This is a genomic window from Achromobacter sp. Root83 (assembly GCF_001428845.1).
GTDB lineage: Bacteria > Pseudomonadota > Gammaproteobacteria > Burkholderiales > Burkholderiaceae_B > Achromobacter.
This window is the reverse complement of sequence record NZ_LMIU01000011.1, coordinates 1-47896: the sequence shown is the minus strand read 5'-3', so window position 1 is coordinate 47896 and position 47896 is coordinate 1. Positions and strand designations below refer to the sequence as shown.

General features: G+C 67.5%; 44 protein-coding genes. 17 read left to right on the top strand and 27 right to left on the bottom strand.

Annotated elements, in window-relative coordinates:
• The 6 genes from ASE30_RS28500 to ASE30_RS12370 all read right to left on the bottom strand — a co-directional run.
• On the bottom strand, positions 1-128 hold a 128-nt coding region (locus ASE30_RS28500), incomplete at its 3' end, for a transposase (protein ID WP_156407630.1).
• A gap of 192 nt (positions 129-320) precedes the next feature.
• Positions 321-1286: a nitronate monooxygenase family protein gene (locus ASE30_RS12390; protein ID WP_057284615.1), complete on the bottom strand. Its 966-nt coding sequence runs from the start codon at positions 1284-1286 to the stop codon at positions 321-323.
• Between the two features lie 19 nt (positions 1287-1305).
• Positions 1306-2280, bottom strand: a complete 975-nt coding sequence (locus ASE30_RS12385) for a tripartite tricarboxylate transporter substrate binding protein (RefSeq protein ID WP_057284614.1) — start codon at positions 2278-2280, stop codon at positions 1306-1308.
• A 56-nt stretch (positions 2281-2336) separates the two neighbouring features.
• A complete protein-coding gene (locus ASE30_RS12380) occupies positions 2337-3857 on the bottom strand; it encodes a class I adenylate-forming enzyme family protein (protein ID WP_057284613.1) in 1521 nt (506 codons plus the stop codon).
• A gap of 17 nt (positions 3858-3874) precedes the next feature.
• On the bottom strand, positions 3875-5047 hold the full coding sequence (locus ASE30_RS12375; protein WP_057284612.1) for a thiolase: 1173 nt from the start codon (positions 5045-5047) through the stop codon (positions 3875-3877).
• Positions 5044-5448, bottom strand: a complete 405-nt coding sequence (locus ASE30_RS12370; protein WP_057284611.1) for a Zn-ribbon domain-containing OB-fold protein — start codon at positions 5446-5448, stop codon at positions 5044-5046. Before ASE30_RS12370 ends, ASE30_RS12375 begins: the two co-directional genes overlap by 4 nt.
• A 240-nt stretch (positions 5449-5688) precedes the next feature.
• Between ASE30_RS12370 and ASE30_RS12365 the strand changes: the two genes are divergently transcribed.
• The 3 genes from ASE30_RS12365 to paaG are packed head-to-tail and all read left to right on the top strand — an operon-like array spanning position 5689 to position 8827.
• Positions 5689-6879 (top strand): acyl-CoA dehydrogenase family protein, encoded by a 1191-nt coding sequence (locus ASE30_RS12365; RefSeq protein WP_057284610.1) that lies wholly within the window; start codon positions 5689-5691, stop codon positions 6877-6879.
• A gap of 32 nt (positions 6880-6911) precedes the next feature.
• The gene (locus ASE30_RS12360) at positions 6912-8024 is read left to right on the top strand and encodes an acyl-CoA dehydrogenase family protein (protein WP_057284609.1); all 1113 of its coding nucleotides are present in this window, start codon (positions 6912-6914) and stop codon (positions 8022-8024) included.
• Positions 8021-8827, top strand: coding sequence for a 2-(1,2-epoxy-1,2-dihydrophenyl)acetyl-CoA isomerase PaaG (gene paaG, locus ASE30_RS12355; RefSeq protein ID WP_057284608.1), 807 nt, complete (start codon positions 8021-8023; stop codon positions 8825-8827). The genes ASE30_RS12360 and paaG overlap by 4 nt, the downstream gene beginning before the upstream one ends.
• A 52-nt stretch (positions 8828-8879) precedes the next feature.
• Here paaG and ASE30_RS12350 read toward each other — a convergent pair whose 3' ends face one another.
• Positions 8880-9773 (bottom strand): LysR substrate-binding domain-containing protein, encoded by an 894-nt coding sequence (locus tag ASE30_RS12350; RefSeq protein WP_057284618.1) that lies wholly within the window; start codon positions 9771-9773, stop codon positions 8880-8882.
• A 149-nt stretch (positions 9774-9922) separates the two neighbouring features.
• On the opposite strand from ASE30_RS12350, the gene ASE30_RS12345 reads away from it, so the two are divergent.
• The 4 genes from ASE30_RS12345 to ASE30_RS12330 are packed head-to-tail and all read left to right on the top strand — an operon-like array spanning position 9923 to position 13740.
• On the top strand, positions 9923-10753 hold the full coding sequence (locus ASE30_RS12345) for a MaoC family dehydratase N-terminal domain-containing protein (RefSeq protein WP_057284607.1): 831 nt from the start codon (positions 9923-9925) through the stop codon (positions 10751-10753).
• Complete coding sequence (locus ASE30_RS12340) at positions 10750-11943, top strand: CaiB/BaiF CoA-transferase family protein (protein WP_057284606.1); 1194 nt, start codon at positions 10750-10752, stop codon at positions 11941-11943. The genes ASE30_RS12345 and ASE30_RS12340 overlap by 4 nt, the downstream gene beginning before the upstream one ends.
• Positions 11940-12803 carry a CoA ester lyase gene (locus ASE30_RS12335; RefSeq protein ID WP_057284605.1) on the top strand — a complete coding sequence of 288 codons (864 nt, stop codon included), beginning with the start codon at positions 11940-11942 and terminating at the stop codon, positions 12801-12803. The genes ASE30_RS12340 and ASE30_RS12335 overlap by 4 nt, the downstream gene beginning before the upstream one ends.
• Positions 12804-12843: 40 nt before the next feature.
• A complete protein-coding gene (locus ASE30_RS12330) occupies positions 12844-13740 on the top strand; it encodes a sugar kinase (protein WP_057284604.1) in 897 nt (298 codons plus the stop codon).
• A 121-nt stretch (positions 13741-13861) separates the two neighbouring features.
• Here the strand turns inward: ASE30_RS12330 and ASE30_RS12325 are convergent, their stop codons facing one another.
• Genes ASE30_RS12325 through hda form a run of 4 tightly spaced genes read right to left on the bottom strand, consistent with a single transcriptional unit; the run spans position 13862 to position 17134 of the window.
• Positions 13862-14365: a 2-amino-4-hydroxy-6-hydroxymethyldihydropteridine diphosphokinase gene (locus ASE30_RS12325; RefSeq protein WP_057284603.1), complete on the bottom strand. Its 504-nt coding sequence runs from the start codon at positions 14363-14365 to the stop codon at positions 13862-13864.
• Between the two features lie 4 nt (positions 14366-14369).
• Positions 14370-15737: a polynucleotide adenylyltransferase PcnB gene (pcnB, locus tag ASE30_RS12320; protein WP_057284602.1), complete on the bottom strand. Its 1368-nt coding sequence runs from the start codon at positions 15735-15737 to the stop codon at positions 14370-14372.
• Positions 15738-16436 carry an HAD family phosphatase gene (locus tag ASE30_RS12315; RefSeq protein WP_057284601.1) on the bottom strand — a complete coding sequence of 233 codons (699 nt, stop codon included), beginning with the start codon at positions 16434-16436 and terminating at the stop codon, positions 15738-15740.
• A complete protein-coding gene (gene hda, locus ASE30_RS12310; RefSeq protein WP_057284600.1) occupies positions 16433-17134 on the bottom strand; it encodes a DnaA regulatory inactivator Hda in 702 nt (233 codons plus the stop codon). The genes ASE30_RS12315 and hda overlap by 4 nt, the downstream gene beginning before the upstream one ends.
• 399 nt (positions 17135-17533) lie before the next feature.
• Between hda and purM the strand changes: the two genes are divergently transcribed.
• Positions 17534-18583 carry a phosphoribosylformylglycinamidine cyclo-ligase gene (purM, locus tag ASE30_RS12305; protein WP_057284599.1) on the top strand — a complete coding sequence of 350 codons (1050 nt, stop codon included), beginning with the start codon at positions 17534-17536 and terminating at the stop codon, positions 18581-18583.
• A gap of 115 nt (positions 18584-18698) precedes the next feature.
• On the opposite strand, the gene miaA is transcribed toward purM, so the two are convergent.
• Together miaA and mutL are read right to left on the bottom strand one after the other, a co-directional pair.
• The gene (miaA, locus tag ASE30_RS12300) at positions 18699-19658 is read right to left on the bottom strand and encodes a tRNA (adenosine(37)-N6)-dimethylallyltransferase MiaA (protein ID WP_057284598.1); all 960 of its coding nucleotides are present in this window, start codon (positions 19656-19658) and stop codon (positions 18699-18701) included.
• Between the two features lie 2 nt (positions 19659-19660).
• Positions 19661-21598, bottom strand: coding sequence for a DNA mismatch repair endonuclease MutL (gene mutL / locus ASE30_RS12295; protein ID WP_057284597.1), 1938 nt, complete (start codon positions 21596-21598; stop codon positions 19661-19663).
• Between the two features lie 100 nt (positions 21599-21698).
• Between mutL and ASE30_RS12290 the strand changes: the two genes are divergently transcribed.
• Entirely contained in the window at positions 21699-22334 is a 636-nt protein-coding gene (locus tag ASE30_RS12290; RefSeq protein ID WP_156407629.1) for a VTT domain-containing protein, read from the top strand.
• 86 nt (positions 22335-22420) lie between these two features.
• On the opposite strand, the gene ASE30_RS12285 is transcribed toward ASE30_RS12290, so the two are convergent.
• The gene (locus ASE30_RS12285) at positions 22421-23806 is read right to left on the bottom strand and encodes an N-acetylmuramoyl-L-alanine amidase (RefSeq protein WP_057284595.1); all 1386 of its coding nucleotides are present in this window, start codon (positions 23804-23806) and stop codon (positions 22421-22423) included.
• Positions 23734-24273: a tRNA (adenosine(37)-N6)-threonylcarbamoyltransferase complex ATPase subunit type 1 TsaE gene (gene tsaE / locus ASE30_RS28495; protein ID WP_082601564.1), complete on the bottom strand. Its 540-nt coding sequence runs from the start codon at positions 24271-24273 to the stop codon at positions 23734-23736. Before tsaE ends, ASE30_RS12285 begins: the two co-directional genes overlap by 73 nt.
• A 164-nt stretch (positions 24274-24437) precedes the next feature.
• On the opposite strand from tsaE, the gene fumC reads away from it, so the two are divergent.
• Positions 24438-25835, top strand: coding sequence for a class II fumarate hydratase (gene fumC / locus ASE30_RS12280; protein WP_057284594.1), 1398 nt, complete (start codon positions 24438-24440; stop codon positions 25833-25835).
• A 56-nt stretch (positions 25836-25891) separates the two neighbouring features.
• Here fumC and ASE30_RS12275 read toward each other — a convergent pair whose 3' ends face one another.
• On the bottom strand, positions 25892-26791 hold the full coding sequence (locus ASE30_RS12275; protein WP_057284593.1) for an AEC family transporter: 900 nt from the start codon (positions 26789-26791) through the stop codon (positions 25892-25894).
• 242 nt (positions 26792-27033) lie between these two features.
• On the opposite strand from ASE30_RS12275, the gene ASE30_RS12270 reads away from it, so the two are divergent.
• Positions 27034-28026 carry a tripartite tricarboxylate transporter substrate binding protein BugE gene (locus ASE30_RS12270; RefSeq protein ID WP_057284592.1) on the top strand — a complete coding sequence of 331 codons (993 nt, stop codon included), beginning with the start codon at positions 27034-27036 and terminating at the stop codon, positions 28024-28026.
• Between the two features lie 128 nt (positions 28027-28154).
• On the opposite strand, the gene ASE30_RS12265 is transcribed toward ASE30_RS12270, so the two are convergent.
• Positions 28155-29060 (bottom strand): LysR family transcriptional regulator, encoded by a 906-nt coding sequence (locus ASE30_RS12265; RefSeq protein WP_057284591.1) that lies wholly within the window; start codon positions 29058-29060, stop codon positions 28155-28157.
• A gap of 147 nt (positions 29061-29207) precedes the next feature.
• Here ASE30_RS12265 and ggt point away from each other — a divergent pair, with 147 nt between their 5' ends.
• Positions 29208-30971 carry a gamma-glutamyltransferase gene (ggt, locus tag ASE30_RS12260; RefSeq protein WP_057284590.1) on the top strand — a complete coding sequence of 588 codons (1764 nt, stop codon included), beginning with the start codon at positions 29208-29210 and terminating at the stop codon, positions 30969-30971.
• 10 nt (positions 30972-30981) lie between these two features.
• Here the strand turns inward: ggt and ASE30_RS12255 are convergent, their stop codons facing one another.
• The 4 genes from ASE30_RS12255 to ASE30_RS12240 form a co-directional block, all read right to left on the bottom strand.
• Positions 30982-32373, bottom strand: coding sequence for an APC family permease (locus ASE30_RS12255; RefSeq protein WP_057284589.1), 1392 nt, complete (start codon positions 32371-32373; stop codon positions 30982-30984).
• A gap of 217 nt (positions 32374-32590) precedes the next feature.
• Positions 32591-33700 (bottom strand): CaiB/BaiF CoA-transferase family protein, encoded by a 1110-nt coding sequence (locus ASE30_RS12250; protein WP_057284588.1) that lies wholly within the window; start codon positions 33698-33700, stop codon positions 32591-32593.
• A gap of 11 nt (positions 33701-33711) precedes the next feature.
• Positions 33712-34692 carry a tripartite tricarboxylate transporter substrate binding protein gene (locus ASE30_RS12245; RefSeq protein WP_057284587.1) on the bottom strand — a complete coding sequence of 327 codons (981 nt, stop codon included), beginning with the start codon at positions 34690-34692 and terminating at the stop codon, positions 33712-33714.
• Positions 34693-34739: 47 nt separating this feature from the next.
• Positions 34740-36440, bottom strand: a complete 1701-nt coding sequence (locus ASE30_RS12240) for an acyl-CoA dehydrogenase family protein (protein ID WP_057284586.1) — start codon at positions 36438-36440, stop codon at positions 34740-34742.
• Between the two features lie 120 nt (positions 36441-36560).
• On the opposite strand from ASE30_RS12240, the gene ASE30_RS12235 reads away from it, so the two are divergent.
• A complete protein-coding gene (locus ASE30_RS12235; protein ID WP_156407628.1) occupies positions 36561-37484 on the top strand; it encodes a LysR family transcriptional regulator in 924 nt (307 codons plus the stop codon).
• Positions 37485-37487: 3 nt separating this feature from the next.
• Here the strand turns inward: ASE30_RS12235 and purU are convergent, their stop codons facing one another.
• The 6 genes from purU to ASE30_RS12205 all read right to left on the bottom strand — a co-directional run bounded on the left by purU (position 37488) and on the right by ASE30_RS12205 (position 42689).
• On the bottom strand, positions 37488-38342 hold the full coding sequence (gene purU, locus ASE30_RS12230) for a formyltetrahydrofolate deformylase (protein WP_057284585.1): 855 nt from the start codon (positions 38340-38342) through the stop codon (positions 37488-37490).
• A gap of 40 nt (positions 38343-38382) precedes the next feature.
• Positions 38383-39492 (bottom strand): NAD(P)/FAD-dependent oxidoreductase, encoded by a 1110-nt coding sequence (locus tag ASE30_RS12225; protein ID WP_057284584.1) that lies wholly within the window; start codon positions 39490-39492, stop codon positions 38383-38385.
• The gene (locus ASE30_RS12220) at positions 39489-40013 is read right to left on the bottom strand and encodes a flavin reductase family protein (protein WP_057284616.1); all 525 of its coding nucleotides are present in this window, start codon (positions 40011-40013) and stop codon (positions 39489-39491) included. The genes ASE30_RS12225 and ASE30_RS12220 overlap by 4 nt, the downstream gene beginning before the upstream one ends.
• 54 nt (positions 40014-40067) lie before the next feature.
• Complete coding sequence (pdxH, locus tag ASE30_RS12215) at positions 40068-40697, bottom strand: pyridoxamine 5'-phosphate oxidase (protein WP_057284583.1); 630 nt, start codon at positions 40695-40697, stop codon at positions 40068-40070.
• Positions 40698-40812: 115 nt separating this feature from the next.
• Positions 40813-41475 carry a gamma-glutamylcyclotransferase gene (locus ASE30_RS12210; protein ID WP_057284582.1) on the bottom strand — a complete coding sequence of 221 codons (663 nt, stop codon included), beginning with the start codon at positions 41473-41475 and terminating at the stop codon, positions 40813-40815.
• A 2-nt stretch (positions 41476-41477) separates the two neighbouring features.
• A complete protein-coding gene (locus tag ASE30_RS12205; protein ID WP_156407626.1) occupies positions 41478-42689 on the bottom strand; it encodes an MFS transporter in 1212 nt (403 codons plus the stop codon).
• A 305-nt stretch (positions 42690-42994) separates the two neighbouring features.
• On the opposite strand from ASE30_RS12205, the gene ASE30_RS12200 reads away from it, so the two are divergent.
• From ASE30_RS12200 to ASE30_RS12185, 4 genes are all read left to right on the top strand, one after another.
• On the top strand, positions 42995-44179 hold the full coding sequence (locus tag ASE30_RS12200; protein ID WP_057284580.1) for an efflux RND transporter periplasmic adaptor subunit: 1185 nt from the start codon (positions 42995-42997) through the stop codon (positions 44177-44179).
• 1 nt (position 44180) lies between these two features.
• Complete coding sequence (locus ASE30_RS12195; protein ID WP_057284579.1) at positions 44181-46139, top strand: MacB family efflux pump subunit; 1959 nt, start codon at positions 44181-44183, stop codon at positions 46137-46139.
• A 5-nt stretch (positions 46140-46144) separates the two neighbouring features.
• Positions 46145-47554: an efflux transporter outer membrane subunit gene (locus tag ASE30_RS12190; protein WP_057284578.1), complete on the top strand. Its 1410-nt coding sequence runs from the start codon at positions 46145-46147 to the stop codon at positions 47552-47554.
• A gap of 140 nt (positions 47555-47694) precedes the next feature.
• The coding region (locus ASE30_RS12185; protein WP_156407625.1) for a transposase at positions 47695-47896 on the top strand (202 nt) is incomplete at its 3' end.

Below are 47896 nucleotides of genomic sequence, written 5' to 3'. Positions count from 1 at the left end.
CGTAACGCTGTCTCGCCAATCCCCACAGAGGCGCAGACTTCGGGCACGCTGAAACCCTTGTCCTTGACCATCCGAACAGCTTCCAGCTTGAACTCGGCTGTAAACACGCGTCTTCTAATCTTGGTCATGACCCACCTCCTAGGTTCAACCTAACTGGGTGTCTACCAAAATTAGACCACTACACAATCGCAGCCCCGCACCCCCCAGGCCCCCGCCATACCAGGCGTCAAAAAAACTCCATCCCCCGCCAGCAATACCGCAGTAACGAACCAAAACACCAAAACACCAAAACTTCAAAACACTAAAACACCACGAACCAATCACCCCGCCCGACCCACCCCCTCCCGAGCCCCCAAATACTCCACCAACAGCTGCTCCACCAACGTCCCCACAGCCAAGATCTCCTGCGCGGCCCCCACTCCCTGCCCCGCGCTCCAAACATCCTTCCAAGCCTTCGGCCGCGAACTCTTGTCCATATTCGCCGGCGGCGCCTCGCCCCCTTTCGCCAGCACCAGAGGATCCAGCCCCGCCGCCCGGATACTGGCCGACAGATAGTTCGCCGGCACGCCCGAGAAATACGGCGTATAGGTCACATCCGCCGCCTGTGCCTCCAGCACCATCTCCCGATACGCCTCGTTCGCCAGCGACTCCTGCGTCGCGATAAAACGCGTGCCCATATACGCAAAATCGCAGCCCAGGATCTGCGCCGCCAGAATGTCCTTGCCGTGGCTGATGCAACCCGACAGCGCCAGCGGCCCGTCATAGAACGCGCGGATCTCATTCACCAGCGCGATCGGATTGACCTGCCCCGCATGGCCGCCCGCGCCAGCCGCCACCAGGATCAGCCCATCAACCCCCGCGTCCAGCGCCCGCTTCGCATGCCGCACGTTCGTCACATCGTGATAGACCAGACCTCCGTATGGATGCACCGCCTTCACCACCGCCTCCGGCGCCTGCAGCGAAGTAATGATGAGCGGCACGCGCCGCTCGGCGCAGATCGCCAGATCGCCCTGCCAGCGTTCATTGCTGGGATGGACGATCAGATTCACCCCGTACGGCGCCACCTTGGCGTCCGGATCGGCCTTGCGCTTCGCCGCCAGACCCTCCTCGATGCGGGTAATCCAGTCGTGCAGCCGCTCCTGCGGACGGGCATTGAGCGACGGAAACGTGCCGATGATCCCCGCCGCGCATTGCGCCACCACCAATTGCGGCCCCGAGACCAGGAACATAGGGGCGCCGATGACTGGCAATCGGGTCTGGGCGTGCAGCGCAAGCGGAGGATTCATCGTGGGGCTCCGGTGAGGATCAGTTGGCCTGAATGTTGGCGCTTTGGATCACGTCCGACCAAAGCGCATACTCGCGGTCGATGCGGCTTTGCAGGGCCGCGGAATCGCCGGTATTGATGGCGTACCCGCCCTCTGTCATCGCCTGGCGGAAAGCGGGGTCCTTCGACACCTCGCCCAGCGCGCGCGTCAGGCGCGCCGACACCGCATCGGGCAGCTTCTTCGGGCCCACCAGCGCATACCAGCCCACCACTTCATAGTCCTTCATGCCGGCTTCGATCATCGTCGGCACGTCCGGCAATTCAGGGTTGCGCGTCTTCGAGGTGACAGCCAGCGCGCGCGCCTTGCCGCTCTTGATGAAAGGGATGGCCGTGCTGGTGATGTCGAACATGAACGTCACCTTGCCGCTGATCACGTCCATCATGGCCGGCGAGTTGCCGCGATAGGGCACATGCAGCATCGCGGCTTCCGACTGCTTCTTCAGCAGCTCCGCGGACAGGTGATTGGATGCCCCGATGCCCGCCGACCCGAACGACACGGCGTCGGGATGCGAACGCGCATAACCGACCAGCTCCTCCACATTCTTGGCCGGAATCTGCGGACCGATCAGCAGCACATTGGCATAGTCCACCACTAGCCCGATCAATGAAAAATCCTTGCGCGGATCGAACAGCGTACTGCGCTGCACCAGCGGCGACATGGTCAGGGTCGGACTGGCCGCGAAGCCCAGCAAGTAACCGTCGGGCGCGGCCTTCGCGGTGGCGTCCGACGCAATCATGCCGCTGGCGCCCGCGCGGTTTTCCACCACCACCGTCTGGCCCAGCTTGTCGCCCAGATACTTGGCGAAGACGCGGGCCGTGGTGTCCACGGGGCCGCCCGGGGCATAGCCCACCAGCAGGCGGATGGGACGTTCCGGATAGCCTTCCGCCCACGCGCCGTGGGTGGTGGCCAGTGCGGCAACGGCGGTCGCCGCGGCAAACAGGTTCTTGATGTTCACGCTCTTGTCTCCTTGTGCATGAGTGGCGGGTCGTGGAGCGGAACGTCTGTCCGCGCCTACGCCAGCCTTTCTTTCAGGGGTTGCTTCAAGATCTTTCCGCTGACCGTGGTGGGGATCGTGTCGATGGGGACGATACGCGCCGGCCGCTTGTACGGCGCCAACTGCGCGCGCAGATGCAGCATCAGCAGGTTGATGTCGATCGTGGCGCCGGGCAGGGGCTCGACGAAAGCGATGACCTCTTCGTTCTGGTCGGCGGTGCCACGGCCCACCACCGCCGACAGGCGCACGCCCGGGAACGCGTTGATCACCGACTCGACCTCGATCGGATAGACGTTGAACCCAGAGCGGATGATCAGGTCCTTGGAACGTCCCGAGATGAACAGCGCGCCTCCGGCGTCGACAAAGCCGATATCGCCCGTGTCGAGCCAGCCGCCGGGCAGCAGCGCCTGCGCGGTTTGCTCGGGGCTGCGGTAGTAGCCAAGCATCACGCCGGGGCCCCGGATCAGGATGCCGCCGCGTTCGCCAGGCACGGGTACGCCGGCATCGGGGCTACCGATGCGTATTTCCACGCCGTCAACGGCATGGCCTGCGGAACAATCGTCGCGCGGCGCATCGATGTCGGTGACGAACATGGAGCCGGCGTACTCCGTGATGCCGTAGCCGTGATGCATCGGCACGCCGAAGTAGCGCTGCGCATCGCGCTTCAATGTCGGGTCGAGCGCCGCGCCGCCGGTGTAGAGATAGCGCAGGGCGGGCGCGCGCAGTTCCGCGCGCGGGGGGGCCACGGCCATCATGCGGCTGAACATGGTCGGCACGCCCTGCAGGATGCTGACGCCTGGATGCTCCAGCGCCTTGAAGGCGTCGGCCGCATCGAAACGGCTGCGCAGCACCAGGCTGGCGCCCGCGTGCAGCGTGGCCATCAGCACGGTCGCGATGCCAAAGATGTGCGACATGGGCAGCGCGGCATAGCCGATGTCATGCGGCGCCAGGCGCCGCGACTCCGCCGATACCCGCGCAAAATGCAGCAGACCCCGGTGCGGCACCATCACGCCCTTGGGCGCGCCCGTGGTGCCCGACGTATAGATCACGGTGGCCACTTCCGCCGCCAGTTCGCCGGCTTCCGCCTGCGTCGGCCGGGACGCGCGCACGGCCTGCACGCCAGGCCCCCAGACGGCCGGATCCGCGTCAGCAGCGCCGGCGGCGTCGGCATGGGCGGCCGCCGAGGGCGAGATGCCCGTGGTGTACAGCAGCAGTTCAGGCTGCGCATGCTGACGGATGGTGTCCGTCTCGCGCGCCGACAGGCGGGCGTTCACGCCCACGGGCCAAGCGCCCGCCAGGCTGCATCCGAACAGCGCCGCGATCATGGCCGAGCAGTTCTCGCCCACCATCATCACGCGGTGGCCGGGATGCACGCCCTGGTCCCGCAGCCAGCCGGCCACGTCCTGCACGCGCTGCCACAGTTGCGCGTAGCTCAGCGTGCCGCCGCCTTCTTCGTACAGGCAGATGGCGCCGGGCTGCCGGCGCGCCTGCGATGCGAGCACATCATGGATGCGGGTGTGGGATTCTGCGTGAGACATCGAAGTTGCCGTACGAATCAAAGCGTCGCCTGGGTGCCCAGGATTGCGGTGGATTGGCTGGACAGCGTGCCGCCGTTGCCATGCACGAGCGCGAGCTGCGCGCCGCCGACCTGGCGTGCGCCGCCTTCGCCGCGCAATTGGCGCACGGCTTCGATCATGATGAAAACGCCGTACATGCCTGGATGCACGCAGCACAGGCCGCCGCCATTGGTGTTGACGGGCAGCCTGCCGCCGGGGGCGATGGCGCCGTCCGCGATGAAATCCTTGCTTTCGCCCTTGGCGCAGAAACCCAGGTCCTCCAGGAAGAGCAGGGTGTTGATGGTGAAGGCGTCGTACAGCTCCACGACGTCGATGTCCTTGGGCGCCACGCCCGCCATGTCGAAGGCGCGGCGGCCGGATTCGGCGGCGGCGGTCACGGTCAGGTCTTCCATCGAGGAAATCTGCCGGTTCCACACCGCCGTGGCGTTGCCCAGCACATAGACGGGCGGCCGGGGCAGGTCGCGCGCGCGGTCCGCGCGCACCAGCACATAGGCGCCCGCGCCGTCGGTGACCAGGCAGCAGTCGCGCACGCTCAGGGGGTCGGACACCATGCGGGCGGACAGGATCTGATCCAGCGTGGCGGGTTCGCGCAGTTGCGCCTCGGGATTCAACTGCGCCCATTGGTTGGCTGCCAGCGCCACCTGCGCCAGATGTTCGCGGCGCGTCCCGTACTGATGCATGTGGCGGGCCGCCGCCAGCGCATAGGAAGACAGCGGGCTCAGCGGATCGTAGGGGGTTTCGTAAGGCTGGGGATCGAACTGCTTGCGCACACGCCCGACCTCGGCGCGGCTCAGCGTGGACGTGCGCTGGGTGCTGCCGTAGCAGACCAGCACCGCGTCGCATTGGCCCGAGGCCAGCGCATGCAGCGCGGGCAGCAGGTGCGCCACGAAGCTGGAACCGCCCAGCATGGTGCTGTCGATGAAGGTGGGGCGGATGCCCAGGTGTTCGATCACCGGCATGGCCCACATGGGCGCGGCGACGCTGGCCGTGCAGATGCCGTCGATGTCGCGCATCGTCAGGCCCGCGTCCGCCACGGCGCGTTGCGCCGCCTGCACCAGGATTTCCATATCGGTATAGCCCGTGGCCTGGCCCAGGCCGGCGTGGCCCACGCCGGCCACCGCCACGGCGCCGCGCAAATCGTTCAGCGTCATTGCGCCTCCTTGTTGGGTACGAACACCACCAGTCCTTGTCCGTTCTGCCGGGCCACCTGGGCGCGGACCGCCATGCCGATATGCACCGCACCGGGCGCGACGCCCTCCACGCGGCTCATGAGCCGGACACCTTCCTGCAGGTCGATCAGGGCCACGTTGTAGTCGCCGCCCGCGTCGGGCTTGCGCCGCACGACGGTGGTGGAATAGACGGTGCCGCGCCCGTCGGGCGCGGTCCATGCAAGCTTGTCCGCGCCGCAATGGGGGCAGATCATTCGGGGATAGAACACCGCGCGGTCGCAGCCGCCGCAATGCTGGATAAGGAACCTGCCGTCGTCGAGCGCCTGGCGGTACTGCGCCTCGACGCCCTGCGGCACGGATTCCTGCTGATCGGGAACAGTCATGATGCGATGGGATTCCAGTGAATGACGGATGCCAGGGCCTGTGGACAGGAACCTCGCATGGGTTGGCAGGCACTAGTGTCGGCAGTGTGGGCCGCTTCGGCCATTCTTCATTGCTGAAGCAGGCCTTTTGCGAACCTGTAGTGGTCCGCGCCCTACACGCTGCGCGAAGCCCGTCTTCGGAAGAGCCAGATTGTCCGGGCGTCCAGGCCGTGGCTAGATACCGGGCAAAGGAGGTAGACCATGAACCTGACCTGGACGCCGGAAGAGCGCCAATTCCGTGAAGAGGTGCGCGCCTTCGCCGCCGCCAAGCTGCCGGACGATATCCGCGCCAAGGTGCTGCGTCATCAGCGGCTGGAACGCGACGACTACGTGCGCTGGCACAACATCCTGACCGATCAGGGCTGGGGCGCGCCGAACTGGCCCGTCGAGCACGGCGGCACCGGATGGAATGCGCTGCAGCGCCTGATCTTCGAAGTGGAATGCTTCAAGGCGGGCGCGCCGCGCCTGCTGCCCTTCGGCCTGTCCATGATCGGCCCGGTGCTGATGAAGTACGGCAGCGCCGACCAGCAGGCCCGTCTGCTGCCGCGCATGCTGCGGGTGGAGGACTGGTGGTGCCAGGGCTATTCCGAGCCGGGTTCCGGGTCCGATCTGGCGTCGCTGAAAACGCGCGCCGTGCGCGATGGCGACGACTACGTGGTCAACGGCCAGAAGACCTGGACCACGCTGGCGCAATACGCCGACTGGATGTTCTGCCTGGCGCGCACCGATCCGGATGCGCGCGCGCAACGCGGCATCTCGATGCTGCTGCTGGACATGCGCTCCCCGGGCGTCACCGTGCGCCCAATCCGCACGCTGGACGGCGGCCACGATGTCAACGAGGTCTGGCTTGAAGACGTGCGCGTGCCGGCGGCCAATCTGGTGGGCGAAGAGAACCAGGGCTGGACCTACGCCAAGTATCTGCTCGGCCATGAACGCACCGGCATCGCCGGCCTGGGCCATTGCCACCGCGAGCTGGGCATCCTGAAGACCATGGCGGCGCGCGCGCAGTCGCATGGCAGGCCCCTGCTGGCGGACAGCCGCCTGCGCGACCGCATCTCGCGTATCGAGGTGGACATCATGGCGCTGGAGATGCTGCTGCTGCGCGTGGCGTCCAGCAACGATGGCGCACCGGGCCCGGAGGCCTCGGTGCTGAAGATCCGCGGGTCCGAGATCCAGCAGGACCTGGCCATGCTGCAGATGGAGATCGCCGGACCGGACGCCTGGCCCTACGACCCGGACTGGCTGCAGGCCGGCAACGATTTCCACGGACCCGGGCCCGAGATGGCGGCCGCCGCGGGCGCGGGCTACGCCGATATGCGCAAGACCTCGATCTACGGCGGCACGACCGAAGTGCAGAAGGGCATCATCGCCCGCCTGGTGCTGGGCCTGTAGGCCCGGTGTGCAACCCGACAGGAACACGACGCATGGATTTCCTCTATACCGAAGAACAGCGCATGCTGGCCGACAGCCTGCGCCGCCTGGTGGACCAGGCATGGACTTTCCCCCAGCGCCGCGCCCGTCAGGCCGCCGGCAGGCTCGACGCGCAAGCCTGGGGCGCGCTGGCTGAACTGGGCGTGCTCGGCCTGAACATTTCCCAGGATTTCGGCGGTTTCGGCGAAGTGCCGGCCAGCCTGCTGCCGGTGCACGCCGAACTGGGCCGCGGGCTCGTGTCCGAACCGGTCATCCCCAGCGCGGTCATGGGCGCGGCGCTGATCGACGCTTGCGGCGGCGCGGCGCGTGGCCTCTGGCTGCCGGCCATTGCGTCGGGCGAGGCCATCGTCAGCGTGGCCTACCAGGAACCCGGGCGCCGCTACGACACGGACCCGCTGGACTGCCGCGCCGCGCGGACCGCCGAGGGCTGGTGGCTCAGCGGCGCCAAGCATCTGGTCTGGCATGGCGCCGCCGCCACGGCCTGGCTGGTGAGCGCGCGCGGTCCTCAAGGGCAGACCGTGCTGCTGGCGGTGCCGGCGGACGCGGGCGGCGTGCGCGTCACGGACACGCCCACCTTGGATGGCGCGCGCTGCGCGCGGCTGGACATGGACGCGGTCGGCCTGCCGCCCGAGGCCTTGCTGGCCGAGGGCGAAGCCGCCGACCAGGCCCTGGCCCACGCTTTGCAGTGGGGCACGGCGGCACTGTGCGCGCATGCGGCGGGCGCCATGGAGCGCTTGCTGGAAATCACGGTGGAATACCTGAAGACGCGCAAGCAGTTCGGCCAGCCGCTGGCGTCCTTCCAGGCCTTGCAGCACCGCCTGGCCGAGATGCTGGTGGCCAAGGAGCTGGCGCTGTCGATGGCCTACGTGGCGGTGGCGGCCCTGACCGAACCCGACGCCGCGCAGCGCCGCCGCATGATCGCGTCGGCCAAGCTGGAGGCCGCGCGGGCCGGCCGGCTGGTGGCGCAGCTGGCGGTGCAACTGCACGGCGGCATGGGCATGACGGACGAATTGGAGGTGGGCGACTATTTCAAGCGCCTGACCGTGGTGGATCAGTTGCTGGGCGACACGGCCGAGCAGTTGGCCATACTGGAGGAGCTGGCATGAGCACCGGGAACCCCGAATTCACGCAGATCCGTTTCACGCTGGAGCGGGGCGTGGGCGTCATCACGCTCAACCGCCCTGAACGCATGAACAGTTTCACCGACGTCATGCACGCCGAGCTGGCGCGGGCGCTGGACCTGATGGAGGCCGACCCCGGTTTGCGCGGCCTGGTGATCACCGGCGCCGGACGCGGATTCTGCGCGGGACAGGATCTGGGCGAGCGCAAGCCTGCGGAGGACGGCTCGCGCCGCGACCTGAGCCTCATGCTGGAAAAGAACTACCGGCCCCTCATCAACCGCCTGCGTGCCTTGCCCGTGCCGGTGGTGTGCGTGATGAACGGCGTGGCCGCCGGGGCGGGCGCCAGCCTGGTGCTGGCGTGTGATGTCGTGTTCGCCGTGGAGTCCGCCCGCTTCGTGCAGGCGTTCAGCAAGATCGGCCTGCTGCCGGACGCGGGAGGAACCTGGTTCCTGCCGCGGCTGGTGGGGTCGGCGCGCGCGATGGGCGCCGCCCTGTTCGGCGAATCCGTCACGGCCGCGCAAGCGGAGTCCTGGGGGCTGATCTGGCGGGTGGTGCCCGACGCGGCGCTGGCGGACACCTTGGCCCAGGTGGCCGGCACGCTGGCGGCCGGGCCCACCCGGGCCTACGCGGCCACCAAGGCGGCGCTGCATGCGTCCAGCGGTAACACGCTGGCGCAGCAGTTCGACATGGAATGCCGGCTGCAGCGCGAACTGGGCTACACCGACGACTATCTGGAAGGCATGCGGGCGTTTGCCGAAAAGCGCGCGCCGGCGTTCACGGGGAAGTGACGCGCGGCCGCGGCCGGGCAGGCAGCTTTCTTGCCGCCGGCTGGCCGCGGATTCAAGGCGTGCGCGAGGACTGGATCTGTTCGATGAGGTCGCGCGCGCAGCCGGGCAGGGCGTCGACGTCGCGCACCAGCAGCTTGCGTTCGCGCACGACCCAGGGTTCGTCCAGCTCGACCACGCGCAGCTTGGTGTCGGCGCCATAACGGCGTGCCGCCGAATCGGGAATGACGCCGACGCCGACGCCCGCCTGCACCATGCGGCAGATCGAATCGAAGCTGTAGAGCTGGATTCGCTGCGGCAGGCGTTGGCCGACGCGCTCGAGCTGGTCGCGCAAGAAGGCCACCAGGGTGGAGCCTTCGTGCATGGTGATGAACGGATAGCGCACCGCATCCACCAGTTTGACCTTGTCCTGGTCCTGCAGCGGATGGCCGTTGGGCACGACCAGCACGAGCCGGTCGGTGCTGAAGTGGATGGTCTGCAGTTCGGGCGCATCGACCGGGCCGGCCACGATGCCCAGGTCGGTGGTGCCGTCCAGCACGCCGCGCACGATGTCGCGCGTCAGCCTTTCCTGCAGGTCCACCGTGACGCCGGGGTGGCCGGACAGAAACTGCGCCAGGATGTCCGGCATGAACTCCGTGACCGCCGTGGTGTTGGCGAAAATGCGGATGTGGCCGGTGTCGCCATCCGACTGTTCCTGGAAGTCATGCTTAAGGTGATCCACCTGCCGCATGATGACCCGCGCATGCTGCAGCAGCTTCTGGCCTGCGGGCGTGATCTCCACGCCGCGGCTGTCGCGGTAGAGCAGTCGGGAATTGAGCTGATTCTCCAGCGCCTTGATCCGGACGCTGACCGCGGCCAGGGACAGGTGCGCCCGCTTGGCCGCCTGGGTCAGGCTGGGGGATTCGGCGATGTGGATGAACAGTCGGAGGTCGGCGAGATCGAAGTGCATGGTCCGTATTTTACGGCGCGCGGCGCCGGAGGCGGGCGGGATGTCCGATTCAGGCGCCGCAAACCCCGCCTTGAGGAAAAACGAATTCACAACGGGGACGGCTTGCGGGCATGCTTCAGGCTGCAAAAACTCCACCAAAGGATATCGGCATGACTTCTACAGATCCGGCAGCATGGATCGGCAGTGGCGAACGCAAGGCGGACGCCATGGATCCCGGCCATGCCGCGCGCATCGCCGCCACCTTGGGTGGTCCCGTGCCTGCCCCGGGCGATCCCCTGCCGCCCCTGTGGCAGTGGGCTTTCTTCATCAGCACGGTGGGCATGGACGGCTTGGGGACGGATGGCCATCCGTCGCGCGGCGGCTTTCTGCCGCCCGCGCACGACCGCAACCGCATGTGGGCCGGCGGCCGCGTGGAGTTCCGCCAGCCGCTGAAGGTCGGCGTGCCGGCCGAACGGGTGTCCACCGTGGCCGAGGTCAAGGAAAAATCGGGCCGTACCGGCTCCCTGCTGTTCGTGACCGTGCGCCATGAATACCAGCAGTCCGGCGAAGTGGCCATCCTGGAAGAACAGGACATCGTCTATCGCCAGCCATCGCCGCCCAAGCTGACGGGCAGCGAGCCCGCGCCCCAGGCGCAATGGCGCGATGCCGTCGATCCGACCCCGGTGCTGTTGTTCCGCTATTCCGCGGTGACCTTCAACGGCCATCGCATCCACTACGACCATCCCTACGTGACCGGCGTCGAGGGCTACCCCGGGCTGGTGGTGCATGGCCCCCTCATTGCCACCGAGATGGTTGCCGCCTTCGTCCGCGCCCATCCCAAAGCCCGCCTTACGCATCTGTCCTACCGCGGCTTGCGCCCGCTGATTTCGCCCGCGCCCTTCCAGGTGGCCGGCCGCTTGACCGAGCCGGGCGTGGCCCAGCTCTGGGCCGAGCAGGACGGCACGCTGGCCCACCAAGCCGAATTGAGGTTCACCGAATGAGCACGCAGGACTCCCGCCCGCTGGACGGCATTACCGTCATCAGCCTGGAACACGCCATCGCCGCGCCTTTCTGCACCCGCCAACTGGCGGACATGGGTGCGCGCGTCATCAAGATAGAACGGCCGGGCGGCGGGGATTTCGCCCGCGGCTACGACGAACGCGTGCGCGGCCTGTCGTCGCACTTCGTCTGGACCAACCGTTCCAAGGAAAGCCTCACGCTGGACCTGAAGCGGGACGAGGCGGGCGGCATCATGGAGCGCCTGCTGGAAACCGCCGACGTGCTGGTGCAGAATCTGGCCCCCGGCGCCGCCGCGCGGCTGGGGCTGTCGTTCGAGGCGTTGCAGGAAAAGTATCCGCGCCTGATCGTCTGCGATATCTCGGGCTACGGCGAGGGCGGCCCCTACCAGGACAAGAAGGCCTACGACCTGCTGATCCAGAGCGAAAGCGGCTTTCTGTCGGTGACCGGCACGAAGGACGATCCGGTCAAGGCCGGCTGCTCGATCGCGGACATCGCCGCGGGCATGTACGCCTACTCGGCCATCCTGAACGCCTTGCTGCTGCGTCAGAAGACGGGGCGGGGCAGCCGCCTGGACGTTTCGATGCTGGAAAGCATGGTCGAGTGGATGGGGTTTCCCATGTACTACGCCTTCGACGGTTCGGCCCCGCCCGTGCGCGCCGGCGCCGCCCATGCCTCCATCTACCCCTATGGGCCATTCCCGGTGGGTGACGGCTCCACCATCATGCTGGGCCTGCAGAACGAGCGCGAATGGCGTGTCTTCTGCGCCCAGGTGCTGCGCCAGGCGGAATTGGCCGAAGACCCGCGCTTCATTTCCAATTCACTGCGCACCGCCAATCGAGACGCCTTGCGCGCGCTGATCGAGGCCGCCTTCGCCGGCCTGTCCATCGAACAGGTGACCGACCGCCTGGAGGACGCGCAGATCGCCAATGCGCGCGTCAACGACATGGCGGGCGTGTGGGCCCACCCGCAACTGCAGGCCCGCGCCCGCTGGAGCCAGGTGGACAGTCCCGCCGGCGTCCTGCCCGCGTTGCTGCCGCCCGCCAGCAGCAACGCCTTCTCGCCGCGCATGGGCGCGGTGCCCGCCGTGGGCCAAAATACCGATGCGGTGCTAGCATCGTTGGGATACGCGCCCGACCAGGTCGCGACATTCCATGCCTCGGAGGTTGTGTGATGCATCCCGTCGTTCGTAGCGCCCTGTTTGTGCCGGCCTCCCGGGCCGAGCGCATCCCCAAAGCGCTGGCCGCCGGCGCGGACGCGGTTATCGTCGACCTGGAGGACGCGGTCGAACACCTGGCCAAGGCTTCCGCCCGCGAAGCCCTGTGCGATTTCCTGGGCATGCATCCCCAGGCGCGGCTGTGGGTGCGCATCAACGACGCCTCGACCTCCTGGCACGACGACGACCTGAAGGCCTGCCGGGGCAAGCTCGGCGTCACCGGCATCCTGCTGCCCAAGGCAGAAAGCCTGGGGCAGGTGCGGCACGCCGCGCAGACGGGATTGCCCGTGATCCCCATTCTGGAAACGGCCCAGGGCATCCTGAGCGCCGCCGAAATCGCCGCGACGCCTGGCGTCGCGCGCCTGGCGTTTGGCAGCCTGGACTACGGCCTGGATCTGGGACTGACGCCCGACACGCCGGGCGCGGAAACCGTGCTGGACCACGCCCGGGTGCAGGTGTTGCTGCATACCCGGGCAGCCGGCCTGGCGCCCGCGCTGGACGGCGTCTTTCCCGGCGTGCAGGACCAGGCCGGGCTGGCCGCCGCGGCCGGCCGGGCGCAGCAGATGGGATTTGGCGGCATGCTGTGCATCCATCCCACGCAGGTGCCGGTCATCCATGCGGCCTTCGTGCCGGCGCGGCAGGAACTGGAATGGGCGCGGCGCGTCATCGCCGCGCATCGCGACACCGCCGCGGGCACCTTCATGCTGGAAGGCAAGATGGTCGACGCGCCCGTCATCGCACGCGCCCGCCTGGTGCTGGCCCAGGCGGGAGAATCCGCGGGTGCTTCGGCAGGCGCGTCACGCGCGTCAGGCGCCTGACGAACGCGAGCGATCGGCTCAATCTTTATAAGGCAGGCCCATGAGCGATGCGCTCTTCATCGGACACACCTACATCGACGTCACCGTGCTGGCCGACGAATGGCCCACGGGCGACCAGAAAAGCGTGGCGCGCGACTATGCCGTGTCCTTTGGCGGCAATGCGGTCACGGCCGCGTTCGCCTGCGCGCGGCTGGGCTCGCCGCCCGACCTGATCTGCTCGCTGGCGCCGGACTGGCTGGGCCACATGTACACCGACATGGCAGCCGCGCACGGGGTGTCGCTGCATGCGCGCAAGGTGCGCCGTTCGTCCCTGTCGTTCATCATGCCCAACCACGGCAAGCGCGCGATCCTGCGCGCGCGTGACGTGGAATATCTGAATGACTTCCCCAGGCTGGATATCGGCGGCTACCGGGTCCTGCACCTGGACGGCCATCAGCCGGACGCCGCCCTGCATTACGCCCGGGCCTGCCGGCAGGCCGGCGTGCTGACGTCGCTGGACGGCGGCGGCGTGCGCGAAAACACCGACGAACTGCTGCGCTACATCGACGTGGCCGTGTGCGCGGAACGCATGTGCGAACAGATGGGCCTGACGCCGGAAGGCCTGCTGGACCTGCTGAAGGCGCGCGGCTGCCGCATCGGCGCCGTCACCATGGGCGAGCGCGGCATGCTCTGGTACGACGAGACGGGGCGGGTCGACACGCTGCCTTCGCTGGACGTGCCCGGCGCGCGCATCGTCGATACCTCGGGGGCCGGAGACGTATTCCACGGCGCCTATGTCTGGTCCTGCCTGAACCGGCCCGATCTGCCCTGGGTAGAGCACTTCACCTTCGCGCGCGCCGCGTCGGCCCACAAGATCCAGCATCTGGGCAACGAGGCGGGTCTGCCCCGCGTCGAGGACGTCGAGCGCGCGGTGATGGCGTTCACGCCGAAGGCGTGATGGCCGGGCCGCGCGCACGCAGCGCACGGTCCATTTCTTCCTTGGGTTCCACGTCCGTGGTGCATTCGGCCGCGGCCAGTTCGTCCGCGCACTGTTCGTCCGCGGTCTATTCGCGCACGGCCTATTCGTCCACGTTCCAATCCGTGATTCGTTCGATCGCCTGATCCTGGATCGCTTCGATCCATTCGCCGATGGGCTTGCCCCCCAGCGCCAGCGTGGGGGCCAGATCCCGCAAGGGCAGCAGCACGAAGGCGCGCAGATGCATGCGGGGGTGGGGCAGGGTCAGCCGTTCGTGGTCCAGCCGCGCGTCGCCGTGCAGCAGCAGATCCAGATCCAGCGTGCGAGGGGCGTTCCGGTAGGGGCGCAGGCGGCCGTGCTGGTTTTCCAGCGCCTGCAGGACATCCAGCAGGGCCAGTGGCGGCAGGACGGTATCCAGCGCCGCAACCGCGTTGACGAAGTCCGGGCCCGTGGCGTCCACCGGCGCGCTGCGGTAGAAAGGCGACGCGGTCACCGCCGCCACGCCCGGGGTATCTTGCAGCTCGGCGAGGACGCGGCGCAGGGTGGCCGCGCTGTCGCCCAGATTGGCGCCCAGGCCGATGTAGGCGCGGATGGGCGGGCGGGACACGGGATTACTCGGAGCCGGGAGCGCTGCGCGGCGCGCTGCGGCGAGGCCGGCGGCGCTTGCGCGCGGCGGGGGCGGACGGGGCGTCGGCGGCGTCGCGCGGCAGGCGCGCGACTTCCTCGATCATGTCGGCGCGGGTGGTGTCGTCGGCATTGGCCAGGTCCATCCACCACTGGGCCAGCACGCTGTCGAATTCGCCGGCGGCGGCGCGCAACTGCAGGAAGTCGCAGGCGGCGCGAAAGCGCGGCTGCTCGATCATGCGGAAGATGGTCTTGCCCATGCGCCGTTCAAATCGCGGCTGCATGAACCAGATCTCGCGCATGTCCGACGAGAAGCGGCGCTGGATGGCGAGCTTTTCGGTCTGTTCTTCCAGCACCGAGTCCGCCGCCGCGGACAGCGCCGGGATCGTGTGCTCGCCTTGCGCGCGCAGTTGCTTCCAGCGCACGTCCACCTGCTGCCACAGCAGCGCGGCGAACAGGAAGCTGGGGCTGATGGTCTTGCCGGCGCGCACGCGCGCGTCGGTGCGTTCCAGCGCGAGCTCCACGAAATGTTCGCCACCGGGCTGTTCAAGCACCACGTCCAGCATGGGCAGCAGGCCGTTGTGCAGGCCATCGGCGCGCAGTTGGCGCAGGCAGTCCATGGCATGGCCGCAGGTCAGCAGCTTGAGCATTTCGTCGAACAGGCGCGAGGCCGGCACGTTCTCGATCAGTTCGGCCATGGTGCTGATCGGCTGGCGCGTGGCCGGGTCGATCGTGCCGTTCAGCTTGGCGGCGAATCGCACCGCGCGCAGCATGCGGACCGGGTCTTCGCGGTAGCGCTTGACGGGGTCGCCGATGATGCGGATCTGGCGCTTTTTCAGGTCGGCCACGCCATTGTGGTAGTCGATGACTTCCTCGTTGTGCGGGTCGTAGTACAGCGCATTCATGGTGAAGTCGCGGCGCTTGGCGTCTTCTTCCTGGGAACCGAAAACGTTGTCGCGCAGGATACGGCCGTGCTCGTCGGTTTCCTGGTCTTCCGAGGCCGGAGCGCGGAAGGTGGAGGTTTCGATGATCTCCTGGCCGAACACGACGTGGACAAGCTGGAAGCGGCGGCCAATGATGCGGGCGCGGCGGAACAGCGGGCGGATCTGTTCGGGCGTGGCGTTGGTGGCCACGTCGAAGTCCTTGGGTTCCAGCCCCACGATCAGGTCGCGTACCGCGCCGCCGACGATGTAGGCTTCGTAGCCATGCTGGCGCAGGACCTCGCATACCTTGATCGCGTGGCGCGAAACGTTGCGGCGGTCGATGCCGTGCTTGTCGCGCTCGATGCGCAACGGCCCCTTGGGTGCCGGCGCGAACAGTCGGCCGACGAATTTTTTTATGGTTTCAGTGATCATTTAGGACTTCGAATCTTCCATGTGGTCGAACAGGTCGATCACTTGCCAGCCGCGTTCCTGAGCGATATTGCGCAGGGCAGGGCTGGGGTTGGCGGCGATCGGACGGGTCACCTTTTCGAGCAGCGGCACATCATTGACCGAATCGCTATAGAAAAACGATTCGGAGAAATCCGCAAGCCCCAACCCCATGCCGGCGAGCCAATCGTTGACGCGCACCACCTTGCCTTCCTTGAAGCTGGGCGTGCCCAGGATCCGGCCGGTGTAGCGGCCGCGCAGATATTCCGCGTCGGTCGCGACCAGATGGGGCACGCCGAAGGCGCGGGCGATGGGGGCGGTGACAAAGCTGTTGGTGGCCGTGACGATGGCGCAGAGGTCGCCGGCTTCCAGGTGCGATTCCACGAGGTTGCGCGCGGCGGGGGTGATGGACGGGCGGATGACTTCGCCCATGAAGGCTTCGTGCCAGGAAGCCAGGTCGTGGGGCGGATGCGCGGCCAGCAGGCCGAGCATGAATTCGGCGGCCTGTTCGGCGGTCAGTTCGCCGCGGTTGTAGCGGTCCATCAGATCGTCGTTCAGGCGGCGGGCTTCAGCGGGATCGCCCGCCCGGCCCGTGCGCGCCAGATAGTCGGCCCATTGATAGTCGCTGTCCAGCGGCAACAGGGTGTGATCCAGGTCGAACAGGGCAAGACGTCGGGTGGTCATGAGCGTTGTGAATCAGGATCTGCGAGCATGGCCCGCAGCAGGGGCAGGGTGATGGGGCGGCCGGTGGCCAGGGAATAGCGGTCCAGCGCGTCTAGCAGCGCGGCCAGCTTGCGGATGTCGCGCTCGTGATGCGTGAGCATCCAGTTGATGATTTCGGGCGCCAGGTGCAAGCCTCGTTCGGCCGCCTGGGCCGAAAGCGCGGCCAGCTTGTCTGCATCGGACAGCGGATCCAGGCGGAACACCAGGTCCCAGCCCAGACGGGTGCGCAGGTCTTCGCGCAGCGGCATCGACAAGGGCGCGCGGTCGCCCGTGAGCGCCAGCGCGAACGCGCGGCCCGTGGCGGCGGATTCGCGCCAGCGGTTGTACAGCGCAAAGAGCGCGGCCTGGCGGCTGTCGTCCATGCGATGCACGTCGTCGACCGCCACGAACTTGGGCATGGGCGATTTGGAATCGGCCTCCGCCAGGCGGCGCAGCATGGTCTCGCCGTTGGCCGCATCGATGAACACCGCGTCGGGACGCGCCGTGAGCGCGCGCAGCAAATGGGTGCGGCCGCAGCCCGCGGCGCCCCAGATATACAGGGCGCGGCCCGGATCGAGCGCGCGCACGGCGGCCAGCGCTTCCCCGTTGGGGCCGGCGATATAGTTGTTCAGCGATGGCGCTGGCGCGGGAAGAACGTCGAGCAGCAGCTGGCGGTTCATGAGAGGTTATCAATCAGGCTTTTTCGGGACTTCCGAAAACCAACGCCGCGAACATTCGTAGCAGATTTCGTAGCGGATTTCCGCCGCTTATTTCCGCGGAACGACATGCCGGGCAGCGCTGCCGGGTGCCGGAAAAGCCAAGAAAATCGGTGATACAGGGGCTGGAAAAGCCCGTGGCTGGCCAAAACTGCCTTGCCTTGGGCTTTAACCGCCAGAAACTGGCAAAATCAATACCGGCCAACCCTACACTTTAAACCACCTGGGGGGATGGTGTCGCGTCCGAGCGCTTGGCCTGGCTTGGGTTTGCGCCCTTCCGCCCAGCTTGCGCCCGCGACATCGTAAAATGCAGGGCGTTCCACCAAAATCCCAGCAATTGTTACATACCCCACGGCATTTCTCATGACGAATCAACCTAAAGCCCCCCTGACCTACCGCGATGCCGGTGTCGATATCGACGCAGGCGACGCCCTGGTCGACCGTATCAAACCCCTCGCAGCGCGCACCATGCGCCCCGGGGTGCTGGCCGGTATCGGCGGTTTTGGCGGCCTGTTCGAAGTGCCGAAGTCCTACAAGGAACCCGTGCTGGTGTCGGGCACCGACGGCGTGGGCACCAAGCTGCGCCTGGCGTTCGACTGGAACCGCCATGACACCGTGGGCATCGACCTGGTCGCCATGAGCGTCAACGACATCCTGGTGCAGGGCGCGGAACCGCTGTTCTTCCTGGATTACTTCGGCTGCGGCAAGCTTTCGGTGGACACGGCGGCGTCGGTGGTGGGCGGCATTGCCAAAGGCTGCGAGCTGTCGGGCTGCGCGCTGATCGGCGGCGAAACCGCCGAAATGCCGGGCATGTATCCGGACGGCGAATACGACCTGGCCGGCTTCGCGGTGGGCGCGGTCGAAAAGTCCAAGATCATCGACGGCAAGTCGATCAAGACGGGCGACGTGGTGCTGGGCCTGGCGTCCAGCGGCGCGCATTCCAACGGCTATTCGCTGCTGCGCAAGATCCTGGAACGCGCCGACGCCAAGCCCGACGACGATTTCCACGGCCAGCCGCTGGTCGACGTCGTCATGGCGCCGACGCGCATCTACGTCAAGCAGGTTCTGGCCGCGCTGGCCAAGCACGGCACCGCCATCAAGGGCCTGGCCCACATCACGGGCGGCGGCCTGCTGGACAACGTGCCGCGCATCCTGCAGGACGGCCTGTCGGCCAAGCTGCACCGCGACGCCTGGGAAATGCCCAAGCTGTTCCAGTGGCTCCAGCAGCAGGGCGGCGTCGAGGACACCGAAATGTATCGCGTCTTCAACTGCGGCATCGGCATGGTGCTGGTGGTGGACCCGGCCCAGGCCGACGCCATCGCGGGCACGCTGCGCGAGCAGGGCGAGACCGTCAGCAAGCTGGGCGAGATCGTTCCCCAGGAAGAAGGCATGGCGCAGACCTTCGTGGTGTAAAGCCGCGCTGGCCATGCTGTAAAAAAAACCCGCCTTGGCGGGTTTTTTCATGTGGACGCCCGACGCGGCGGCTTCTGCATGGCGCCGCCTGCCCGCGAGGCATCCAGTGCGGGCGTCAGCCCTTCAGCGCCCCCGCCACGGCCTGGATCGTCCGGGCCACGGCATCCGCCGCCAGACAGTCCACGACGACGCGTTCTGGCTGCGCGCGCAGCCAGGTGATCTGCCGCTTGGCCAGTTGGCGGGTGGCGGCAATGCCCTGCTCGCGGGCGGTGTCCAGGTCGATTTCGCCGTCCAGGTGGGCCCACATCTGGCGGTAGCCCACACAGCGGACCGACGGCAGGCCGGGGTGCAGATCGGTTCTGGCGTGCAGGCCGCGCACCTCGTCCAGCAGGCCGCGGGCCAGCATGGCGTCAAAGCGCTGTTCGATGCGCGCGTGCAGCGCGGCGCGGTCGGAGGGTTCCAGGCTGAGGGTCAGGTACTGGTTGGGATCGTCGTCCGGCTTGCGCTGGCCGCGCTGCAGCAGCGCGGACATGGGCTGGCCGGACAACTGGCAGATTTCCAGCGCGCGCTGGATGCGCTGGCTGTCGTTGGGGGCCAGGCGCGCGGCGGTGACCGGGTCCAGCACTGCCAGCTCGGCATGCAGCGCGGGCCAGCCCTGCCGCGCGGCGCGCGCTTCCAGCTCGGCGCGCAGCGCCGGGTCGGCCTGCGGCAGGTCGTCCAGGCCGTCGCGCAGCGCCTTGTAGTACATCATGGTGCCGCCGGCCAGCAGCGGGATGCGTCCGCGCGCGCGGATTTCCCCGATCAGACGCAGCGCGTCCGCGCGGAACTCCGCGGCCGAATACGACTGCGCGGGGTCCAGGATGTCCAGCAGATGCTGGGGCACGCGCGCCTGTTCCTCGGGAGAGGGCTTGGCGGTGCCGATGTCCATGCCGCGATAGATGGTGGCCGAATCCACATTGACGATTTCCAGCGGCCAGCGTTCGGCCAGCGCCAGCGTGGATGCGCTCTTGCCGGCCGCGGTGGGACCGGCAAGACAGATGACCAGGGACGCAAGGGGGGGAAGGGAAGCCGACAAACCTATTGCCCGCGCAGAAAGAGCTTGTCCAGATCCGACACGGACCACTGCACCCAGGTGGGGCGGCCGTGATTGCACTGGTCGGCCCGCTCGGTGGCTTCCATCTGCCGCAGCAGGCCGTTCATCTCTTCGATGGTGAGCTTGCGGTTGGCGCGCACGGAACCGTGGCAGGCCATGGTGGATAGCAGTTCGTTGCGCTGTTCGGTCAACAGGCGCGAGACCCCCACGGCGCCCAGGTCGCGCAGCACGGCGCGCGCCAGGGTTTCGATGTCGCCACGGGCCAGGATGGCGGGCACGGAGCGCACGGCGATGGAGGTGGGACCGGACGGGCGCATCTCGAAGCCCAGACCGCTCAGTTGGTCCTCGAATTCCTCGACGATGGCGACGTCTTTCTCCTGCGCATGGAACACCACCGGAACGAGCAGATCCTGACGCGGCAGGCTGCGGGCGTCCAGCGCCTGCTTGAGCTGTTCGTAGACCACGCGTTCATGGGCGGCATGCATGTCCACGAGCACCATGCCACGGCGGTTCTGCGCCAGGATGTAGATGCCATGGAGTTGGGCCAGCGCCATGCCCAGAGGATGCTCTTCATCCGCGGGCAGCGCGGCGGCGGGGGCGGGCGCAGGTTCGCGCAGGGGCGCCGTCCTGGCGGCGCTGTCGTCGTTCAGCGGACGGTAGAGCGATTGCCAGTCGGCCGCCGGGATGCCCGCGGGTTCCGCGTGCAGGCGGAAGGGCACCTGGGTGTGTGCGCGCTGCGCGGCGGGCGACGGGCGCAGTCCATACGGCGCGCTGCCGGCGTTGCCGCCGTAACCGGGCCTCGGACCGTCCGGAGCGGGCTGCGGGGGCTGGGCGGGCTCGGTCGGCGCCGCGGCCTGCGGGCCGGACGCGGGGGGCGCCACGGTTTCGAATTCCGCGTCGTCGCCCTGGCCAGCGGGCGTGACCGCCGACGAGCCGCCGGTCTGCGCCAGCGTCTGGCTGACCGCGTGCGAGACGAAACGGTGCACGGCGCCGCTGTCGCGGAAGCGGACCTCGTGCTTGGCGGGATGCACGTTCACGTCCACGGCAGCCGGATCGATGTCCAGGAACAGCACATAGGCGGGCTGGCGGTCGCCATGCAGCACGTCGGCGTACGCGGCGCGCAGCGCGTGGCTGACGGTGCGGTCGCGCACATAGCGGCCGTTCACGTACAGATACTGGCGGTCCGCCCGGGCGCGCGCGGCGGTGGGGCGGGTGATCATGCCGGCCAGGCTGACGGCGCCCACCGAGTGGGACAGGAGCAAGCCGTGCTCGGCGAATTCCGCGCCCAGCACGTCGCGGATGCGCTGCGGCGGTTCGGCGGGCAGCCACTGGCGCTGCGCGCGATCGTGGTGGAACAGGCGGAATGCAATCTGCGGATGCGCCAGCGCTATGCGTTCCATCGCGTCGACGCAGTGGCCGAATTCGGTGGCCTCGGAGCGTAGGAACTTGCGGCGGGCGGGCACGGCGTCGAACAGCTGGCGGACGTCGACCGTGGTGCCCGGCGGGCCCGACGCGGGGCCGACCTGCATGCTGCCGGCGTCGATCTGCCAGGCGTGCTCGCCGTCACGGGTGCGGGAAATGATGGATACCTGGGCGACCGAGGCGATGGACGCCAGCGCTTCGCCCCGGAATCCCATGGATGCCACCGATTCCAGTTCGTTCAGCGACCGGATCTTGCTGGTGGCGTGCCGCGCCAGCGCCAGCGGCAGTTCGCCGGGCGGAATGCCGCCGCCATCGTCGGTGACGGCGATGCGCCGGATGCCGCCGCCCTCGAGGCGGACTTCGATGGCGCGCCCGCCCGCGTCGATGGCGTTTTCAAGGATTTCCTTGAGCACGGACGCGGGCCGTTCGATCACCTCGCCAGCGGCGATCTGGCTGATCAGCAGGTCGGGAAGCGCAAGAATGGAACGGCGTTCTGTCATGGGACTCGGGTCTGGTGTAGCTGTGTGGACGATTTTAGCGTCATGGTCCGGTGGGCTATAGTCGCTGACAAATTCCCCTTCCGATATCAGGGCTGCTTCAATGCTTGAGTTCTTCAATATGGTGCTCCACATCGACAAGACGCTGGGCGTCTGGGTCGCGCAATACGGCGTGTGGGTGTATCTGGTGCTGTTCTTGATTGTCTTCGCCGAGACCGGGCTGGTTGTGCTGCCCTTTCTGCCGGGGGACTCGCTGCTGTTCATTGCCGGCGCGTTCGGCGCGACGGGGCATATCGACCCGATCCTGATGTCCATACTGCTCATCATCGCGGCGGTGACGGGCAATACGCTGAACTATGCGATCGGGCGCTATATCGGTCCGCGGGTGTTTTCGATGAACCTGCGCTTTCTGGACCGGGGCGCCTTGATGCGCACGCACGCGTTCTACGAAAAGCACGGCGGCAAGACGATCGTGATGTCGCGCTTCATTCCGGTGGTCCGCACCTTCGCGCCGTTCGTGGCGGGCGTGGCCGACATGTCGCTGGCCCGGTTCCAGCTGTTCAACATCCTGGGCGCGCTCATCTGGGTGATCAGCCTGGTGGCGGCCGGCTACTTCTTCGGCAATATCCCGCTGGTCCGCGAACACCTGAACACCATCGTCCTTCTGGGCTTGGCCGCGGCCATCGTGCCGGTGGTGGGGGCCGCCGTCATCAAGCTGGTCCGGTCGCGCCGGGCCTGATGCGGGGCCAGCGGGCAGGTTGAACCCGCAAGGAAAAGGGCTGTGCGCCGCTATGGCGCACAGCCCTTTTTCGTGGTCCTGGACGGCTAGCTGACGTCGCCCAGGCGGGCCAGCGGCGGGTTGGCCGTGAAGTAGCGCTGGATGCCGGTCATCATGGCTTGCGCCAGCTTTTCCTGGTGCGAGTTGCTGCGCAGCAGCGCCTCTTCCTGGGGGTTGCTGATGAAGGCGGTTTCCACCAGCACGGAGGGGATGTCCGGCGCCTTCAGGACGGCAAAGCCGGCCTGTTCGACGCTGTTCTTGTGCAAGCGGTTGATCTTCTTGATTTCGTCCAGGAAGGCGTTGCCGACCTTCAGCGAATCGTTGATCTGCGCGGTGGTGGACAGGTCCAGCAGCACTTTGGCGACCTGGCGGTCGTGGCTGCCCAGGTTGACGCCGCCGATCAGGTCGGCCGCGTTTTCCTTGTCGGCCATCCAGCGCGCCTGGGCGCTGGTGGCGCCGCGCTGCGACAGGGCGAATACCGACGAACCGTTGGCCGAAGGCTTGACCCAGGCATCGGCGTGGATGGAGACGAACAGATCCGCATGCACGCGGCGGGCCTTCTGTACGCGCACATGCAGCGGCACGAAGTAATCGTCGTCGCGGGTCAGGTACGCGCGCATGTACGGCTGGCTGTCGATCAGCGCCTTCAGGCGCCGGGCAATGCGCAGCACCACGTCTTTTTCGCGCAGACCGCTCTTGCCGATGGCGCCGGGATCTTCGCCGCCGTGGCCGGGGTCCAGCGCAATGGTCAGCATGCGTTTCTTGCCGCGGCTGGCGGTGGCCGGCGGCGAGGCGGGCGCCGTCGGCAGGGCGGGGGCGGGCTGCTGGCCGCGCACGCGGGGAGGTTCCGGCGGATCGGCGCGCGTCACGGGATTGCGCTGGATGTCTTCCAGGATGCGCGCCAGCGGATCGTCCACGTCGGGGCCGCTCTGCTTGTTCAGGATCGCGATGAGCGGATCCTGGGCGATCTTCGGGTACAGATCGAGCACCAGCCGGTATTGATAGTCGGCTACCGGCTTGAGAGTGAAGACCTGGGGCGCCACGGGCTGCTTCAGGTCGAACACCAGCCGCACCACGTTGGGGCGGTTCTGCGCCACGCGCAGGCTCTGGATGTAGGGATCGTCGGGACGGACCTTGGACACCAGATCGTTCAGTGCCGCGCTGAGGGTCAGTCCCTCGATATCGACCACCAGGCGGTGGGGATTTTCCAGCGTGAATTGTTCTGCCTTGAGCTCGCTGTCGAGCTCCAGCGTGACCCGCGTGTATTCATCGGCCGGCCAGGTACGGACGGCCAGGATCGTTGCCGCCTGCGCCAGGCGGGGGATGACCGGCAGGACGAGCAGCGTGGCGGCGACGCTGATCAGGCGGCGCCGGGTGGCGCCTGCCGAGGGAAGGGCGCCGTCTTGGGCGGGGGGACAATCGCGTTCAACCATGTTTGTCCTCGAGCGGTGTGCGCGGTCAGGGTGGCGTCACGTCCATCGCCTGCATAGGCAAGGGAAATCAGCAGGTCGGGCGGGGGTAAAAGACCCTCTGCCCGCTCCGGCCATTCGATCAAAACGACCGCATCATCACGCAGTAAATCCCGGAATCCTGCGTCCAACCATTCACGTGCATCACTAAATCTATAAAAATCAAGATGATAGAAGTATAAGTTAGAAACTTTATAGGATTCAAGCAGTGCGTAGCTGGGACTCTTGATTCGGCCTGTGATGCCGCATTCACGCAACAATGCCCTGGTGAAGGCCGTCTTTCCTGCCCCCAGGTCCCCTTGAAGGTGGATACATGCGCCTGCCAGGCCGGTTTTGGCGCCGGACACCAACGGCGCTAGCTGCCGCGCCAGCGCTTCCGTGGCGGCTTCGTGGGGCAGGTGCAAGGTCAGGGTGCGAAGAGGGGCGGACATGGCGCGGAGCGAGTGGTAAAAAACGATGATCGGAGCACAGATTGGAGCAATTATAGGAATGCGGGTTTCTGCTAACCTATAAGTGATTGCTATTCTCAATAATGTCGTGACCCGGCGGCTTCCCGCCGCCCCTCGACTGACGCTGCCACGGAGTTGTACGCGCCATGAAGACCCGCATCGAAAAAGACACGTTTGGCCCCATCGAGGTCCCTCAAGACCACCTGTGGGGCGCACAGACCCAGCGCTCGCTGCATTTCTTCGCGATATCCACGGAAAAGATGCCCGAGCCCCTGGTCAATGCGATGGCGCGGCTCAAGCGCGCGGCGGCCAAGGTCAACGCCGATCTGGGCGAACTGGACCCGAAGGTCGCCGACGGCATCATGCGCGCCGCCGACGAGGTCATCGCCGGCAAATGGCCCGATGAATTCCCGCTGTCCGTGTGGCAGACCGGCTCGGGCACGCAAAGCAACATGAACATGAACGAGGTGCTGGCCAACCGCGCCTCGGAGCTGCTGGGCGGCGTGCGCGGCGAAGAGCGCAAGGTGCATCCGAACGACCACGTCAACCGCGGGCAGTCGTCGAACGACACCTTCCCGACCGCCATGCACGTGGCGGCCGCCGTCCAGGTGGAGCATCATCTGCTGCCGTCCTTGAAGGCGCTGCGCGCCACGCTGGCGGCCAAGAGCGCCAAGTTCTACGACATCGTCAAGATCGGCCGCACCCACCTGCAGGACGCGACGCCGCTGACCCTGGGTCAGGAGCTGTCGGGCTATGTGGCGCAGCTGGACCTGGCCGAACAGCAGATCCGCGCGACCTTGCCGGGCCTGCACCAATTGGCCATCGGCGGCACCGCCGTCGGCACGGGCCTGAACGCGCATCCGCAGTTCAGCGCCAAGGTGTCGGCCGAACTGGCCCACGCCACCGGCACGGCCTTCGTCTCCGCGCCCAACAAGTTCCAGGCACTGGCCTCGCACGAGGCGCTGCTGTTTGCCCACGGCGCGCTGAAGTCGCTGGCGGCGGGGCTGATGAAGATCGCCAACGACGTGCGCTGGCTGTCCAGCGGACCGCGCTCGGGCCTGGGCGAGATCAGCATCCCCGAGAACGAGCCGGGCAGTTCGATCATGCCGGGCAAGGTGAACCCGACGCAGTGCGAGGCCATCACGATGCTGGCCGCGCAGGTGCTGGGCAACGATGTGGCCATCAACATCGGGGGCGCCAGCGGCAACTTCGAGCTGAACGTCTACAAGCCCCTGGTGATCCACAACTTCCTGCAATCCGTGCGCCTGCTGACGGACGGCATGGCCAGCTTCGACCGGCACTGCGCGGCGGGCATCGAGCCCAACTGCGAGCGCATCGCCGAGCTGGTGGACCGTTCGCTGATGCTGGTGACCGCGCTGAACCCGCACATCGGCTACGACAAGGCCGCGCAGATCGCCAAGAAGGCGCACAAGGAAGGCCTGTCGCTGAAGGAATCGGCGCTGGCGCTGGGCTACGTGACCGAGGCGCAGTTCGCCGAATGGGTCGTGCCCGGTTCGATGACCAACGCGCACAATCCGTCCTGATCGGCGGCGCAAGCCGTGAAATGGCCGTCCCTGGGGCGGCCATTTTTTTTCGGGGTTCAGGCGTGACCGGCGAACAGCAGCCACATCGGAATCGTGACCGCCGAAAACAGGGTGCCCAGCGAGATCAGCACCGCCACCATCCGGCCGTCGCCGCCCATGCGCATCGCCAGCACGTAGGCGGCGGACGCGGTGGGCAGCGCCGCGAACAGCAGCAGCATCCGCGCTTCCAGGGGCGGCAGGCCCAGCAGGTGCGCCACCAGCAGGGCGACGGCGGGAAGCGCGACCAGCTTTACCGCCAGCATCCACGCGATCAGCGTCCCGTAGCCCTTACCTCCTTCCCAGGCCAGGCTGGCGCCGACGCAGATGACGCCAAGCGCGAGGGCCGCCGCGCCCAGCCGGGCCAGCACGGTGTCCACGGGACCGGGCAGGTGCAGCCCGGCCAGGTTGCAGGCCAGGCCCAGCAGCGTGGACACCACCAGCGGATTGCGCGCCAGCTCGCGCAGCAGATTGCCGCCGCTGTGGCGCGCCAGGCCATAGACCGCCGCCACGTTGGCCATGGGCACCGCGAACCCGACGATCAGTGCCATCGCTGTCTGGCCCTGTGAACCGGCCAGGCTGGCCGACAGCGCCAGGCCGATATAGGTGTTGAAGCGGTAGCCGCATTGCGCGGACGACGCCAGGCCCAGCGATGAGGGCCGCAGCACCAGTCCCGCCAGCCATGCCAGCGCCACACCGGCGGCCACGACAGCCGCCGTGGCCTGCAACAGCAAGACGGCGTTGCCTGCGGTGATGGGCGTGCGGAGGATGGACTGGAACAGCAGGGCGGGGAACAGCACGAAGTAGACCAGGCGCTCGGTGCCGGCAAAGAATTCGCGTGAGAAAGCCAGTTTGTGACGCAGCGCCCAACCCAGCGCGACCAGCATGAAATCAGGGAAAACCAGAAGAGCAACCGACATGGAAAAGGGGGCGTTCAGTGAGCATCAAACCGGGGATCGGTGCGCTATGCGGGTGTAAGCATTTGCTGCTATTCTCCGTCATTCCGGCGGGCGCGTGTACAACAAGCACCTATAAAAGCGGCGTCACCACGCTGCGCACCAGCATGGCGCCCCCACCGTTATCTGCTGACCCATCTACAGGCGGGTACAACACGCAACGGTCCGTTCACATACGGGCTCGCAATCCTGGAGGAAACACATCTATGACTAAAGTTCGCTCCCTGGCTATGGCCATCGCCCTGGCTACCGGCGCTGCCGGCACGCTCGGCGTGTCGATCGCCCACGCCGCCGACAAGTATCCCAGCAAGGCCATCCGCGTGATCGTTCCGTTCGCGCCTGGCGGTTCCACCGACATCATTGCGCGCCTCGTGACGCAGCGCATGAGCCAGGAACTCGGCCAACCGATGGTCGTTGAAAACAAGGGCGGCGCGGGCGGTGCCATCGGCGCTTCCGAAGCCGCGCGCGCCGATGCCGACGGCTACACGCTGTCCATCGCGACGGTGTCGACCATGGCCGTGAACCCGGCCTGCCGTCCGAAGGATCTGCCGTACGATCCGATCAAGGACTTCCAGCCCGTCACCAACTTCGCCAACACCGCCAACGTCGTGGCCGTGAATCCGAAGTTCCCGGCCAAGGACTTCAAGGGCTTCATCGAAGAGCTGAAGAAAAACCCGGGCAAGTATTCCTACGGCAGCTCGGGCACCTGCGGCGTGCTGCACCTGATGGGCGAATCGTTCAAGATGGCCACGGGCACCGACATCGTGCACGTGCCCTACAAGGGTTCGGGCCCGGCCCTGGCGGACGCCGTCGGCGGCCAGATCGAAATCCTGTTCGACAACCTGCCGTCGTCGATGCCGCAAATCCAGGCGGGCAAGCTCAATGCCATGGCCATCGCCTGGCCTGAGCAGATCGCCGCGGTCAAGGGCGTTCCGACCTTCAAGGAAGCGGGCTACCCCGTGCTGAACCAGCCGGTCTGGTACGGTCTGCTGGCGCCCAAGGGCACGCCGATGGAAATCGTGAACAAGCTGCGCGACGCCGCTGTCGTGGCCCTGAAGGACCCCAAGGTCATCAAGGCGCTGGACGAACAGGGTTCGGCACCGTCCGGCAACACGCCGGAAGAGTTCGCCAAGGAAATCAAGGAACAGTTCGACTGGGCGCAAGACGTCGTGAAAAAGCAGAACATCAAGCTGGACTGATGCTGCGCGGGGCGGGCCATGCCTGCCCCGGCCGACACCAAGACGGGCGCCCACGGGCGCCCGTCTTGCATTCGGCGCGCCGGGTTGGGCAGGCCGGATCTTTCGGGCCGATTGTTCAGCCCGATCGCTCAGGCCGGCGCATCCAATCCGGCCAGGCGCGCCTCGCAGGCAGCCCGCAGCCGTTCGATCAGGTCGCGATGCAGCGCCGACAGCGGGTCCTGGTTGCGCGCCATGATGCTGATCGGCACGCGCAGCGCGGGTTCCAGGCGGCGCAGGATCATGCCCGGGCGCAGCATCGCCAGCGCGGTGATGGCATCCACGATGGCGTCGCCGCAGCCCGCGTCCACCAGCGCGCACGCCACGTAATGCGTTTGCACCTGGATGGCCACCTGCGGGGTCAGCCCCTGCGCGTCCAGCGCCAGTTGGAGCAGCGCGCCGGAAGCGTCGCCGGCATCCAGCACGATCAGTGTGTCGCCCGGCCGGTCCGATAGTTCCGACAGGCGCATGGGACCGGTGGCGGGCTTGCGGCTCAGATGCACCAGTTCGGTCTGGCCCAGGCCCATGCGCGTCAGGCCCGGGTAGTCGTTCGTGTCGAACGTGATGGCCAGGTCCAGCTCCCGCGTCAGCAAGCCCTGGACCAGCTCGGCGCTATGGTGGGTGTGGATGTCGAAGGTGATGCCGGGCTGCGCCTCGCGGCTGTCGCGCACCACGCCCGGCAGCAGCCCCAGTCCCAGCGCGGGCGCGCACCCCAGGCGCAGATGGCCGTTGGGCCGATCGCGCAGGTTGGACGCCAGCCTGCGCACGCTGTTGAGGTCCTGGCTCAGGCGCGCGATCTCGGGCGTGAGGATGTCCGCCTCGCGCGTGGCGACCAGGCGGCCCTTCACACGGTCAAACAGCTTGAAGCCCAGTTGGGCTTCGGCATGGGCCAGCAGCTTGCTGGCGGCCGGTTGCGAAATGTGCAGGGCGGCGGCGGCTTCCGTCAGGGATCCGGTACGGCGGATCGCTTCGAATATCTCGATATGGCGCAGGCGCATGACGCGATGGTTTGGGAAGGTGGACCGAAACCGCGATTCTATGCCGGATGGGGTGGCGCGGCACCCGCGGCCGCCTGCGCGACAGCGGCGCGGGCCTTGACTATCATGAATGCCTGCCGGAAGACCGGCGCCACCCCGGAAGCTCTCATGCGCATACGCCGCCATGCCGTCCTGGCGCTCGCCGCCGCGACGGCCGCCATGTCCTTTCTGTCCACCGCCTGGGCGCGCACGCCGCAGGCAGCCGAAGACCTGAACCCGGAAGCCGCCAGCGGCGTCCAGGCGCGCCAGATCGTGCGCGCGCCGCATTTCATGATGGTGTCGGCCAACCCGCTGGCGACCATGGCGGGCGACGAGATGCTGCGGCGCGGCGGCAGCGCGGTGGACGCCGCCATCGCCACGCAACTGGTGCTGAACCTGGTCGAGCCGCAATCGTCCGGTATCGGCGGCGGCGCCTTCATGGTGCTTTACTCGGCCAAGGATGGCCGCATCCAGACCTACGACAGCCGAGAGACGGCGCCCGCCGCCGCGCGGCCCGACCGCTTCCTGGATGCCGAGGGCAAGCCGCTTCCGTTCGCGCAAGCCGTGAACAACGGCATGTCCGTGGGCGTGCCGGGCCTGTTGCGCGGCTTGGAGCTGGCGCACAAGGCGCACGGCGTCCTGCCCTGGGCCGATCTGTTCCAGCCCGCCATCCGGCTGGCGGAGCAGGGCTTTGCCGTGTCCCCGCGCCTGCATGCGCTGCTGGCGGGCAACAAGGCCTTGCCCGCTCAGGCCGCGGCGGCGGCGTATTTCTATGCCCCCGATGGCGCGGCCTGGCCCGTCGGCCATGTGCTGAAGAATCCCGAATTCGCCAGCACGCTGCGCGCGGTCGCGGCCCAGGGCGCGGATGCGTTCTATCAGGGCGACATCGCCCGCGATATCGTGGCCGCGGTGCATGGCCATGCCGTCCCCGGGGATCTGAGCCTGGCCGATCTGGCCGGCTACCGGGCACTGGCGCGAGATCCGGTCTGCGGCGCGTATCGCGGCTACCAGTTGTGCGGCATGGGCCCTCCCAGCAGCGGCCCCATCGCGGTCCTGCAGATGCTGGGCGCGCTAGAGCAATTTCCTATGGGCCGCTATGCGCCGGGCAGCGCGCAGGCGGTGCATTACTTTTCTGAAGCCGGCCGGCTGGCCTTCGCCGACCGCGATTTCTACGTCGCCGATCCCGGCTTCGTGCGCGTGCCGGTGCGCGCCATGCTGGATCCCGCCTATCTGCGCGCGCGCGGCGGCCTGATCCAGCCCGACCGCAGCATGAAGGTCGCCCTGCCCGGCGATCCGGAGGGCAAGCTGTTGTCCCTGGGCCGCGACAATGCACTGGAGCTGCCGTCCACCAGCCACCTGGTGGCGGTGGATGGCAGTGGCAACGCGCTCAGCATGACGACCACGATAGAAAGCGAGTTCGGCAGCAAGATCTTCGTGCGCGGTTTCCTGCTGAACAACGAGATGACGGATTTCTCGTCGTCGTTCAAGGACCCCGAAGGCCGGCTGGTGGCGAACCGCATCGAGCCGGGCAAGCGCCCGCGCAGCGCGATGGCGCCGATGATCGTGCTGCGCGACGGCAAGCCCTATCTGCTGGTGGGATCACCGGGCGGCAGCGCCATCATCAACTACGTGGCCAAGACGCTCGTCGGGGTGCTGGATTGGAACCTGGACATTCAGGCCGCCATCGCGCTGCCCAACATGGGCAGCCGCAACAAGGAAACCGAACTGGAGAAAGGCACGCCGCTGGAAGCGCTGGCGCCTGAGCTCGAACGCATGGGGCACCCGGTGCGCATCACCGACTTCCCCAGCGGCATCCATGGCATCGTGATCGACGGGTCCGGGCTGCAGGGCGGCGCGGACCCGCGGCGCGAGGGGCTGGCGGCGGGCGGCTGAGGCCGCGCGCTCAGTCCAGCGCGGAGGGGTCCAGCTCCATCCTGGATTCGCGGCGGCGCGCCAGATAGGTCACGCCCCACATCACGACGCCCAGCAGCAGCAGCCAGCCCGCCACCTGGTATTGGATGACGTCGCGGCCGGTAAGCGGCGTGACCAGGAACAGGCAGGCCGCCGCGCCCAGCCACGGGATGATGCGGTTGATCTTGAAGTGCTCGTGCTTGACCTTGTCGCGCCGCAAGACCAGCACCGCCACGTTGACGAAGGCAAACACGCCCAGCAGCAGCAGGGCGGTGGTGCCGCCCAGCGCGCGGATGGCCTGGGAGTCGGCCAGCGCCACCAGGATGATCAGGCCGAAGGCCAGCGCCGTGGTGAACAGGATGGCGGTCCAGGGCGTCTGGTTCTTGCGGTGGACCTGGGCCAGGAAGGCGGGCAGCACGCCCTGGCGCGACATGCCATACAGCAGCCGGCTGGCCATCATCATGTTGATGAGCGCGGAGTTCGCCACGGCGAACATCGAGATGATGGGCATGATGTATTCCACGGGCAGTCCGGGCGCGGCGCGCTTGACCACCAGCACCAGCGGCGTGCTGCTCTTGGCCAGTTCGCCCACCGGCACCAGCGCCACCGCGCAGATCGACACCAGCACATAGATCACCGCGGTGATTCCCAGCCCCGTCAGCATCACCTTGGGGAAGATGCGGCTGGGATCGTGCGTTTCCTCGGCCATGTTGACCGAGTCCTCGAAACCGACCATGGCGAAGAACGCCAGTGCCGTCGCCGAGGTCACCGCCAGGAACACGCTCTTGTCTTCGGGCGTATCGAACGCGATGACGCGCGAGAAATCCGCCTGTCCGCCCGAGATGGCGTAGAAGCCCAACACGATCACCATCAGCAGGCCCGAGAGCTCGATCAGGGTCAGCACCACGTTGGCCCTGACGCTTTCAGCCGCGCCGCGCAGGTTCACCAGCATCACCAGCAGCATGAAGCCCAGCGCGCCGAACGTGATCCAGCTCTTGTCGGCCTTGACGCCCAAGGCCACGAACAGGTTGGCGGCAAAGGCCTGCGAGGCGGTGGCGGCCGACGTCAGCCCCGAGCACATGACGGTGAAGCAGACGATGAACGTCAGGAAGTGCAGGCCGAACGCTTTGTGCACATAGAGCGCGGCGCCGGCCGCCCGGGGATACTTGGTGACCAGTTCAAGATACGACAGCGCGGTCAGCAAGGCCACCGCGAAGGCCACCAGGAACGGCAGCCAGGCCGCGCCCCCGACCTCGGCGGCGACTTGTCCGGTCAGGGCGTATACCCCCGTGCCCAGGATGTCGCCCACGATGAACAGCAGCAGCAGTTTGGCGCCCATTACCCGCTTGAGCGGAGCGTGGTCCTGCGGATCTTTCGTGGCCATGGTTCTTTTCCTCTCTTTGAATCCGGGGAGGGCGCGTGTAGGCAACGCGGCGTGTCGGAAAAGTCTAAGGCGGGCCAGCGGCCGCGTGGTGAAACGAAATGTCTAAGTTGTAGGCGGCTGTGAAAGATCCGCTCGGGCAAAGCCAGCGCGCAGAAAAAAAGACCCGGCATGAGCCGGGCCTCAAACGCGCCTTCCCTGTACTCCTGGCCGAAAGAGACTAGGTCAGCGCGGGCGGCAATCTGCGTAATGCGGCGGGCGTGCGCGACAGCTTGATCGGCGAACCCACGCCCTTGTAATCGCCCTGTTCCAGCACCATGCCGCGATGCCGGGTGTGCGGATGCGCCAGCGCCTGGTCCACCGTCTGCACGGCAGCGGCGGGCACGCCGGCGCGCAGCAGCCGGTCGGCCAGCGCGGCGGCATCCTGGCCGGCCAGCAACGCGGAGAGTTCGTCGCGCAGCGCCTGGCGGTTCCGCAAGCGGTCGGCGTTGGCGGCGTAGCGTGGATCCTCGGCCAGGCCGGGGGCCCCCAGCGTCTGCGCCAGCAGGGCGAACTGGCGGTTGTTGCCCACGGCCAGGAAGATCGGCCCGCTGGCGGTTGGCAGGGTCTCGTAGGGCGCGATGTTCGGATGCGCGTTGCCGCTGCGCTGGGGCACCTTGCCGCTGTAGAAGTAGTTGGGCGCATGCGGGTGCAGCAGCGACAAGGCGCAGTCGTACAGCGTGATGTCCAGGAACTGGCCCAGGCCGCTGCGGACGCGCTCATTGAGCGCCAGCAGGATGGCCACGGCCGCGTTCAGCCCCGTCACCATGTCCACCACCGGCAGGCCGACGCGGGTGGCGTCTCCGTCCGCGTCGCCGTTCACGCTCATCAGGCCGCACATGGCCTGCGCGCAGGCGTCATAGCCCGGCAGGCCGCCCAGCGGACCGTCCGATCCGAAGCCGCTGACGCGGCAATGGATCAGCGAAGGAAACGCCTGGCTCAAGGTGTCGTAGCCCAGGCCCCACTTCTCCAGCGTGCCGGGCTTGAAGTTCTCGACCAGCACGTCGGCATCGGCCAGCATATGCCGCAGCAGTTCCTGGCCCGCGGCTTGCGACAGGTCCAGCGTCATGCCGTCCTTGTTGCGGTTGACGCCGATGAAGTACGACGCCGTCTCGCCCAGGAAGGGCGGCCCCCAGCCGCGGGTCTCGTCGCCGCCGGGAGGTTCGATCTTCATCACGTCGGCGCCGTGGTCCGCCAGGATCTGCGTGCAATAGGGACCGCCCAGCACGCGGGACAGATCGATCACCTTGCAGCCCGCGAGGGCGCCTGCGTTGGGTAGGGTGGGGGCCATGTCTGCTCTGCTCAATCGATGGAAACGTTGGCGCTCTTGATGAGCTCGCGCCACTTGGGGACTTCCGTGGTGATGAATGCGGACAGGCCTTGCGGCGACTTGTCCTGCGCTTCGACGATGCCCTGCATGCGCAGCGTCTGTTCGATCGCGGGATCGGACAGCGCGGTCTTGAACGCCTTGTTCAAGGTGTCCACCACGTCGGCCGGCGTGCCCTTGGGCGCGACGATGCCGAAGAAGACGCTGACGTCATAGCCCGCGAGGCCCTGTTCGGACAGGGTGGGCAGGTCGGGCAGCGCATCGGAGCGCTGGGCGCTGGCCAGGCCGATGGCGCGCAGCTTGCCGGCCTTGATGTAGGGCAGCGCGGTCAGGATGTCGGTGAACGACATCGACACCTGCCCGCCCAGCAGGTCGTTCAGCGCGGGGCCCGTGCCCTTGTAGGGGATGTGCATGATCTTGGTGTCGGCCATGCGGTTGAACAGGATGCCGGCCAGATGCGACGACGCGCCATTGCCCGACGAGGCGTAGCTCAGCTTGTCCGGGTTCTTTCGGGCGTAGGCGATCAGCTCCTGCACGTTGTTGGCGGGCACCGACGGGTTCACCACCAGGATGTTGGGCAGGTGGCCGACGCGGATGATGGGCGCGAAGCTGGTTTCCGGGTTGTAGCCCTGCTTCTTGTACAGGCTGACATTGATGGCCAGCGGGCCGGAGGTGCCGAACAGGATGGTGTAGCCGTCGGGCTTGGCGTTGGCCACGTACTCGGAACCGATGTTGCCGCCGGCGCCGCTGCGGTTCTCGACGATGACGTTCTGCTTGAGCGGCTCTCTGAGTTTTTCGGCCAGGCGGCGCGCCAGGGCGTCGGTGGGGCCGCCCGGCGGAAAGGGCACGACCAGCGTGACGGGGCGAACGGAAGGGTAGGCGTCCGCAGCGAGCGCGGGAGCCGTGACGGCGGCGGCCGCGGCCGCCAGCAGCAGGGGGGCGAAGTAGCGTTTCATGCATGTCTCCAGTGGTGGGGCGCGCCGGCTGTGCCGCCGGCGTCGATTTACAGCGCGTACTGCAGGATGGCCTGGCAGGCCGCGCTTTCGTCGGGCGGGATGGCGTAGGGGTCGCGCGGCGCCAGGCGGTGCAGCAGCACCTGGTCGGCCAGCCGCGCGCGGCTTTCCAGGCCGGCGCCGGTGGCTTCCCAGCGTAGCGCGGCCATGGATACGGCGTGATAGAGCAGCGAGGCGGCCTGGCGGGCCAGCTCGGCGTGATCGCCTTGCGCGGCATGTTCCGCCAGCGCATAGGTCTGCTCCAGCGCGCGCGCCTGCGCATCGGCCAGGGAGGGCGGGCAGGGCGCGCCATCGGCCAGCAGCCGGTCGATGTGGCTGCGCAAGGCGGGCAGCGAGTTTTCTTTCTTGATGGCGCGCAGCACGTCCAGGGCGACGATGTTGCTGGTGCCCTCCCAGATGGAGCCTAGATGCGCGTCGCGGACCAGGCGGGGTTCCGTCCATTCCTCGATGTAGCCGCAGCCGCCACGCACTTCCATGGCGTCGCCGGTCACTTTGCGCGCGTCGCGGCAGGCGCGGAACTTGATCAGGGGCGTCAGGATACGGGCCAGGGCGGGATCGGCCGCGCCCTGATCGGCGTCGGCCAGCGCGCGCGCCGTCTGGAACATGACGCTGCGCGCCTGTTCGGCCCACACCGTCATCTTGACGAGCTGGCGCTGCATCAGCGGCATGTCGATCAGCCGCTTGCCGAAGGCGCGGCGGTGCTGGGACACGTAGACGGCTTCGGTCACCGCCCGGCGCATCAGGCCGGCGGCGCGCATGCCGTTGGACAGGCGCGAGTTGTTGATCATGTCGGCCATGTGCTTGAAGCCGCGCCCGCGTTCGCCCACCAGCCATGCCACCGCGCCTTCCAGGCGGATCTCGCCGCTGGCCATCGAGCGCGTGCCCAGCTTGTCCTTCAGGCGCAGGATGCGGTAGTGGTTGTGCGTGCCGTCGGCCAGGTCGCGCGGCAGCAGGAACAGCGACACGCCCTTCAGGCCGGCCTGCGGCTCGCTGCGCGCCAGCACCATGGCGTAGCCCGCGTCCGGGTTGGAGCAGAACCATTTGTCGCCATGGATGCGCCAGGTGCCGTCGTCCTGCGCTTCGGCCGTGACTTCGGTGGCGCTGACGTCCGACCCCGCGCCCTGTTCCGTCATGAACATGGCGCCCTGGCGCAGCGCGTCGAAATCCTGGGAGGTGACCTGTGGCAGCACGCGCTCGACCAGCGCGGGGTCGCCGAACTTGCGCAGGGTACGCGCCAGCGAGTCCGTCATGCTGACCGGGCAGCACAGGCCGAATTCGGCCTGCACGAACAGGTGGCTGAGCGCGTACTTGGCGGCGGCCGGCATGGGCTCGGGCCAGCCCAGCACGCCGCCCCGGTGCGACAGCGCGGCCAGGCCAAATTCGCTGTATGCCAGCCGCTCGAGCTCTACATAGGCCGGATGCTTGTCGACCCGGGACTCGTCGGCGCCGGCGCGGCTGCGCACGGACAGGGTGGGCGGATGCTTGTCCGCGGTGGAGGCCAGCTCGTCCATGACGCCGCCCGCCAGCTCGCCCAGCCGTTCCAGATGGGGCAGCAGGTGGGTGTGCAACGCGGCGGGCAGGTAGCGCTGGCTGAGCGCGGCCGCGTACGGGTCGGCGTTGAACAGGTTCAGGCCACGGGAATCCGGAACGGCGGTGGCGTTGGAGGCGACGGTCATGACGGGCGTGTCCATGGCGGGATCCTGGTCGGACGGAAAAAGATGCCCCGATGGTGCGCGGCTGGATTAATCTACGCAAATACTCTTTTGATGTAGAACAATCCAAAAAAAATATAGATCGTGTAGGAGCGACGATTGGACCTGGATCCGCGCCTGTTGCGCTACTTCATCGCGGTGGCGGAAGAGCGCCATTTCAGCCGGGCGGCGGCGCGCCTGCATATTTCGCAGCCGCCGCTCAGCTACGCCATCCGGCAACTGGAGGAAAACGTGGGCGCGCGCCTGCTGGCGCGCACCAGCCGCCACGTCCAGCTGACCGACGCCGGGCAGGTGCTGTACCGGGAAGCCCTGACCCTGCTGCGCCAGGCCGAAGAGGTGCGCACGCTGGTGCAGCGGGTGGACGCGGGCCTGCGCGGCAGGCTGCGCATCGGGTTTGTCGGGTCCATGCTGTACCGGGGCCTGCCGGCGCTGCTGAATGCCATGCGGGCCGAACTGCCGGATGTGGAGCATGTGCTGACGGAGCTGAACTCGCATGAGCAGATCGAGGCGGTGCGGCGCGGCGAGCAGGATCTGGGCTTCATCCACGCCAATCCGGTGCCGGACGAGGTCCAGGCGCGCGACCTGATGGCGGAACCCTTCGTCGCGTGCCTGCCGCAGGCGCATCCGCTGGCGGACCGGCGGACGCTGCGCTTGGCGGAACTGGCGGCGGACGACTTCGTGTTCTTCGCCCGCGCGGCTTCGCCCAGCTATTACGAAACCGTGCTGTCCATGTGCGTGGCGGCTGGCTTCCGGCCCGAGGTCCGTCACGAAGTGCGCCACTGGCTGAGCGTCGCGTCGCTGGTGTCGCAGGGGTTGGGGGTGTCGATCGTGCCGGCCTGCCTGTCGCGCAGCGGTTTGGCCGGCACGCGCTTTATCGCATTCGAGCACGAGGCCCGTTCCATCAGCCAGGCGATATGGCCGTCCGCGGCGCGTTCGCCGCTGCAGGAGAAAGCGGTGGCGCTGGTGCTGCGGCAGTTCCCGCGCCTGGATCCGCCCCAGGGCGGGTCAGCCGCGGCAACCTGAGGATCAGCGGAACACGACGGTCTTGTTGCGATTCAGCAGGATGCGGTGTTCGACGTGGCTGCGCACCGCGCGAGACAGCACCAGGGATTCGATGTCGCTGCCCACCTGGGTCAGGTCCTGGGCGGTCATGGTGTGGTCCACGCGCTCGATGTCCTGGTCGATGATGGGGCCTTCGTCCAGGTCGGACGTCACGTAGTGGGCGGTGGCGCCGATGATCTTCACGCCGCGCGCATGCGCCTGGTGATAGGGGCGCGCGCCCTTGAAACTGGGCAGGAAGCTGTGGTGGATGTTGATCGCGCGGCCGTTCAGCGCGCGGCACATGCCGGCCGACAGGATCTGCATGTAGCGGGCCAGCACCACCAGGTCGATGCCTTCCTTGTCCACGATGTCCAGCACCTGCTGCTCTTGTTCCAGCTTGGTGTCGGCCGTGACCGGCAGGTGATGGAACGGAATGCCGTAGGTCGCCGCAAGGCTGGCGTAATCGTTGTGATTGGACACGATGGCGGCGACTTCCGCGTGCAGATGTCCGCTATGCACGCGGAACAGCAGGTCGTTCAGGCAGTGGCCCTGCTTGCTGACCATGATCAGCAGGCGTTCCTTGCGGCGGGCATCGTGCAGCTTGAGTTCCATGCCGTATTCGGTGGACATGGCGTCCAGGCGGGCGCGCAGGTCGTCGGGCGGCACGCTGACGGGCAAGTCGAAATGCACGCGCAGGAAGAAGCGGCCCGTCTCGTCGTCGCCGAACTGCTGGGAATCCAGGATGTTGCAGCCCAATTCGAACAACAGGCCGCTCACGCGGTAGACGATGCCCGTGCGGTCGGGGCAGGACAGGGTCAGGATGTAGTCGTTGTGCTGCATGGCGGGGAATGGGCTGAAAAGGAAGTAGGGATGGGCGGGATCAGGCGGACAGGCGCGCCAGGGTTTCTTCCGCCAGGGCCAGGCTGGAGGTCAGCCCGGGCGATTCTATGCCGAACAGGTTCACCAGCCCCGGCACGCCATGCGTGGCCGGGCCGGCGATGACGAAATCGGCGGCGGGCTCGTGCGGCCCCGAGATCTTGGGCCGGATGCCGGTATAGCCCGGCGCCAGCGCATCGTCCGGCAGCGCCGGCCAATAGCTGCGGACCGCCGCGTAGAACACGTCGGCGCGGGCGGGATCCAGGGTGTAGTCTTCGGTGCCGACCCATTCGGTGTCGGGGCCGAACTTGGCCTGCCCGCCCATGTCCAGCGTCAGATGGACGCCCAGGCCGGCGTGCTGCGGGACCGGATAGATCAGGCGCGAAAAGGGCGCGCGGCCGGCCAGCGTGAAGTAGCTGCCCTTGCACAGATAGTCGGTCGGGATGCTGGCGGCGGGAACGCCGTCGATGCGGCGCGCCAGGGCGGGCGCCTGCAGGCCCGCGGAGTTGATCAGCACGTTGCAGGTGAGGCTCATGGCCTCGTCGCCGCCGAATTGCAGTTCGAAGCCGCCTTCGGGCCGGACCCGGCCGGACACGAGCGGCGTGTGGAACACGCATTGTGCGCCAGCGTTCTCGGCATCGCCCTGGAAGGCCAGCATCAGCGCGTGGCTGTCCACGATGCCGGTCGATGGCGACACCAGCGCCGCCGTGCATTGCAGCGCGGGTTCCAGGCGCATGGCCTCTTCGCCCGAAATGTATTGCAGGTCGTCGACGCCATTGGCGCGGGCGCGCTGCGCGATGCTCTCCAGTTGCGCAGCCTGCGCCGCGCTGGTGGCCACGATGAGCTTGCCCAGGCGCTTGTGCGGCACGCCGCGTTCGGCGCAATAGGCATAGAGCAGATGTTTGCCGCGCACGCAGAGGCGGGCCTTCAGGCTGCCCGCAGGGTAATAGATGCCGGCATGGATGACTTCGGAATTCCGCGAGCTGGTGCCGGTGCCGATGGCCTCGGTGGCTTCGGCCACCAGCACCTCGCGACCCGACTGGGCCAGCGCCCGGGCGACCGCCAGGCCCACCACGCCGGCGCCGATCACGACGCAATCGACGTCGGCGCTCATGGGGTGTTCCTTTCGGAGCGCGTCCCGGCCGGCGTCAGATCGAATCCGCCCGCATGGAAGACCAGGGGCGGTTCGCCGCTATGGCCGCAACGTTCCACCTCTCCGACCATGATGACGTGATCTCCCTCGACATAGCGGCTGCGGTTGCGGCATTCGAACCAGGCGGCGCAGTGGCCGTCCAGCATGGGCGTGCCGCCCGGCGCATGATGCACCGTCAGCCCGGCGTAGCGGTCCGGCGTCTTGCCGGTCGCGAAACGGCGGGCCAGCGCGATCTGTTCGGCGCTCAGCACGTTCACGACGTAGCGCTCGCATTGCTGGAACGCGGCCAGCGACGACGAGCCCAGCGACAGGCTCCACAGGATCAACGGCGGGTTCAGCGACACCGAGTTGAAAGAGCTGACCGTCAGCCCGATGGGCGCGCCATCGAGCCCGGCGGTCGTCACGACCGTTACGCCCGTGGCGTAGCGGCCCAGCGCGGTGCGGAAAAATGCGGCATCAAAATCAGGGGAGGAGTCGGGCATGCAATCGATATTCGGACGGGCGTGCAAGGCGCCCGGCATCAGGGGCGCCCGGCATCAGGGCGACAGGCGTTCGATCTTCCAGGCCGGACCGTCCGCGACATAGCGCAGGCGGTCATGCAGGCGCGACGGCCTGCCTTGCCAGAATTCAAAGGCGGTGGGCTTCAGGCGGTAACCGCCCCAATGCGGCGGGCGCGGCGGCTGCTCGCCGAAACGCTCGCGGAATTCCTGTTCGCGGGCTTCCAGCGCTTCGCGGGTGATCGGCCGGCTCTGGCACGAGGCCCAGGCGCCGATGCGCGAACCGGCGGGACGGCTGTGGTAGTAGGCGTCCGACTCTTCGGCAGCCACTTTTTCCACCACGCCCTCGATGCGGACCTGGCGTTCCAGAGGCTGCCAGAAGAACAGCAGGCAGGCTCGCGGTTCGGCCTGCAGGTCCAGGCCCTTGCGAGATTCGTAATTGGTGAAGAACGTGAAGCCCTGCGCGTCGAAACCCTTGATCAGGACGATGCGGGCGCTGGGCTGGCCGGCGGCATCCACGGTGGCCAGGGTCATGGCGTTGGGCTCGGGCACCTTGGAGGCCAGGGCCTCGTCGAACCAGCGGGTGAACTGCTCGAACGGAGACGCGGCTGCCTGGCTTTCCAGCAGCACGTGCTTTTCGTAGCTTTGACGCAGATCGGAGACGGACATGGGACGGGGGATTCAGCGTTGATAACAGGGAGTTTATACCGCTTGGCGCCCGGCTTCCCCATTGACCCCGCGCAGGCCCCAGGCAAGTTCGCCGCCGCTGGCCGGGGGGCGCCGCTCAGGCGCCTTCGGGCAGCGGGCGGCCGTCCTGTTCGAGCCGGCGGGCGATGGCGTCCAGGCGGGCGTCATGGATGCCCGCGGCGCGCAGGGCCTGAGCGGTCTGCACCACGTAGTCGGTGCAGGGGCCATAGCGTCCGGCGGCCCGGCGCACGATCTCCAGCAATTCCGCGTCGGGCAGGGCGCGGATATAGGCGGGATTGTCCCGGTTCATGATGAAGACCAGGGCCCGGACGGGACCGGTGTCGGTCGCGCAGTTGATCCAGCGGGGCAGATAGGCGCCGGTGGACATCTCGCGCTCCCAGAGGGCGGGAAAATAATGCGGGACCTGGTCGCCGGCCAGGCGGTAGACGACGCCTCGGCAGGAACCGCCGCGATCCAGCCCGAACACCAGTCCCGGGCATTCCGGCGTGCCCCGGTTGACCCGCGACCACAGGCACAGCGCGCGGTGGTGGCCGCGCAGGGTGGCGAGCCGGCGTTCCATGAAGTCGAAATCGGGGCGCCAGATCAGCGAGCCGTAGCCGTACACCCAGACATCCTCGCCCGACCGCCAGTGTTGCAGGGCATCGTCCAGCGAAGCCTGCCGTTCTTCCGGGGTCCAGAGGCGAAAGGGCAGGGTGGCGCCAGGGACGCCCGAAGCGGGAGGGGATGACTGCATGTTCACGACTACGTTTTATTCCGGTCAGGCTCGATCGGGGGGTTGCGATTGGCCCAGCCTCCGGCCATCAGGGCCACGGAGTAGGCCCAGAACAGGGGGGCAACGCCAATTACCGCACCCAGCGCGCCGAAGGTCAACGGCAGCGACACCTGCGAGCCGTTGATCAGCGCCATCCGCAGGCCGACGGCTTCAGCGGCCCGTCCTGGCGGCGAATGCTGATGCAGCAGGGCCAGCATGCTGGGCTGGCAGCATCCCAGGGCAAGGCCCAGGATAAAAGACAGCACGATCAGGACGGTAACGTCGGTGAACAGCGGATAAAGCATGAAATCGATGGCGGCGGTCGCCATGGCGACCCGCACCAGCGTCCAGGAGCGGACCCGGCGCTGGATCAAGGGCAGTACAAGGCGGATGACGAAGGTTGCCGCCGCGAAGGAAGCAAGAATCACACCGATGGTGGTGGCCGACAGGCCGATCGCCACGCCGAAGATGGGCACGACAAACAGGTGGGTGTCCCAGGCGCCGGACAGAATGGTGTTGACCATCAGGATGCGGCGCAGCGCCGGCACGGCCAGCAACTCGGTGACCCGGCGGCGCTGGGCCTCGCGCACCCCGGTCAACTGCGAATCCACGGCCTTCAATTGGTGGCGCATGGCGTACAGACCGCCCGCCGACAGCAGCGGGCCCAGCGCCAAAAGACCGAAGGCCGCCCGGGTGCCCAGGTGGTCGATCGCCAGCCCCGCGATAAGAGGGCCGGAGAAACCCGACCCCGCCAGCGCCAGCGACATGAACGAGAAGTTGCGCAGGCGCTGGGCGGGCTCGGCGTGTCCCAACAGGTCCTGCGTCGCGACCTGATGCAGCATGAATCCGATGCCGATGCAGCAGGACGCCACCAGCAGCGCAATCTGGGTTTGCGAGATGAAGGGCAAGGCCGTGCCCATGGCGACCAGTGTGGTGCCGATGGCCAGGGGGCGCACAATGCCGACGCGGTCGACCCAGCGTCCGGCGCGCACCGAGAACAGCATCGGCAGCACGGCGAACACCGCGACCAGCGTCCCCACCTTGAAGGTGGACAGTCCCATCTGCAATGCCGTCAGCGAGACAGTGATCCGTCCCCCCGTCAAGGCCAGATGGTTCATCATTGCCAGCAGGCACAACAGCGCCGCCCCGGAAAATTCCGGAGAACTGGAAGGAGAAGAGGGGGATCTGTGGGAGGTAGACACGGCTTAACTGCATTCATTCTGTTCGTAACATCCGCCTATGTCGAGGCGGTGATTTTTTGCACCGCCGGGGCTAGTGTCTAGTCACTGTGACGAGATAGCTGCCATAGCGGACAAGTCGGGTTGTTTACGGGGCAAGATGACTGCACGTTCGAGGCAGGTGCGGTAAAAGGGTCCTGATGGTGCGCCGCGGCCGTTGTATCGTTCACGCAACGGAACAATCGCGGGGCGCCTCGTTATTCCTGAGCATCAGCAGCGCCGGCCGCGTCTGCCGCGGCAGGGGCCGCTTCTCATTCCAATCACGTTCAATGAAAAAATCCCGCAGCAAATTCAAGCGCTACACCCTGATCGCCGCGCTCCTCCTGCTTGTCGGCCTGGGGGCGCGGGCCGCATTCTTTCCCGCGCCGCCGCCGCCCACCTTTGCCGTGGCCGAGGTCAGCCGGGCCAATCTTGAAGACAGCGTGCTGGCCAGCGGAACCATCGACGCGATCGAGCGCGTCAGCGTCGGCGCCCAGGCAACCGGCCAGTTGAAATCCCTGAAGGTGGCGCTGGGGGACCGGGTCAAGAAAGGGCAGCTCGTGGCCGAGATCGACGACCTGACCCAGCAGAACGACCTGCGCAACGCCGAAGCGGCCCTGCAGACCCGCCGCGCCGAGCGGGCCGCCAAGGTCGCCATGCTGAAACAGGCCGAACTCGCCTTCCGCCGCCAGCGCCAGATGCTGGCGGCCGACGCCAGCTCGCGCGAGGCCTACGAGACCGCCGAGGCCACGCTGGGCGTGACCCGCGCCGAGATCGCTTCGCTGGATGCGCAGATCGCCCAGGCCGAGATCCAGGTGGACACCGCCCGCGTCAACCTCGGCTACACACGCATCGTCTCGCCCATCGACGGCATGGTGGTGGCCGTGGTGACGAAGGAAGGGCAGACGGTCAACTCGATCCAGAGCGCGCCGACCATCATCAAGGTGGCCCAGGTGGACACCATGACGATCAAGGCGCAGATTTCCGAGGCCGACGTGACCCGGGTCACGACGGGCCTGCCGGTCTACTTCACCATCCTGGGCGAGCCCGACCAGCGCTATCACGCCAAGCTGCGCGCAGTGGAGCCCGCGCCGGACTCCATCCAGAAGGACGACGCGACCTCGTCGCTCACGGCTTCCACCGGCACCTCGACCAGCGCCGCCGTCTATTACAACGGACTGTTCGACGTGCCCAACCCCGACGAGAAGCTGCGCATCTCCATGACCGCGCAGGTCTTCATCGTGCTGGGCGAGGCCAAGGACGCCATCGTCGTGCCTGCCTCTGCCCTGGGCAAGCGCGGCGAGGACGGGCGCTACACGGTGCGCGTGGTCGGGAAGGACAACAGCACGCAGGCGCGCCAGGTCCGTGTCGGCATGAACAACAATGTGCAGGCGCAGGTGCTGGAAGGCCTGGAGGTGGGCGAACGCGTGGTGTCGGCGGATTCGGCGCCGGCCGCGGCGAAGCCGGGGGCCTGACATGGACGGGCCGCTTATTTCCCTGGCCGGAGTGCGCCGGGAGTTCCCCGCAGGCGAACAGACCATCGCCGTCCTGAAGGACATCGACCTCACGATCGAGGCCGGCGAAATGGTGGCCATCGTGGGCGCGTCCGGGTCGGGCAAGTCCACGCTGATGAACATCCTGGGATGCCTGGACCGTCCGACGCGCGGCGAGTACAAGGTCGGCGGCCGCAGCACCGGCGCGCTGGATCCGGACGAACTGGCCGAGTTGCGCCGCGAACACTTCGGGTTCATCTTCCAGCGCTACCACCTGCTGTCGGACCTGAGCGCGCAAGGCAACGTGGAAGTGCCGGCCGTCTACGCCGGCAAGCGCCGCGAGGCGCGCCTGGAACGCGCCACGGAGTTGCTGAAGCGGCTGGGGCTGGGCGACCGGTCCGGGCATCGGCCCGGCCAGTTGTCCGGCGGCCAGCAGCAGCGCGTGAGCATCGCGCGGGCGCTGATGAACGGCGGCGACATCATCCTGGCCGACGAACCCACCGGCGCCCTGGACACCCACACGGGCCAGGAGGTGCTGCGCATCCTGGAAGAGCTGAACGCGGCGGGCCACACCATCATCATCGTCACCCACGACATGAACGTGGCGCGGCATGCCCAGCGCATCATCGAGATCAGCGACGGGGAGATCGTCGCCGACAAGCGCAACCCGGACGCGCCGCGCCGCGAATCCAGGAAGGACGAGGCGCCGGCGCTGGCCCAGCGCCCCGCCTGGCAGGCCTACCTGGACCGTTGCGGCGAAGCCCTGCGCATGGCGCTGCTGGCCATGAATGCCCATCGGCTGCGCACGTCGCTGACGATGCTGGGCATCATCATCGGCATCGCGGCCGTGGTGTCGGTGGTGGCGCTGGGCGAAGGCTCGCGGCGCAAGATCCTGGAAGACATCAGCCAGATCGGCACCAACACGGTCGAGGTCTTTCCCGGAAAGGACTTCGGCGATGAAAAGGCGGTGAACATCCGCACGCTGGTCGCGGCCGACGCCGAGGCGCTGGCGCGCGAAGCCTATGTGGACAGCGTCACGCCGGAAGTCGCCACCAGCAACACGCTGCGCTTTCGCAACGTGTCGGTGAACGGCTCTATCCAGGGCGTGGGCGAACAGTACTTCCGCGTGCGCGCGATCAAGCTGGCGCAGGGCAAGTTCTTCGACGAAACCAGCGTGGCGCGCCGGGCGCAGGAGGTGGTGATCGACGAAAGCACGCGGCGCGCCCTGTTCGGAACGCACACCGAGGCCATCGGGCAGGTGGTCTTCCTGGGGGCCATGCCCGCCCGCGTGATCGGCGTGACGGAGAAGAAGGACACGGTATTCGGCAACAACGATTCCTTGAACGTGTGGATCCCGTACACGACGGCGCTGTCGCGCGTGCTGGGCCAGCAGCACCTCAAGAGCATCACGGTGCGCGTCAACGACGCGACCCCGCCGGCCGCCGCCGAGCAGGCCATCGTGCGCACGTTGACGCGCCGGCACGTGGTGAAGGATTTCTTCGTGTTCAACACCGATGCCATCCGCAAGACCATCGAACGCACCACGGCCACGATGACCTTGCTGGTGTCCCTGATCGCGCTGATTTCACTGATGGTGGGCGGCATCGGGGTGATGAACATCATGCTGGTGTCGGTCACCGAGCGCACCCGCGAGATCGGCGTGCGCATGGCGGTGGGCGCGCGGCGCAGCGACATCATGCAGCAGTTCCTGATCGAGGCGGTGCTGGTGTGCCTGATCGGCGGGGCGGTGGGCATCCTGCTGTCGCTGGGGCTGGGCGTGCTCGTGTCCAAGGCGACGGGCGGGTCGTTCCAGATGATCTATTCCACGGCATCGATGGTGGCGGCATTCACCTGCTCGACCCTGATCGGTGTGATTTTTGGCTATTTGCCGGCGCGCAATGCGGCGCGCCTGGATCCCGTCGAGGCGCTGGCCCGGGAATGAGGACAATGAAAGCGGTTTCCCTGATCTGCAAGCCCGCCGCCCTGGCTGCGATGTTGACGCTGGGTGGTTGCGGCAGCCTGCTGCGCACCGACTACGAGCCGCCGGCGGTCAGTACCCCAGCGGCCTGGACCCACGCGCCCTCGGAAGGCGCGAGCGGCGCGCAGGCCTCGCTGGCCGATGGCGGCGCCTGGTGGCGGAATTTCAACGACCCGGTGCTCAATGGCCTGGTCGACGCCGCGCTGGCGCGCAACAACGATCTGGCCGCCGCGGCGATCCGGGTGCGCCGCGCCCAGTACCAGGCGGGCCTGTCCGAAGACAAGCTCATCCCGCAGCTCGGCGGCGACGCCAACGTCACGCGGATCCGCAACCTCCATGGCGACCGCGCCATCTCGCGGGCAAATTCGGCCGAGCTGACCGTCAGCTACGAGGTAGACCTGTGGGGCAAGCTGTCGCGCCAGCGCGACGCGGCGCAGTGGGAAGCGCTGGCGACGGGGCAGGACCGCGAAAGCGCGGCCCTGTCGCTGGTGGGCACGACCGCCACGCTGTACTGGCAGACGGCCTTCATCAACCAGCGCATCGCCAGCAGCGAGGAGAGCATCGCCTACGCCCGCCGGACTCAGGACCTGGTGCGTGCGCAATATGCGGCGGGCGGGGCATCCGCGTTGGAGCTGGCCGAGGCCCAACAGACCGTGGCCAGCCAGCAGGCCGCGCACGCGCTGCTGGTGCAGCAGCGCGTGGAATTCACGAATGCGCTGACCATCCTGTTCGACGGCCCGCCGGACCGCAGCATGGCCAACCCGGAACGCCTGCCGTCCAACGCGCTGCCCGAGGCCCGCGCGGGGGTGCCGGCGGAACTGCTGGGCCGGCGTCCGGATCTGCGCGCGGCGGAACTCCGGCTGCGCGAGTCGCTGGCCACCGTTGACGCAACCCGCGCCAGCTTCTATCCGCCGCTGACGCTGACAGGCGCGCTGGGCAGCTCCAGCCCGACGCTTTCCAGCGTGCTGCAGAATCCCATCGCCACGCTGGGGGCGGGGCTGACACTGCCGTTCCTGCAATGGAATCAGATGCAGCTCAACATCAAGATTTCCAAGGCGGACTACGAGGAGCGTGTCGTCACCTTCCGGCAGTCGCTGTACCAGGCGATGGCGGATGTGGAAAACGCGCTGTCGAACCGGACGCAGTTGACGCTGCGCGCCGAACAGCTCGACGTATCCCTGCAGTCGGCCAGGGAGGCCGAGCGGCTGTACGAAGTGCGGTATCGGGCGGGCGCGGTGTCGTTGAAGGATTGGCTGGATGCGCAGGAGAAGCGCAGGACGGCGGAGATTGCCAGGGATGAGAATATGTTGAATCGGCTGGTGAATCAGGTGACGGTTTATCAGGCGCTGGGGGGGGATGATGTGGTGGCTGGGTCTTGAGGTGATTGCGTGGTCCATGGGCATGGATTCCGGTTCTTAAGACGCCTGGCGTGCCGGGGCCGTGGGGCGAGCGGGGCTGCGATTGTGTAGTGGTCTAATTTTGGTAGACACCCAGTTAGGTTGAACCTAGGAGGTGGGTCATGACCAAGATTAGAAGACGCGTGTTTACAGCCGAGTTCAAGCTGGAAGCTGTTCGGATGGTCAAGGACAAGGGTTTCAGCGTGCCCGAAGTCTGCGCCTCTGTGGGGATTGGCGAGACAGCGTTACGGCGCTGGCTGGTTCAATACGAGGCGGACCTACTGGGCAAGCGGGGACCAGGCAAGCCAATCACCCCTGAGCAAC

What these genes read in the sequence shown, in the direction of transcription:
- ASE30_RS12285 (WP_057284595.1), bottom strand. Translation starts at nt 23,806, where the DNA reads ATGGTTGAACGCGATTGTCCCCCCGCCCAAGACGGCGCCCTTCCCTCG.
- purM (WP_057284599.1), top strand. Translation starts at nt 17,534, where the DNA reads ATGACGAATCAACCTAAAGCCCCCCTGACCTACCGCGATGCCGGTGTC.
- pdxH (WP_057284583.1), bottom strand. Translation starts at nt 40,697, where the DNA reads ATGTCCGTCTCCGATCTGCGTCAAAGCTACGAAAAGCACGTGCTGCTG.
- fumC (WP_057284594.1), top strand. Translation starts at nt 24,438, where the DNA reads ATGAAGACCCGCATCGAAAAAGACACGTTTGGCCCCATCGAGGTCCCT.
- ASE30_RS12370 (WP_057284611.1), bottom strand. Translation starts at nt 5,448, where the DNA reads ATGACTGTTCCCGATCAGCAGGAATCCGTGCCGCAGGGCGTCGAGGCG.
- ASE30_RS12340 (WP_057284606.1), top strand. Translation starts at nt 10,750, where the DNA reads ATGAGCACGCAGGACTCCCGCCCGCTGGACGGCATTACCGTCATCAGC.
- ASE30_RS12290 (WP_156407629.1), top strand. Translation starts at nt 21,699, where the DNA reads ATGCTTGAGTTCTTCAATATGGTGCTCCACATCGACAAGACGCTGGGC.
- ASE30_RS12345 (WP_057284607.1), top strand. Translation starts at nt 9,923, where the DNA reads ATGACTTCTACAGATCCGGCAGCATGGATCGGCAGTGGCGAACGCAAG.
- paaG (WP_057284608.1), top strand. Translation starts at nt 8,021, where the DNA reads ATGAGCACCGGGAACCCCGAATTCACGCAGATCCGTTTCACGCTGGAG.
- pcnB (WP_057284602.1), bottom strand. Translation starts at nt 15,737, where the DNA reads ATGATCACTGAAACCATAAAAAAATTCGTCGGCCGACTGTTCGCGCCG.
- ASE30_RS12190 (WP_057284578.1), top strand. Translation starts at nt 46,145, where the DNA reads ATGAAAGCGGTTTCCCTGATCTGCAAGCCCGCCGCCCTGGCTGCGATG.
- ASE30_RS12380 (WP_057284613.1), bottom strand. Translation starts at nt 3,857, where the DNA reads ATGTCTCACGCAGAATCCCACACCCGCATCCATGATGTGCTCGCATCG.
- ASE30_RS12330 (WP_057284604.1), top strand. Translation starts at nt 12,844, where the DNA reads ATGAGCGATGCGCTCTTCATCGGACACACCTACATCGACGTCACCGTG.
- ASE30_RS12360 (WP_057284609.1), top strand. Translation starts at nt 6,912, where the DNA reads ATGGATTTCCTCTATACCGAAGAACAGCGCATGCTGGCCGACAGCCTG.
- ASE30_RS12225 (WP_057284584.1), bottom strand. Translation starts at nt 39,492, where the DNA reads ATGAGCGCCGACGTCGATTGCGTCGTGATCGGCGCCGGCGTGGTGGGC.
- ASE30_RS12195 (WP_057284579.1), top strand. Translation starts at nt 44,181, where the DNA reads ATGGACGGGCCGCTTATTTCCCTGGCCGGAGTGCGCCGGGAGTTCCCC.
- ASE30_RS12265 (WP_057284591.1), bottom strand. Translation starts at nt 29,060, where the DNA reads ATGCGCCTGCGCCATATCGAGATATTCGAAGCGATCCGCCGTACCGGA.
- ASE30_RS12270 (WP_057284592.1), top strand. Translation starts at nt 27,034, where the DNA reads ATGACTAAAGTTCGCTCCCTGGCTATGGCCATCGCCCTGGCTACCGGC.
- ASE30_RS12315 (WP_057284601.1), bottom strand. Translation starts at nt 16,436, where the DNA reads ATGACCACCCGACGTCTTGCCCTGTTCGACCTGGATCACACCCTGTTG.
- mutL (WP_057284597.1), bottom strand. Translation starts at nt 21,598, where the DNA reads ATGACAGAACGCCGTTCCATTCTTGCGCTTCCCGACCTGCTGATCAGC.
- ASE30_RS12245 (WP_057284587.1), bottom strand. Translation starts at nt 34,692, where the DNA reads ATGAAACGCTACTTCGCCCCCCTGCTGCTGGCGGCCGCGGCCGCCGCC.
- ASE30_RS12375 (WP_057284612.1), bottom strand. Translation starts at nt 5,047, where the DNA reads ATGACGCTGAACGATTTGCGCGGCGCCGTGGCGGTGGCCGGCGTGGGC.
- ggt (WP_057284590.1), top strand. Translation starts at nt 29,208, where the DNA reads ATGCGCATACGCCGCCATGCCGTCCTGGCGCTCGCCGCCGCGACGGCC.
- ASE30_RS12250 (WP_057284588.1), bottom strand. Translation starts at nt 33,700, where the DNA reads ATGGCCCCCACCCTACCCAACGCAGGCGCCCTCGCGGGCTGCAAGGTG.
- ASE30_RS12350 (WP_057284618.1), bottom strand. Translation starts at nt 9,773, where the DNA reads ATGCACTTCGATCTCGCCGACCTCCGACTGTTCATCCACATCGCCGAA.
- ASE30_RS12365 (WP_057284610.1), top strand. Translation starts at nt 5,689, where the DNA reads ATGAACCTGACCTGGACGCCGGAAGAGCGCCAATTCCGTGAAGAGGTG.
- ASE30_RS12275 (WP_057284593.1), bottom strand. Translation starts at nt 26,791, where the DNA reads ATGTCGGTTGCTCTTCTGGTTTTCCCTGATTTCATGCTGGTCGCGCTG.
- ASE30_RS12390 (WP_057284615.1), bottom strand. Translation starts at nt 1,286, where the DNA reads ATGAATCCTCCGCTTGCGCTGCACGCCCAGACCCGATTGCCAGTCATC.
- purU (WP_057284585.1), bottom strand. Translation starts at nt 38,342, where the DNA reads ATGCAGCACAACGACTACATCCTGACCCTGTCCTGCCCCGACCGCACG.
- ASE30_RS12200 (WP_057284580.1), top strand. Translation starts at nt 42,995, where the DNA reads ATGAAAAAATCCCGCAGCAAATTCAAGCGCTACACCCTGATCGCCGCG.
- ASE30_RS12240 (WP_057284586.1), bottom strand. Translation starts at nt 36,440, where the DNA reads ATGGACACGCCCGTCATGACCGTCGCCTCCAACGCCACCGCCGTTCCG.
- ASE30_RS12220 (WP_057284616.1), bottom strand. Translation starts at nt 40,013, where the DNA reads ATGCCCGACTCCTCCCCTGATTTTGATGCCGCATTTTTCCGCACCGCG.
- hda (WP_057284600.1), bottom strand. Translation starts at nt 17,134, where the DNA reads ATGAACCGCCAGCTGCTGCTCGACGTTCTTCCCGCGCCAGCGCCATCG.
- tsaE (WP_082601564.1), bottom strand. Translation starts at nt 24,273, where the DNA reads ATGTCCGCCCCTCTTCGCACCCTGACCTTGCACCTGCCCCACGAAGCC.
- ASE30_RS12255 (WP_057284589.1), bottom strand. Translation starts at nt 32,373, where the DNA reads ATGGCCACGAAAGATCCGCAGGACCACGCTCCGCTCAAGCGGGTAATG.